Raw genomic sequence first — 56,126 nt, 5'->3', positions numbered from 1 at the left:
TGCGGATGAGTTCGGCGAGCCGCTGGGCGCTGACGGTCTTCGGTACGAAGGCGCGCACGCCGGCCGCGAGCGCCCGCTTGAGATGCCCCGGGCGGCCGTGACTGGTGACGATCATGGTCCGGCACTGCGGCAGCTCGGCCCGCAGCGATGTGGCCACACTCACACCGTCCCCGCCGGGCATCTGCAGATCCAGCACCGCGACATCGGGCCGGTGCGCCCGTGCCATGGCGAGTGCCTCGGGCCCGGAGGCCGCCTCTGCGACGACGAGCAGATCGTCCTCGAGCGCGAGCAACGCGGCGAGCGCACCCCGGATGAGGTGTTCGTCGTCGGCGAGCAGTACGCGTACGGTCATGCGTCGGCTCCGGTGACAGGGGCGGGGGCAGAGGCAGGGGCACGGCCGGTGGCCGGGACAGGAGCAGCGACGGGAACAGGGACGGGAACAGGGACGGGAACCGTTGCCGTGAGGCGGAAACCGGAGCCCGGGGACGGAGCCGCGCTCAGGGTGCCGTCGAGCGCGGCCAGCCGCTCGCGCAGCCCGGCGAGCCCCGAGCCGCCCGGCGGCGTCACGGTCGTGTCCTCTGCGCCCGTCTGCCGTACGCCGTCGTTCTCGACGGACAGGACCGCGACCCCGTCCGTCACCGCCAGACGGATCTCGCAGCGTCGGGGATCACCGTGGCGCAGAACGTTGGTCGTCGCCTCCCGCACCACCCATCCCAGCGCCGCCCGCACCTCGCCCGGCAGGTCTTTTGCCGCTCCCGCGGTGTGACCGATGACCCGGCAGTCGATCCCGGCGGCCGTCAGCACCCCCCGTGCGCCTTCGAGTTCGACGGCGAGATCCGCCTCCCGGTACCCGCGCACCACGTCCCGCACCTCCCGCTGCGACTCCTGTGCGATCCGCTGCACCTCGATCATCTGCTCCACGGCCTCCGGGCGTTCACGCCGGGCCAGCTGCACGGCCAGCTCGCTCTTGAGCGCGATCACGGCGAGATTGCGGCCCATCACGTCGTGCAGATCGCGGCCGAAGCGCAGCCGCTCCTCGGCCACCGCGAGCTGGGCCTGCAGCTCCCGCGAACGGTCCAGCTCCCATACGGCCTTCAGCAGCCAGGACGAGAAGCCGCAGGTGAAGCCCAGCAGGCCGCCGCCCACGAGGACCCCGACGGCGATGCCGGCGGCCTCGGCCGGATCGATGCCCATGCCCGCGACCGATGCCCCGGTGGCGACGGCCGCGACCGGTACGGCGAAAAGCATGTGTCGTGCCTTGCGCAGGCACAGCACCACGGCACCGAGGGTGAAGCAGACCACCCCGAGGACTGTCGTGGAGGCCAGATATCCGTCCTTCAGCACCCCGGTGGCCCGAAGAGAGATGAGGGTCAGCGCACCGGCCGCGGTCAGCGCCACGACGCCGGACGCCAACCTGACCGGGCGTTCCCGTCTGTCCAGGGACCAGTCCAGTGCCCGGGACGAGAGCAGCCCGCTCGACGCGGCATGGACGCAGATCAGCAGACACAGGGCCAGGCCGGGCGGACTCCATCCGCCGGTGGACACCGGCACGACGCCGATCGAGGTGATTTCGACCAGGACGAAGCTGTGGAAGGACCACCGTGTGTACAGCTCGACCTTGGCCGCGTTGCTGCGGCCGCTCCACCACCCGGTCAGCCTGGACACGGCCGATCGCCCCCTTCCAGCGGCTTCTAGCGGCGCGGTTCCCAGCGGAACCACCGACGCACAGCAAACACCGAGATCACCGACCAGGCCAGTGCGTTCACCGCGACGCCGGCCAGCTCCGTCGCGTCCGCCCCGCCCTCGAGGCCCGCCTGGACGAGTCGCATCACGCCCGTCATCGGCAGCAGTTGGCACACCGAGGCAATACGGTCCGGGAGGACTTCGAGCGGGAGGAACAGCCCGGAGCCGAAGGCGGAGATCAGGAACAGCGGCATCGTGGTGATCTGCGCGCTCTCGACGGTGCGGGTGACGGCCGAGGTCGCGGCAGCGAGCGCGGTCATCAGTACGGTGCCCATCAGCAGGCCCGCTACCAGCAGTTCGGGCCGCCGTGGCCCGTCCGCGTCCAGCAGTGCCACCCCCGCGACGAGCAGCAGCGCGCACTGCGCCAGCGCCACCGCGGCGGCCGGCAGTGCGGTCCCGGCGAGGATCTCCAGGTCGGAGACCTCACCCGTGCGCAGCCGCTTGAGAACCAGCTCCTCGCGCCGCGCCGTGAAGGCGGACGTGAGGTTGAGGTACACGACCAGGATCAGCACCATCCCCATGCCGCCGGTGAGGAGTGCGTCATTGACGTCCACCTCCGTCCCGTCCAGGCCGCCCAGCGAGGAGCGCAGCACTCCCACCATGCCCACGGGCATGAGCATCGCCACGAACAGCGCGGTCCTGTTCCGTACGAGCAGGGTCAGTTCGGCGCGCCCGAGCGCGGCCAGCCGCCCGGGCGCCGTGGTTCCGGCCTTGGCCGTGGCCACCGCCCCGGACGTGGTCGTCGTGGTTGTCGTGGTCACAGCGCACCTGCCGTTTCCGTGTGAGTACGCGACTGGGCGATATCGAGAAACGCTTCTTCCAGAGAGGCCGAGCGTGCGTCGAGCCCCTCGAGCTGTACGCCGGACTCCTCGGCCCAGCGCAGCAGTTCGCCGAGCGAACGCTGAAGCTCGTGTGTGCGGACCTCGATCCGCCGTCCTTCGGCCGCGGCCCGGAGCGCGAGAGGAAGCCGCCCCGCCGGAACGCCCTGCGGCAGCAGGAAGCGGATGCGGGCCGGACGCGAGGCCGTCACCTCGGCGGGGGAACCGGTGGCGACGATCCGCCCCTGGTGCATGATCGCCAGCCGGTCGGCGAGCGACTCCGCCTCCTCCAGGTAGTGCGTGGTCAGCAGCACGGTCGTACCGTCGGCCCGAAGCTCCCGCACCAATTCCCAGGTGTCCCGCCGCCCTTCCGCGTCGAGACCGGTCGTGGGTTCGTCCAGGAACAGGACCTCCGGCCGGCCGAGCAGGGCCAGCGCCAGGTCGAGCCGTCTGCGCTCCCCGCCGGAGAGCTGCTTGACCCGTACGCGGGACCGTGCGCCGAGCCCGACAAGCTCCAGCGCCTCGCCCACCGGGCGCGCCCCGCTGGTGCAGCCCGCCCACATCCGCACGGTCTCGGTGACCGTCAGATCCGAGGGGAAGCCGCCCTCCTGGAGCATCACCCCGATCCGGGGCCGAACGGCGGCGCGCTCGCGGTACGGATCGCGGCCGAGTACGCGGACGGTGCCGCCGCTCGGCGCGGCCAGACCCTCGAGCAGCTCGACGGTGGAGGTCTTGCCCGCGCCGTTCGTGCCGAGCAGGGCGAACAGCTCGCCGCGCGCCACGGAAAGGGTGATTCCGCTCACGGCCTCGAAGCCACCGGCGTAACTGCGTCGCAGCTCACCGGCCTCGATCACGTACTCGTCGGTTTCCATGCCTCAAGGCTTCCGCGGTACAGAGGCCGCGGGCAGTGCGCGCTGTCATCACCGCGTATGACAAATGTCAGTGCCGACGGCGGACATGACGAAGGCCCCGGTCGTGAGACCGGGGCCTTCATTCCGAGCGGACGACGAGATTCGAACTCGCGACCCTCACCTTGGCAAGGTGATGCTCTACCAACTGAGCCACGTCCGCATTGCTCCCGCGCAGCTCTCACTGGGCGGTGCGTTCACCACTGTACCTGATCCACCGGAGTGGTCGGTGATGGTGCGGAGCGGGTGACAGGAATTGCACACTGCGCCTTCCCTCTGGAAGAGGGCTGTTCTACTACTGAACTACACCCGCACGCTCCGTGGGACCCGGCCTTCCGGCCTTGCCCCTCGGCGTGCTCCAGACTCTAGCCCACCTGCGGGGGTGCCGTGCAACTCGGTTGGCGGCGGGTGCCGTTCCGCGGGTTCTTCCGCCGGTGTCCCGGCGGCTGTTCAGCTCGCCTGGCGGAACGCCTCGTAGACCCGCTTGGGGATCCGGCCGCGGGCCGGCACGTCCATCTTGTTCGACTGCGCCCAGGCGCGGACGGCCGCGGGGTCGGGTTCGAGGGCGGTGTGCCGGTACTCGCTGCGTGCCTTTGCCGAGTGCTTCGACGCCTTGCGCCCCGCCGCCATGTAAGGGGCGAGAGCCTTGCGCAGTTTCTTTGCATTGGCGGGATTGAGGTCGATCTCGTACGACTTCCCGTCAAGGCCGAAGGTGACCGTTTCCGCCGCTTCTCCGCCGTCGATGTCGTCGGAGAGCGTGACCACTACGCGCTGAGCCACGGATATCGGTCCTTTCCTGCGGTTTCGCCGTGCCATGACGGTCGGGTCGGAACTGGATCGTGACCCGTCCGATGCCGGCATGCGGCGATACCGGTATTCCGGCTGATGCGGGGCAATGCAGCTTTCCGCTGCATTCCTTTGTACAGCGGTCGGCATCGCATTGTGAAGCCCAGCCAATTGCATCAGCGTGTCATCCGCAATGGGGCGGGAGAGTTTTTCCCCGGATTTTCACATGCGGTTCTCCGGATATCTATGCGCGTAGATTTTTCGGGCGGGTACGCTGAGGGAACCGCCTTCAGCACCACACCACCGGGAGTGCCAGTGGCACGCGTCGTAGTCGACGTCATGCTCAAGCCGGAGATCCTCGACCCGCAGGGCCAGGCGGTGCAGCGCGCACTGCCCCGCCTGGGCTTCGAGGGGATCGCGGACGTACGTCAGGGAAAGCGCTTCGAACTCGAGGTGGAAGGGCCGGTCGACGAGGCCGCCCTCGCCCGCATCCATGAGATGGCCGAAACGTTCCTCGCGAACACGGTCATCGAGGACTTCGTCGTAAAGGTGGAGTCGTGACGGCTCGTATCGGCGTCGTCACATTCCCTGGAACGCTCGACGACCAGGACGCACTGCGCGCGGTGCGCCTCGCGGGCGCGGAGCCCGTTTCGCTGTGGCACCGCGACAAGGACCTCAAGCAGGTCGACGCGGTCGTCCTCGCCGGCGGCTTCTCCTACGGCGACTATCTGCGGGCAGGCGCCATCTCCCGCTTCTCTCCGGTGATGGAAACGATCATCGATCAGGCGAAGGCCGGTCTTCCGGTCCTCGGTATCTGCAACGGCTTCCAGATCCTCACCGAGGCCCATCTGCTGCCGGGCGCGATGCTGCGCAACAACCATCTGCACTTCATCTGCCGTGACCAGAAGCTGCGGGTGGAGAACGCGGAGACCGCCTGGACCGCGGACTACGACCAGGGCCAGGAAATCTCCGTCCCCCTGAAGAACATGGACGGCAGGTACGTCGCCGACGAGCACGTCCTCGACGAGCTCGAGGCCGAAGGGCGGGTCGCCTTCCGCTACCTCGGCATGAACCCGAACGGCTCGCAGCGCGACATCGCCGGCATCACCAACGCGGCAGGCAATGTCGTCGGCCTGATGCCGCACCCCGAGCATGCCGTGGAGCCGCTGATCGGCACCGGCGGCACCGACGGCCTCGGATTCTTCACCTCGATCATCAAGAAGCTGGTCGCCGCATGATTCTCGACACCGTCAAGCACGCGTCCGGGACGCCCGAGGTCGAGCAGCCCTGGAAGGAGCTCGGCCTCAAGGAGGACGAGTACGCCCGGATCCGCGAGATCCTCGGCCGCCGTCCGACCGGCGCCGAGCTCGCCATGTACTCCGTGATGTGGTCCGAGCACTGCTCCTACAAGAGCAGCAAGGTCCATCTGAAGCAGTTCGGCGAGAAGGCCCCCGAGAACGACGCGCTCCTCGTCGGCATCGGCGAGAACGCGGGCGTCGTGGACGTCGGCCAGGGGTACGCGGTCACCTTCAAGGTCGAGTCGCACAACCACCCCAGCTACATCGAGCCCTACCAGGGCGCGGCCACCGGCGTCGGCGGCATCGTCCGCGACATCCTCGCCATGGGTGCCCGCCCGGTCGCCGTGATGGACCCGCTGCGCTTCGGCGCGGCCGACCACCCCGACACCAAGCGCGTCCTGCCCGGCGTCGTCGCGGGCATCGGCGGATACGGCAACTGCCTGGGCCTGCCGAACATCGGCGGCGAGGTCGTCTTCGACTCCTGCTACCAGGGCAACCCGCTGGTCAACGCCCTGTGCGTGGGTGTCATGAAGCACGAGGACATCCACCTCGCGAAGGCGTCCGGCGCCGGCAACAAGGTGATCCTCTACGGTGCCCGCACCGGCGGCGACGGGATCGGCGGCGTCTCCGTGCTGGCCTCGGAGACCTTCGAGTCGACCGGCCCGGCCAAGCGCCCGGCCGTCCAGGTCGGCGACCCCTTCCAGGAGAAGCTCCTCATCGAGTGCACCCTGGAGATCTTCAAGGAAGACCTGGTCGACGGCATCCAGGACCTCGGCGGCGCGGGCCTGTCGTGCGCGACGAGCGAGCTGGCCTCCGCCGGCTCCGGCGGTATGCGGGTCGAGCTCGACACCGTTCCGCTGCGCGACGCGACCCTCTCGCCCGAGGAGATCCTCATGAGCGAGTCGCAGGAGCGCATGTGCGCCATCGTCGAGCCGGACAAGGTCGACCGCTTCCTGGAGATCTGCGAGAAGTGGGACGTCATCGCCACCGTCATCGGTGAGGTGACAGAGGGCGACCGTCTGGAGATCTTCTGGCACGGCGAGCAGATCGTGGACGTGCCGCCGCGGACCGTCGCCCACGAGGGCCCGGTGTACGAGCGTCCGTACGCCCGTCCCGACTGGCAGGACGCGCTGCAGGCCGACGACGCGGGCTCGCTGCCGCGCCCGGCGACCCCGGAGGAACTGCGCGAGCAGGTCCTCGAGCTGGTCGCCTCCCCGAACCAGGCCTCCAAGGCGTGGATCACGGACCAGTACGACCGGTTCGTGCAGGGCAACACCGTCCTCGCCCAGCCCGAGGACTCCGGCATGGTCCGTATCGACCCCGACACCAACCTCGGTGTCGCGGTCGCGACGGACGGCAACGGCCGGTACGCGAAGCTCGACCCGTACACGGGCGCGCAGCTCGCGCTGGCCGAGTCGTACCGCAATGTCGCCGCGTCCGGCGCCAAGCCGCTCGCGATCTCCAACTGCCTGAACTTCGGTTCGCCCGAGGACCCGGCCGTCATGTGGCAGTTCGCCGAGGCGACCCGTGGTCTCGCGGACGGCTGCCTGCAGCTCGGCACGCCGGTGACCGGCGGAAATGTCTCGCTCTACAACCAGACGGGCGAGACCGCGATCCACCCGACGCCGGTCGTGGCCGTCCTCGGTGTGATCGACGACGTCACCCGCCGTACGCCGATCGCCTTCGCCGAAGAGGGCCAGCTCCTCTATCTGCTGGGTGAGACGCGTGAGGAGTTCGGCGGATCGGCCTGGTCGCAGGTCGTCCACGACCATCTCGGCGGTCTGCCGCCGAAGGTCGACCTGGACCGCGAGAAGCTGCTCGCCGAGATCCTGATCTCGGCCTCCCGCGACGGCATGATCGACGCGGCGCACGACCTGTCGGACGGCGGTCTGATCCAGGCCGTCACCGAGTCCTGCCTGCGCGGCGGCAAGGGTGCGCGGCTGATCGTCCCGGACGGCCTGGACGCGTTCACCTTCCTGTTCAGCGAGTCGGCGGGCCGCGCGGTCGTCGCCGTCCCGCGCAGCGAGGAGCTCCGCTTCACCGACATGTGCGGGGCGCGGGCCCTGCCCGCCACGCGGATCGGTGTGGTCGACGGGGACACCGTGGAGGTGCAGGGCGAGTTCGGCATCCCGCTGAGCGAGCTGCGCACCGCGCACGAGGAGACCGTTCCGGGTCTGCTCGCCTAGAGACCGACAGAGCACCGACGACAGCAGCCCCCGTTCGGACCGGGTCCGGGCGGGGGCTTTGTCGTCACCCGGTTGATTGGAGTTACGTAATTACGTAATCTGTGGACATGGAGCTGGAGGAGCGCGTCGCCGAGCTCGAACGGCGGACGGCGGCGCTGGAGCGCGCCGGGGCAGCCGGGTCGGCCTCGCCGACCGTGGGCGAGGCCGACTTCTGGGCCCTCGAAGGCCTGAAGCAGCAGCTGGCCGGGGCCGGGGCCGATGACGGCGGCGTGCTGTTCACCGGCGCCGTCCGGCTGCCCACCGGGGAGCGGTACGAATGGCAGATCGGCGCCGGGACCGAGGATCTGCTGGAGGACGACTGGTCCGGGGCCGCCGACACCTTCGCGGCGCTCGGCCATCCCGTACGGCTTCGGCTGTTGCGGGAGATCATCGGCGGCCGGCGCACCGCGGCCGCGCTGTCGGAGCTGGAAGATCTCGGCACGACCGGCCAGATCTACCACCATCTGCGCCAGCTGACCGCCGCGGGCTGGCTGCACACCACGGGGCGCGGGCGCTACGAGGTCCCGGGGATCCGGGTGGTCCCGTTGCTGGTGGTACTGACCGCGGCACGTCCGTAGGGGGAATCGTTCATGTCCGTGCACAGGTCCGCGGTGCTGCTCCACCGCGCACTCTGGCTGGTGTTCATCACGCAGGCGATCCTGTCGCCCTTCGTGGACCTGCCGTACGACTACTGGCTGGGCTGGCTGCCGGGACTGGCCGCCATCGCCCTGGGCTTCCGCCTGCGGGCGATCGAGGAGCGCCGCGTTCGCGCCGGGGCACCGGCGCCCGTCGAGACCGAGCCTCCGGTTACGGGCCGGTGGTCCGCGCAGAACAGCCCCGCCGACCGGGTGCCGAGTCACGGCACGCACAGCCGCGGCCAGACGTACGCCATCGACATCGTCGCCGAGTCCGACGAGCGGCCCCGGCCCCCGTTCTCCCCGCTGTGGCCGATCGCCCGCCGCAACGGGGCCTTCCCCGCCTTCGGCGCGGAACTGCGCGCCGTCGCCGACGCGACCGTCGTCCACGCCTGCGACCACCGCAGGGACCATCTCAGCCGTACCTCCTGGCCGGGTCTGATCTACATGCTGATTGTCGAGGGCGTGGTCCGCGGCGTCGCGGGGCGAGGACAGATCTTCGGCAATCACCTCGTCCTCGACCTCGGCGACGGGACGTACGCGGCCTACGCACACGTCCAGCGCGGTTCGCTCCAGGTACGGGAGGGAGACCGGGTGTACGCGGGCCAGGCCGTCGCGCGCTGCGGGAACTCGGGGAACTCGAGCGAGCCGCACGTCCACTTCCAGCTGATGGACGGACCGGACCTCGACAGGGCGCGGGGGATCCCCTTCACCTGGCGGGGCATCGGCGTACCGAAGAACGGCGAGACCTTCACGGCGGATCCGGCCGTCCCGGAGACGTCGGCATGAGGCGGTTCTGCCCCGCTCCCAAGGGGGAGCGGGGCAGAACCCCGCCTGTCGGCCGCCCGGCCTAAGAGGGCAGGCTCCAGAAGGCGTCCCACACGTCGATGTCCTCGACGCACTCGTCTATGTCGGAGATCTTGCCGCCCACGATCGTGAAGAACAGCCCGTCGTTCATCTCGATCCCACGGTCGGCCCGCTCGGCGAAGCTCCGGTGGAAGGCCATGACGTGGCCTCGGCCGTCGGCGGCGACCATCTGCGGATCGGCCCGGTAGGTGCCGTGGGTCAGCTCGGAGATCTTCCCGTACATCTCCAGCACCGCGTCGCGGCCCTTGTGGTGTCCGGAGACCGGGTTGTCCCCGGGAACATGGTGGACGACGTCCGTCGTCATCATGGATGCGAGGGTGTCCATGTCACCCTTGCGGAACGCTTCGTAGCCCCGGCGGACCAGGGCGCAGTCCGGGTGCTCGGACATGGTCGGGTCACACCTTTCATGCAGGTAGGTCTATCCTTCCGCTCCCCCAATCCTCCGCCGGGCCCGCGCCCGCCGCCAGGCGGAAGCGATTAGCCTCGCCCCATGCCACCAGCCAGGAAGCGCGCCCGCACCCGCAGCTATGACTCAGCCAGGATCCGGGCCGCGGTGCTCGCCCAGTTCGGGCATGTGCGTGCGACGGTGCGGACGCTGACGCCCGAGCAGCTCGCGCTGCCCACCCGGCTCGAGGGCTGGACCGTCCGGGAGCTGGCCGCACACTTCGCCCTGGTCGTCGGTGCCGTCACCCGGCAGGTGCGGCAGCCGGAGCCCCCGAAGGCGGAAGTCGCCCTGCTGGACTGGCCTTTCACGACGGCCGGGTGGGCAAGGGCGATCGACGAGGACACCCGGACGATCGTCGAGGCCGCCGACGACCTCGACGCCCTCTACGAGGTGACCGCCACGGAGATCGCCGACACCCTGGCGAGCACCCCCGACGACCGGCTGATCCGGACCCGCATGGGAGCGATGAGCCTCGGGGACTACCTGGTCACTCGCACGGTAGAACTCGTCGTCCACACCGACGACTTGAACGCCGCAACCGGTCTCGGCACCGCGTACGACCGGCAGGCGCTCGCCTCCTGTGTGCGGCTGCTCGCGGACGCGCTCGCCGTGAAGGCGCCGGGCGGCGCAGTGGAGGTGCGGATCCCGCCGTACGCCGTGGTGCAGTGCGTCGAAGGCCCCCGGCACACGCGAGGCACCCCGCCGAACGTCGTCGAGACCGACCCGCTGACCTGGATCAGGCTGGCCACGGGCCGCACGGAGTGGTCCGAGGCGGTCGGCCGGGCGAAGGTGGGCGCGAGCGGCGAGCGCGCCGACATTTCGGGGCTGCTGCCGCTCATGAGCTGAGGGAACCGGAGTCACAGCCGTATCGTCAGAGCGACATGCGAACCAAGCTGATCGTTCCCGCTGCGGCGGTCGTGACCGCCGCCCTCACGCTCACCGCCTGCGGCGCCGAGTCGGGCGCGGGCAGCGCGGGCGGTTCCGTACGGCCCGAGCTGCCCGTCACAGGTGTGCACTGGTCCGTCGACAGCGTCACCGTCGGCGGGAAGAAGAAGGCCGCCCCCGAGGACGCCCATGTCGAGATCGACTCCAAGGGGCGGGCCCAGGGCAACTACGGCTGCAACCACTTCGGCGCCGATGTCACCGTGGACGGCGACACGATCACCGTCGGCCGGAGCGAGCAGACCGAGATGAGCTGCCCCGACCTCGACTTCGAGAGCGCCATGAGCAAGGTCTTCTCCGGCAAGCTCAAGGCCGAGCTCGAGGGCGGCAACCTCACCCTGACCACGGCCGACGGGGACTCCATCGCCCTGACGAAGGAGAGCTCCGCCCCGCTCGCGGGCACAGAGTGGACCGTCACCTCCCTGCAGGACGGCGAAACCGCGACATCGCTGCCCGCCGGCACCGGGAAGAAGGCGCACTTCGTCCTCGGCAAGGACGGTTCCGTGCGCGGCAACCTCGGCTGCAACACCTTCAGCGCCACGGCGAAGATCTCCGAGTCCGGATCGACCATCACCTTCGGCCGGCTGGCGACGACCCGCAGGATCTGCCCGGAGCCGCAGATGACGCTGGAACGGGCGGTGAGCAAGGTGCTGCAGGGCAAGGCGACGTACGAGCTGCGCCACCGAGGGCTGACCCTGACCGCCGACGACGGCAAGGGGCTGGCGGCGACGGCCCCCTGACCGCCGTCGTCCGGGCCCCCTGACCGCCGTCGTCCGGGCCTCCTGACCGCCGTCGTCCGGGCCTCCTGACCGCCGTCCGGTCCGCTGACCGTCGTCCGGGCCCCTGACCGCCGTCCGGGCCCCCTGACCGCCGTCCGGGGTCCGCCGAGCGACCCCGGCGAACCCGCCGGAGGGGGCCGGATCGACGGGCACAGGGCCTCCGCGGGCGCACCTCCGGGCAGCGCGGAGAGTGACATGCGGCACGCCCCGACCCGCCTCATGGGCCCCCGTAGGACCCCCCAAAGGCTTCATTACGCGGCTTTTGTACGAACCTCCGAGCCGCCCGGAGCTCCTTTCGGCCCGTCCCCAATTCGGACCAGTGGTCGATCTCGCCTACACTCGGTGCCGTGCCACGTGGTGACGGACGACTCAACCACGACCTGCTCCCCGGCGAGAAGGGCCCCCAGGACGCTTGCGGCGTCTTCGGTGTCTGGGCTCCGGGCGAAGAGGTCGCCAAGCTCACGTACTTCGGGCTCTACGCCCTCCAACACCGGGGCCAGGAATCCGCGGGTATCGCGGTCAGCAACGGCTCCCAGATCCTCGTCTTCAAGGACATGGGCCTCGTGTCCCAGGTCTTCGACGAGACCTCTCTCGGCTCCCTCCAGGGTCATATCGCGGTCGGTCACGCCCGCTACTCGACCACCGGTGCCTCCGTGTGGGAGAACGCGCAGCCGACCTTCCGGGCGACCGCCCACGGCTCCATCGCGCTCGGCCACAACGGCAATCTGGTCAACACGGTCCAGCTCGCCGAGATGGTCGCCGACCTGCCCCGCAAGGACGGCCGCGCGACCCAGGTGGCCGCCACCAACGACACCGACCTCGTCACCGCGCTGCTCGCCGGGCAGACCGACGAGGACGGCAAGCCGCTGACCATCGAGGATGCGGCCACCAAGGTCCTCCCCGAGGTCAGGGGAGCCTTCTCCCTCGTCTTCATGGACGAGCACACCCTCTACGCGGCCCGTGACCCGCAGGGCATCCGCCCGCTGGTCCTCGGCCGGCTCGAGCGCGGCTGGGTGGTCGCATCCGAGACCGCGGCCCTCGACATCTGCGGCGCGAGCTTCGTCCGCGAGATCGAGCCGGGCGAGCTCATCGCCATCGACGAGAACGGTCTCCGCACCTCTCGATTCGCAGAAGCGAAGCCCAAGGGCTGTGTTTTCGAGTACGTCTACCTCGCCCGGCCCGACACCGACATCGCCGGTCGCAACGTCTATCTCTCCCGTGTCGAGATGGGCCGCCGCCTCGCGAAGGAAGCGCCCGCCGAGGCCGACCTGGTCATAGCGACGCCGGAGTCCGGCACCCCCGCGGCCATCGGCTACGCGGAGGCTTCCGGCATCCCCTACGGCGCGGGACTGGTCAAGAACGCCTACGTCGGCCGGACCTTCATCCAGCCGTCGCAGACCATCCGCCAGCTCGGCATCCGCCTCAAGCTCAATCCCCTGAAGGAAGTCATCAAGGGGAAGCGCCTGGTGGTCGTCGACGACTCGATCGTCCGCGGCAACACCCAGCGCGCGCTGGTGCGGATGCTCCGCGAGGCCGGGGCCGCCGAGGTCCACATCCGGATCTCGTCCCCGCCCGTCAAGTGGCCGTGCTTCTTCGGCATAGATTTCGCGACCCGTGCCGAGCTCATCGCCAACGGCATGACCATCGACGAGATCGGCACGTCGCTCGGCGCCGACTCCCTCTCGTACATCTCCATCGACGGCATGATCGAGGCCACGACCATCGACAAGCCGAACCTGTGCCGCGCCTGCTTCGACGGCGAGTACCCGATGGACCTGCCCGATCCCGAGCTGCTCGGCAAGCAGCTGCTCGAGACCGAGCTGGCGGGCGGCACGGACGCGGCCGACGCGCTGCGTCGTCCGTAACCCTCTCCAGGCCTCGTTCCACCAATCCGAAAGATCCCAGGCAATGTCTGCTGTGTTCGATCAGGGGACCCCGTCCCCGGGACCTACCGGTGCCTCCTACGCGGCCGCGGGTGTCGACATCGAGGCGGGCGACCGCGCCGTCGAGCTCATGAAGGAGTGGGTGAAGAAGACCAGGCGCCCCGAGGTTCTCGGCGGCATCGGCGGCTTCGCCGGCCTCTTCGACGTCTCGGCCCTCAAGCGCTACGAGCGCCCGCTGCTCGCCTCCGCGACCGACGGTGTCGGCACGAAGGTCGATCTGGCCCGCCAGATGGGCGTGTACGACACGATCGGCCATGACCTCGTCGCGATGGTCATGGACGACATCGTCGTCTGCGGAGCCGAGCCGCTCTTCATGACCGACTACATCTGCGTCGGGAAGGTGCACCCGGAGCGGGTCGCCGCCATCGTCAAGGGCATCGCCGAGGGCTGTGTCCTGGCCGGCACCGCACTCGTCGGCGGCGAGACCGCGGAGCACCCGGGGCTGCTCGGCCCGGACGACTTCGATGTCGCGGGCGCGGGCACGGGAGTGGTGGAGGCCGACCGGCTCCTGGGCGCGGATCGTATCCGTACGGGGGACGCGGTGATCGCCATGGCGTCCTCCGGCCTTCACTCGAACGGGTACTCACTGGTGCGCCATGTGGTCTTCGACCGGGCCGGCTGGGCACTGGACCGGGAGATCCCGGAGTTCGGCCGCACCCTCGGCGAGGAGCTGCTGGAGCCCACCAAGATCTACTCGCTCGACTGCCTGGCCCTGACCCGGACCACCGAGGTGCACGCCTTCAGTCACATCACCGGCGGCGGGCTCGCGGCCAATCTGGCCCGGGTCGTCCCGGACGATCTGCACGCCGTGGTCGACCGCGCGACCTGGGCACCGGGCGCGGTCTTCGACCTCGTCGGCACGGCAGGTCAGGTCGAGCGGCCGGAGCTGGAGAAGACCCTCAACATGGGCGTCGGCATGATCGCCGTCGTACCCGAGGCGTCGGTCGACGTGGCGCTCACGACCCTCGCCGACCGCGGGGTCGACGCCTGGGTCGCGGGCGAGATCGTCGGGCGCGGCGAGCACAGCACGGGCGCGGCCCTGGTGAACGACTACGCGAGCTGAGCGGCGTTCCTGAGCCGAACAGCACAGAACCCGGTCCGAGGCCAGGCCCCGGACCGGGTTTCACGTGCGATGGCGTCAAGCGCCGCGGCGCTGGGACGACGGACCGGACTCGTCGTCGTCCTCGTCGTCCTCGTCATCGTTGTACAGCTCCGCGTAGCGGGCGTACGGGTCGTCGTCCTCGTCGTCGTCCTCGAACGGCTCGCCGTTCGGCGGCTGGCTCGAAATCGGACTCGCCGTCGATGCGCCCAGCTCGTTGGCCAGACGCGACAGGTCAGTCCCGCCGCTGTTGTACTTCAGCTGGCGGGCGACCTTCGTCTGCTTGGCCTTGGCCCGGCCGCGCCCCATGGCTCGACCCCCTCGGTGACGGGGCTCGACGGCCCCAGAGTCTTGACACGCGTTCATGAGTCGGAACGGGCTCTCCTCGAAGAGACCGGTCCGTAGAGCTTCAACGGTACCTGCTTCCGCGGCCATACGGTACGCCGCCCGCATGACGTGCCACCTCGCAGAACCGGCGAGGTGCCCCGTCCTCGCTGGTCAACCGCGATTTTAACCTCTTCTCGGCGGTCGACCCGCCGACCGGCGTGAGTCTTCTCTCCCCGGTCGGCGGTGACCCTCTCCAGGACGCTAGGCGCGGCGCGCCTCCGACATCCGCTGCTCGGCGATCCGGTCGGCCGCGGCGGCCGGCGGAATGCCGTCTTCCTTCGCGCGTGCGAATATCGCCAGCGTGGTGTCGAAGATCTTCGCCGCCTTCGTCTTGCACCGGTCGAAGTCGAAGCCGTGCAGCTCGTCGGCGACCTGGATCACGCCGCCCGCGTTCACGACGTAGTCCGGCGCGTAGAGGATGTGGCGGTCCGCGAGGTCCTTCTCGACGCCCGGGTGCGCGAGCTGGTTGTTGGCGGCGCCGCACACCACCTTCGCCGTCAGGACGGGCACGCTCGCGTCGTTCAGTGCACCGCCGAGCGCACAGGGCGCGTAGATGTCCAGGTCCTCGGTGCGGATCAGTGCGTCGGTGTCCTTGGCCACCACGACCTGCGGGAACCTGTCGGTGATACGGCGCACCGACTCCTCCCGTACGTCCGTGACGACGACCTCGGCACCGTCCTCGAGCAGATGCTCGACCAGGTAGTGACCGACCTTGCCGACACCCGCGACACCGACCTTGCGGCCGCGCAGGGTCGGGTCGCCCCACTGGTGCTGGGCGGAGGCACGCATGCCCTGGAAGACGCCGTAGGCGGTGAGGACCGAAGAGTCGCCCGCCCCGCCGTTCTCGGGGGAGCGTCCGGTGGTCCACTTGTTCTCGCGCGCCACGATGTCCATGTCGGCCACGTAGGTGCCGACGTCGCAGGCCGTGACGTAACGGCCACCGAGCGATGCCACGAACCGGCCGTAGGCCAGGAGCAGCTCCTCGGTCTTGATCCGCTCCGGGTCCCCGATGATCACGGCCTTGCCGCCGCCGTGGTCGAGGCCCGCCATGGCGTTCTTGTACGACATCCCGCGCGAGAGGTTCAGCGCGTCGGCCACGGCCGCCTCCTCCGAGGCGTACGGGTAGAAGCGCGTGCCACCGAGGGCCGGGCCCAGGGCGGTCGAGTGGATGGCGATGACGGCCTTCAGGCCACTGGCACGGTCCTGGCACAGCACGACTTGCTCGTGGCCCCCCTGGTCCGAGTGGAACAGGGTGTGCAGTACGTCGACAGAGGCGCCGGTCACATCGGTCACGGTGGTGACTCCCAAGTACGAAGCGGCGATTGAGGACCTCCGTGTGACCTCCCCCGTGCTTTTGGCCGGGGAAAGGGTGGGGAGGGTCCGGTTGGGCAAGAGAGTAAGTCCTACGGGTGCGTAGATCCGACCCGGTGCCGAGGATCACCCTCTCCTGGAGTACGCGCGTGGAAGGATTCGCACATGCCGGCCGTCACTTCTGTGCTCGTCCCGTACGCCTCCTACCTGCGGGTCTACGAGCCGTTGGCGGCCTTTCCCGAACCGGAGCGGGGCCACTGGGCACGCTACGCCCGCAAGGCCGTCACGCCCACCGCCCAGGACGAGCTGCGGCGCTCGCTGGCGGATCTGCTGCCCACCCCGCCGGTGCCGGTGCCCGTCCACGAGAGCGCCGACGCCTTTGTCGCCGAGGTCGACGGCGTGGTCTGTGTGTGCCCCTGGCGCACCAGGCTGCGCGGCTGGCTGGCCCTGGAGGAGCTGACGGAGACGCTGCCGTCGCCGGTGCTGGACGCGGTGCTGCCCCCGGTGGTGCGAGGACAGGCCGCCGCGGACTACGAGGCCTGGCGCGCCAGGAATCCCGATGCCCGTCCGTGGATCAGGACGGCGGTGTGGCAGGTGCCGGTGCGCTGGTTCACGCTCTTCGCCGACGAGGAGCGCGAGTACGAGCCGGGGGAGGTGCCCGGGGAGCCACCGGTGCTGCGCTACCGAACGCCGATGGTGCAGGCCAGGCGCAGGCTGGCGCGCGCGCTGAGGACGCTGCGCGAGTCGGTCGACGGGGGACCTCTCACGGAGGGCCTGGTAGATGTGGGGCGATGGCTGGAAGAGTTCCATCCGCGCTCCCTGGTCGAGCTCGACTACGGCGGACTCGTCCATGCCCTCCCACCGGATCACCTCGCCGGGGACCGCTCGGCGGCGGATCTCGCCGAGGGGATCGCGGCACTGAGGGCCGGCGACGGCGAGGGCGCGGGCGAGGCGTACGGGCGGCTGTCGGAACGCTGGCGGGTGGTCCGGGACCGGCAGTTCGCGAACTGAACCATCGGTGACGAGATGGTTGACAGGGCATGACCCGGACGTAGGTCTTGATCCGGGCCTTTGGCTCAAGCGTGACGGACAGCACTAAGTCGTCTCTTGCGCCGCTCGCCCACCCTCGTGCCAAAATAGGACAAGGAGTCCGGGGAGGGTTCCTTCCGTCTAAATAAAGGCGGATTACTCGGCATTGCGCTCTATGGGGGGTCTGATGACTCCTGATCGCTCTGTGACTGATCGTCACTGTGAGGTGACTGTCCGTTATGGCATGGTCCATCGGCTTCCGCCGCTGATGAACACCTGAGAGGGCAATTCCATCGGTTTGGCCGACGTGGCTGGACAGATGGTGTAGTTGTAGTGCCGAGGACAAGCCGTTCGTCCTATAACCGACTCGGCCCGCGTCCGCCATTTCGGGCAACGCGGGTCAAGGTGCAGAATTTAGAGGAAAGAACCGAGAAGGTTCGGTTCTCCCGAGGAGGCCGCTCATGACCGCTCGCACCCCTGATGCCGAGCCGCTGCTGACCCCGGCTGAGGTTGCCACGATGTTCCGCGTGGATCCGAAGACGGTCACGCGCTGGGCCAAGGCAGGCAAGCTCACGTCCATCCGCACGCTTGGTGGGCATCGCCGGTACCGCGAGGCAGAGGTCCGCGCACTGCTTGCGGGTATTCCGCAGCAGCGCAGCGAGGCCTGACACCCCGATATCAGGGCATAGCCGGGACCCCCAATCCCGCAGCCCGACACAGAGCTCGACACGGCGGGCGCCTGCCCCAACAGGTTTCGTCGTCGATCGCGCTGGACTCCGCCGGGTCCAGCGCGATCTTTTTTATGTCCCGGGGCCGGGCCCCCGAGGGGCCCGCGGAACCGCTCCGTACCGTCCGGTAAGCGGTGCAATTGCACACATTAAATTGGGTCGTTGTAGGGAGTGTGTAAGTTCCCCCACTCCCAAAACTCGTACAGTGACTCGCGTCACACGGCGGGCGGGCCGTCGTGGCCGCCGCCCGGGACCGGATCCTCCGGCTCGGCCCGGTCTGCCGGCTCCCCGGGCCCGCCCGGCTCCCGGCCGCGCATGGACCCCGGGAGTGCCGCCGGCTGCACGGGTTCTGCGGGTTGTGCCGGCTCTCCGCGCTCCACGGCCCCCAGGGGCTCCCTCGGCCGCGCCGGCTCCAGGAGCGCGGGCTCCGTGGGCTCCATGGCGAGGCGCAGCAGCCGATGGCACACCGGACACTGCCGGGTGAGATGCCGGTAGCCGGAGACGGCCGCCAGATGGGCGCGCAGGAGCGCCCGGGTCTCATGCCTCGCTGTGGATGCCGCCATGCGCCACCTCCGCGTTCCGGGGGCCCCGTACCCCTGTCATGTCTGGGTACCGGTGGCAAGTGGCCGCGTCAATACGACAGAAGGCCCGCACCGTTCGGTGCGGGCCTTCCATCTGCTGCGGTCCTGACGGGATTTGAACCCGCGGCCTCCACCTTGACAGGGTGGCGAGCACTCCAAACTGCTCCACAGGACCATGTTTCGCAGCCCGTACTTCGTTGGCTGCGAGAGAGACTGTACAGCAGGTCAGACGGTCCGGTCGAACTCACTCAAGGCGACGGCCGCGTCACGGCGCCGCCGCGTCGATGGCCTTCACGATGCGCTTGTCGGAGACAGGGTGCGCCGTGCCGAGGGCGGGGGCGAAATAGCTCACGCGCAGCTCCTCGATCATCCAGCGGATGTCCAGGACCTCCCGCGGTACGGGACGCCCCTTCGGCATCTGCTCCAGCAGCCACGCGTACTCGTCCTGCATCTCGTGGACCTTGTCCATACGCGTCGTGTCGCGCTGGACGGCCGTCGGCATCTGCTGCAGCCTGCGGTCCACCGCGACGAGGTAGCGCATCAGGTCCGGGAGCCGGCGCAGACCCGTACGTGTGACGAAGCCGGCAGGCATGAGGGCCGCCAGCTGCCGCTGTACGTCCTGGACGTTGCTCACGAGGACCGGGCTGGTCGTGGACTTCAGGCGGCGCTCACAGGCCTGCCAGGCGGCCAGGATCTGCCCGACCTGGTCCACGGTCCGCACCGTGAGGTCCACGAGGTCCGTGCGGACCTTGTCGTACAGCTTCCGGAACGATTCCTCGTCCCAGGCGGGGCCGCCGTGGTCGGCGATCAGCTTGTCCGCCGCCGCGGTCGCGCAGTCGTCGAAGAGCGCCTGGACGGAACCGTGCGGATTGCTGGAGAGGGCGAGTTTCTGCTGGTTCGTCAGCCGGTCGGACGCGAACTTCGCCGGGTTCACCGGGATGTTCAGCATGATCAGCCGCCGCGTGCCCTGCGACATCGCCTGCGCCTGCTCGGCCTCCGTGTCGAAGAGCCGGACGGCGACGGACGCGCCCTCGTCGACGAGGGCCGGGTAGGCCTTGACCGGCTGGCCGGCGCGGCGTGTCTCGAAGACCTTCGTCAGCGCCCCGATCGTCCAGTCGGTGAGTCCCGTGCGCTCGACGGCGGCACCGCCCGAGCGCTCCGCCGTTGCGGCCGCGGCCTGGGAGAGCGCCTGGCGGGCCTTCGGCCTGAGCCTGAGCCGCAGCGTCTCCAGATCCTTGTCCTCCGCGAGTGTGCGGCGGCGCTCGTCGATGATCCGGAACGTGATCTTCAGATGGTCGGGGACCCTGCCGAGATCGAAGTCGTCCCCGGTGACCGGCACACCGACCATGCGCTGCAGCTCCCGCGCCAGCGTGACCGGGAGCGGCTCCTGCAGGGGCGCGGCGTTCTCCAGGAACGCCTTCGCGTAGTTCGGCGCGGGCACGTAGTGGCGGCGGACCGGCTTCGGGAGGGAGCGGATCAGCTCGGTGACGACCTCTTCGCGCAGGCCGGGGATCTGCCAGTCGAAGCCCTCGTCCGTGACCTGGTTGAGGACCTGGAGCGGGATGTGGACGGTCACGCCGTCCGCGTCGGTGCCCGGCTCGAACTGGTACGTGACCCGGAACTTCAGCCGGCCCTGCCGCCATGAGTCCGGGTAGTCGTCCTTCGTGACCGCGCCGGCCTTCTTGTTGATGAGCATCTCGCGCTCGAAGTCGAGGAGTTCGGGCTCCTCGCGGCGCTTGTGCTTCCACCAGGAGTCGAAGTGCGCCCCGGACACGACATGCTCGGGCACCCGCTGGTCGTAGAAGTCGAACAGGGTCTCGTCGTCCACGAGGATGTCGCGGCGGCGGGCCCGGTGCTCCAGCTCCTCGACCTCGGTGAGGAGCTTGCGGTTGTCGGCGAAGAACTTGTGGTGCGTGCGCCAGTCGCCCTCGACGAGCGCGTTGCGGAGGAAGAGCTCGCGGCTCGTCTCCGGGTCGATCCGCCCGTAGTTCACCTTGCGCTGGGCGATGATCGGGACGCCGTACAGCGTGACCTTCTCGTACGCCATGACCGCCGCCTGGTCCTTCTCCCAGTGCGGCTCGCTGTACGTGCGCTTGAGCAGATGCTGGGCGACCGGCTCGATCCACTCGGGCTCGATCCTCGCGTTGACCCGGGCCCAGAGCCGGGACGTCTCGACCAGCTCGGCCGACATGACGAAGCGCGGGGGCTTCTTGAAGAGGGCAGAGCCCGGGAAGACGGCGAACTTCGCGCTGCGGGCGCCGACGTACTCGTTCTTCGCGCCGTCCTTGACGTCCTTCATGCCGATGTGCGAGAGCAGGCCGGCGAGGAGCGAGACGTGGACGGACTGTTCGGGGGCGTCTTCCTCGTTGAGGTGGATGCCCATCTGCTTGGCGACCGTGCGCAGCTGCGCGTAGATGTCCTGCCATTCGCGGATGCGCAGGAAGTTGAGGTACTCCTGCTTGCACATCCGGCGGAAGCTGGAGGAGCCGCGCTCCTTCTGCTGCTCGCGGATGTACCGCCACAGATTGAGGAAGGCGAGGAAGTCGCTCGTCTCGTCCTTGAAGCGGGCGTGCTGCTGATCGGCCTGTGCCTGCCTTTCGGCGGGGCGCTCGCGCGGATCCTGGATGGAGAGCGCGGCGGCGATGACCATGACCTCGCGGACACAGCCGTTCTTGTCGGCCTCGAGGACCATCCGGGCCAGGCGCGGGTCGACCGGCAGCTGTGCGAGCCGGCGGCCCGTCTGCGTCAGCCGCTTCTTCGGATCCTTCTCCGTCGGATCCAGCGCGCCGAGCTCCTCGAGAAGCTGCACGCCGTCGCGGATGTTGCGGTGGTCCGGCGGGTCGATGAAGGGGAACTTCCCGATGTCGCCGAGGCCCGCCGCGGTCATCTGGAGGATGACGGACGCGAGGTTCGTACGGAGGATCTCGGCGTCCGTGAACTCGGGGCGGGCCTCGAAGTCGTCCTCGGAGTAGAGGCGGATGCAGATGCCGTCGGACGTACGTCCGCAACGGCCCTTGCGCTGGTTGGCGCTGGCCTGGCTGACGGCCTCGATGGGGAGCCGCTGGACCTTGGTGCGATGGCTGTAGCGGGAGATGCGGGCGGTGCCCGGGTCGATGACGTACTTGATGCCGGGGACGGTCAGCGACGTCTCCGCCACATTCGTCGCGAGGACGATGCGGCGGCCGGTGTGCGCCTGGAACACGCGGTGCTGCTCGGCGTGCGACAGGCGGGCGTAGAGGGGGAGGACCTCGGTGTTGCGGAGGTTCTTCCGGTTGAGCGCGTCCGCGGTGTCGCGGATCTCGCGCTCCCCGGAGAGGAAGACCAGGATGTCGCCCGGGCCTTCGGACTGGAGCTCGTCGACAGCGTCACAGATCGCGGTGATCTGGTCGCGGTCGGAGTCGTCCCCGTCTTCCTCGAGGAGCGGGCGGTAGCGCACCTCGACGGGGTACGTACGGCCGGAGACCTCCACGATCGGCGCGTCGAAGAAGTGGCGGGAGAAGCGCTCCGGGTCGATGGTCGCGGAGGTGATGACGACCTTGAGGTCGGGCCGCTTCGGCAGCAGCTGGGCCAGATACCCGAGCAGGAAGTCGATGTTGAGGCTGCGCTCGTGGGCCTCGTCGATGATGATCGTGTCGTAGGCGCGCAGCTCGCGGTCGGTCTGGATCTCGGCGAGCAGGATGCCGTCCGTCATCAGCTTGACGAAGGTGTCCTGACCCACCTGGTCGGTGAACCTGACCTTCCAGCCGACGGCCTCGCCGAGCGGCGTCCGCAGCTCCTCCGCCACCCGCTCTGCGACCGTGCGGGCCGCGATCCGCCGCGGCTGCGTATGGCCGATCATGCCGCGCACGCCCCGGCCGAGTTCCAGGCAGATCTTCGGGATCTGGGTCGTCTTTCCCGAGCCCGTCTCACCCGCGACGATCACGACCTGGTGGTCCCGTATCGCCGCCAGGATCTCGTCCCTCTTCTGACTGACCGGAAGCTGCTCGGGATAGGTGATCCCGGGCACGCGTGCCGCGCGCTCGGCGGTACGGGCGGCGGCCTGCGTGGCCTCCGCCGCGATCTCGTCCAGCACGGCCTGCCGGGCCTCGGGCTTACGGATGCGGCGGGTGCCTTCGAGCCGCCGACCGAGCCGGTGCGCGTCGCGCAGCGAGATCTCGGCCAGCTGGTTCTGGAGATCGGCGAAGGAAGTAGACATACGGGATCCAGGATCGCACCCGGGCGAGGGGACTGGCGAACCCATTTCCGGGGGCGGGTCGCCGCACCCGGCCCGACGGGTCCGGGACCGCGCCCCGTTGGCCCGTACGATTGCGGGGCACGACGACGAAACAGGGGATTCCTCGCCCATGCCCAGCGCCAGCAGCCGGTGGTGCCGCGCCTTCGCGGCCGTGGCCACGCTGATCGGGGTGCTGTGCGCGCTGCTTCTGTGCGCGGATGCGGGCCGGGCGGGAACGGGCGCCACGGGCGCCACCGGCGGCGGGACGGCTGCTGACGCGCGGACCGCGGGCGACGGGACGGCCGGCGTGAGCGCGGCCCCCGCGATGACCGGCGTCCCTGTGCCTGCGGCGATGATCGGCGTGAGCGCCGCCTCCGCGATGATCGGCGTGAGCGCGGCCCCGGTGGTGACCGGCGTCCGTATGCCTGCGGCGATGAGTGCCCCGGGCGCCGGCCACCAGGCACCCGGCTGCGACGACGGCTCCAGGGACGACGGCGGGCTCGGCCCCGCCACTCCGCCGCGCGGTTCGTCCCCGTACCAGCTGCTGCCCGCCCTGCAGAGCGCCCACAGCGCGTCCGGCTGCTCGGCCGTCGACGACACCGTGCTCGATGTGGCGCCGGAGCGGGGGCCGCCGCCCGTGGCCGCGCCGAGTCCGATGGATCTCTCCGTCCTGCGCGTATAGGCGCGGCACAGTCGTGCCCGTTCCGTCCCTTTACGTCCAGGAGAGTCAGACCAGTCATGCCCTCTTTCCCGCCCCGCAGGTCCACCCGGCCAGGCAAGTCCGCCAACCCCGGCCGGCCGGGCAGCTCCGGCAGCTCCGGCAATTCCGGCAAGCCGTTCGTGCTCGGCGCCGCCGTCGCCGCCGTGGCCGTGCTCCTCGGCGTCGTCTCGTACACCGCGACGAAGCCCGCCGAGCCCACGGCGTCCGGCCGCGGCACGGTCGCCGAAGCTTCCGGGGACCCCCGCGCCGGTGTCTACCCCGAGTTGGAGAAGCTCGCCCGGCGCGACGCCAAGGACCCCCTCGCCGTGGGCCGCGCGGACGCGCCCGTCGTGATGGTCGAGTACGCCGACTTCAAGTGCGGCTATTGCGGAAAGTTCGCGCGCGACACCGAACCCGCCCTCGTGAAGAGGTACGTCGACACAGGCCTTCTGCGCATCGAATGGCGCAACTTCCCGATCTTCGGCGAGGAGTCGGAGACCGCGGCACGTGCGGCATGGGCCGCAGGGCAGCAGGGCCGCTTCCGGCAGTTCCACGAGGCCGCCTATGCCGAGGACGCGAAGGAGAAGGGCTTCGGCGAGCAGCGGCTCAAGGAACTCGCCGAGCAGGCGGGGCTGAAGGACCTGGACCGCTTCACGCGTGACACCGGGAGCGACGCTGCTCGGCAGGCGGTGGCGAAGGACCAGGAGGAGGGGTACGGACTCGGCGCGACCTCCACGCCGTCGTTCCTGGTGAACGGACGCCCCATCGCGGGCGCGCAGTCCCCGGGGACCTTCACGGACGCGATCGAGGCCGCCCTGAAGGACGCGCGGAAGGGCGCCGGCGGGAAGGCGGCGGGAGGCAAGTGACCGGCATCGGATACCTGGCCGCTTTCCTCGGCGGCCTCCTCGCCCTGCTCAGCCCGTGCAGCGCGCTGCTGCTCCCGGCGTTCTTCGCGTACTCGATCGGCACCACGACCAAGCTCGTGGCCCGCACCGGCATCTTCTACGCGGGCCTTGTGACGACCCTGGTGCCGCTGGGCGCCGCGGGCTCCCTCGCCGGGCGGCTGTTCCACGGCCACCGCGACCTGCTGGTGACCGCAGGGGGCTGGCTGATCATCGCGCTCGGCGTGGCCCAGATCCTCAGGAGGGGCTTCGCCTTCCGCCGGCTCACCGAGGTCAGTGGCCGTATCCGGCCCACCACAGCGGTGTCCGTGCACGCCCTCGGCATGGTCTACGGCCTGGCCGGCTTCTGCGCGGGCCCGATCCTCGGCAGTGTGCTCACGGTCGCCGCGCTCAGCGGCAGTCCCGCCTACGGCGGTCTGCTCCTCGCCGTCTACGCCCTCGGCATGGCGGCCCCGCTCTTCGTCATCGCCCTGCTCTGGGAGCGCTACGGCCTGGGCGGGCGGACATGGCTGCGCGGCCGGACGATCCGCGTCAATGGACGCTTCACGCTCCACACGACGTCCGCCCTTTCGGGGCTGTTCTTCATCGTTCTGGGCGCGCTCTTCCTCACCTTCGACGGTGCGACGGCCCTGCCCGGCCTGATGTCGGTCGACGACTCCTTCGCGGCGGAACAGTGGGCGTCGTCCGTGGGCCGGGCTGTTCCGGACTGGATGCTGCTCACCCTGGTGATCGCGATCGCCGCCATCGTTCTCGCGGTACGGGGGTGGCGGGGCCGCGAAGGGGCCTGATGACGTCCGTCCACACAGGAGGGTCCCGTCCCCGCGGGACGGGACCCCGGCCGGCGGTATCGGGCGGACCGAACTCCCCCGGTGCCCGCCAACCATGGTCTGACCTGGCGTTCTCCGCTGCTCTCCGGGAAGATCACGCAGCTCGGGGTGGGGCACCATGCACAGGAAGAACAAGCTGGTTCCGGCCGTGGCGGCGGCACTGCTGGCCGCCGTACCGGCCACGTCGGCGATCCAGGACAGACTCGAAGCGGCGGAACGGGAGTCGCTCGAGCGGGCGGCTCAGAAGGTCCTCCAGGCCGACGCCGACCTCGCCACGGCTGAGTGGCGGACGTACGCGGCGCCGCCGGGCAAGGTGTGGGACAAGGCCGTCGCCGATGCTGCGGTCTTCGAGGTCGAGATGCAGGGCGACCGGGCCAAGATCCGGGTGAACGAGTCCACCACGCCGTACGCGACTGATCCCTCCGGCAAGAACCCGGAAGCGACCGTCCCGAAGGTGGGAACCCATGTCTTTCTCTTCGAGCCGGCGGCGGGAGACGGCTGGCGGCTCGTCCAGGATCTGACGATGACCGAGCTCTGACGGCCGGCCGGGCGGCGGGCTCGCCTTCGGCAGTTCCCGGGGTGCCGCAGAGGGGGTGCGGCAGAAGGGGCGCGGCGGAGGGGCTCGAGCGAGCCCACGCCGCCGTACTGCCGTCGGTACGACAACGCGAAACCCCCGCCGATATCGACGGGGGTTTCTGCCCTGGCGGGCGGTTGTGGCTGGGGCCGGGGTCGAACCGGCGACCTTCCGCTTTTCAGGCGGACGCTCGTACCAACTGAGCTACCCAGCCACGCAGCTCTCGCGAGCTGCAGCGGTCCTGACGGGATTTGAACCCGCGGCCTCCACCTTGACAGGGTGGCGAGCACTCCAAACTGCTCCACAGGACCAGGGATGGTGCATTGCGCGAGACTTAGTCTCGCACACGGTTGTGCGTGCCCCCAACGGGATTCGAACCCGTGCTACCGCCTTGAAAGGGCGGCGTCCTGGGCCACTAGACGATGAGGGCTAAGAGGCCCGCCTGGGCGCTTCGCAGCGCGTCGGGGACGTGAGAAGCATATGGGATGCGGGGAGCTATCGCCAAAACGGTTTCCCGGGGCCCGGGGGCGGCCGTCGGAGGGGCTCGGCCGACGGGTCCGTGCGGGCCCGGCCCGGAGCAGCGCGGCGTGGCGTGGCCAAGGGTGGGCCCCAGGAACAGCGCGGCCGGGTCGGGGGTGCGACCGGCGAACCCGCGAACCCGCGACCGCGGCCGGTGTCCGGGCCCACCCCGGATCAGTGTGGCGCTCACCCGGACGGTCGCGTGGACGGCGACCGGGACGGCGGTGTCCCGGCAGTGGGGTCCGTGGCCAGGTGGCGGCCGACCTCCGCCGTCGTCAGGCCCAGACCGCCCAGCGTGATCTCGTCCCAGGCCTGCAGGCGGCGGGTGTCCCGGTCCAGGTAGAGGACGGAGGCGCGGACCTTCTCGGGTTTGTCGTTCTGGACCGCGCGCAGACCGCCGCCGCCCGTGGACCCCTCGATCTTGAGGCGGGTGCCGAGAGGGAGCAGTTCGGTCGCGCGGTGGTGCACATGGCCTGCCAGCACGAGCGGGACCTCGCCGTCGGTCTCACGGGCGGCGACGGGGTTGTGGGCGATCGCGATGTCGACGGGCGTGCCCGCGCGCTGCTGGTCGCGGAGCGCGGAGGCGAGACGGATGCCGGCCATCCGTTCGGCCGGGTCGCCCGGCGCCCTGACCGAGCGGTCGGGCGTGAACTGGGGATCGCCCGTCCCCGCCACCCGCAGGCCGCCGACCGTGACCGCACGGCCCTCGTCGAGGACGTGAACGTTCTTGAGGCGCTTGAGGTAGTTCTGCGTGGCGAGCGAGTCGTGATTGCCCCGGACCCAGACGTAGGGCGCGCCGAGATCGGGGATCGGGTCGAGGAAGGTGTTCTCGGCGGGGGTTCCGTGGTCCATGGTGTCGCCGGAGTCGACGATGAGATCGATCCGGTACTGCTCCACGAGCGAGCCGATGATGTGCCACGCGGCCGGGTTGAGATGGACGTCGGACACGTGCAGAACGCGGATCGTCCCCGGGTCGGGCTGGTAGACGGGGAGCGTGGAGGTCGCGTCGTACAGCTTGGTGACGTTGGTGACGAGGCGCGCCAACTCCTTCTGGTAAACGTCGAATTCGGTGACGATCGAGCGGGCGTTGCCGACGACGGACGGGGCCGAGGACAGAAGCCCGGAGAACTTCGGTTCCAGGACGGACTTCGGGTTCCAGGTGGCGTACGCGCTGATGCCGGAGGCCGTGAGGAGTGCGAGGGCGAGGCCACCCGCGGCCAGGGCCCGGCGCGGGCGGCGGTAGACCGCGAGGCCGAGGGCCGTGGCACCGGAGACGACGGCGACGCAGGAGCGCCACGCAAGATCGCGGGTGCCCTCCGTGACGTCCCGGGTGACCTCCTCCTGGAGTCCGGAGAGGCGTTCGGGATGCTCGACGAGTGCCTGGGAACGGGCGGGGTCGAGCTGCTCGACATCGACGTCGAGCCGGATGGGCGCCACGTGCGAGTCCAGCTCCAGTGCGCCGAGCGGCGAGACGTTGATCTTCGTACCGCCGGAGAGGGAGGGACGGAGGGTCATGCTGGTGTCCATCGGTCCCACGGGGGTACGGACGCTGCCGACGATCAGCAGTCCCAGCCAGGCGCCCACCAGGACGACGGTGACGAGGCCGAGCGCCCGTTCGAGGGGCCGCCGCGCGTTCCCGGTCAGGGCGATGGCGGACCGGGCGCGGACGCGCGTCCCGGCAGTGGCTGTGCGGTGTGCGGCTGTGCGGTGTGGGCGCCAGTGGTGTCGCAGACGGTTCAGGGTGGCACGGAGCTGTTCATGAGCGCGGGCCATTGGTCCCGTATGCCCAGGCACGGGGGCTGGTATGCCGTACCGCTCCGGTCGGCCCACTGCGTGACAATGGCCAGGTGCTGGAGATGACGCGCGAGGAGTTCGAGGAACTGGTCGCCGAGGCGCTGGACAGGATCCCGCCCGAGCTGACGCGGCTGATGGACAACGTCGCGGTGTTCGTCGAGGACGAACCGCCCGCCGACGACCCGGAGCTGCTCGGGCTCTACGAGGGGACTCCGCTGACCGACCGCGGTGAGTGGTACGCCGGCGTGCTGCCGGACCGGATCACCATCTACCGGGGGCCGACGCTGAGGATGTGCGAGTCGCGGGAGGACGTGGTCGCAGAGACCGAGATCACGGTGGTCCATGAGATCGCCCACCACTTCGGGATCGACGACGAACGGCTGCACGCGCTGGGGTACGGATGAGCCGGCACCGCCCCGGTCCGGGTCCGCGTCCGGGTCCGCGTCCGGGCGAGGCCATCGACCCGGACATCGACCTGCACGTGCCCGGGCAGCGCGCGGAGACCGAGGGCGGCCGGAAGTGGAAGGTCCTCGCGGCGATTTCGGCGGGAGGAGTGATCGGAGCCTGCGCCCGGTACGCGGTGTCGCGGGCCTGGCCGTCCCACTGGGGCACGTTCACCGTGAACATGGTCGGCTGCCTGCTGATCGGGGTCCTGATGGTGCTGGTCAGCGAGCGTCGAACGGTCACCCGTCCGCTCGTACGGCCGTTCCTGGGCGTCGGGGTGCTGGGCGGGTTCACCACCTTCTCCGCGTACGCCCTCGATGTCGCGGAGTTGTTGGAGCGTCACCAGTCCGGTGAGGCCGTCACGTACGCGGCCGCGACCGTGGCCGGGGCGCTCTGCGCGGTGTGGCTGGGTGCGACGGTGACGCGGCAGGCGGTGGGGCCACCGTGAACTGGCTGCTGGTTGTCGTCGGCGCGGCAGCCGGGGCTCCGTTGCGCTATCTGACGGACCGTGCGGTGCAGACGCGGCACGACTCGGTCTTCCCCTGGGGGACGCTCGTCGTGAACGCGGCCGGGAGCCTGCTCCTCGGCGTCCTCGCGGGGGCCTCGGTCGGCTCCGGGACGTATGCGCTCCTCGGCGTCGGGTTGTGCGGGGCGCTCACGACGTATTCGACGTTCTCCTACGAGACACTGCGGCTGGCCGAGCGCGGCCGGGGTTTCCTGGCGGCGGCGAACGTGGCCGCGTCGCTGCTGGTCGGGCTGGGCGCGGTGCTGCTGGGAGCCGATCTGGCCGGCGGGCTGGAGCGGTAGGGGCCGCATGGGAGCGTGTCCAGGCGTGTCCCTCGTGGGGCAAAGGGAGTTGGGCAGGGGGACCGCGTCCCCTGTCCCGTGTCCCGGAGGTGCCGCCCGTGCGCCAGTTGTCCGCTCCCGGCCGTTGTGCCGTATGGATCGCCACCGCCCTGGCGGTCGCGGCTTCCGCCGGGTGCATAAGCGTGGGTGACGACGCCGATGCGCCGGTGTCCTCGAAGTCCCCGCAGCCGCGGGGTGCCGCGGCGGAACCGGACGGCGCGGGTGGCGCGCCAGGCGGTGCCGACGGAACGGGCCGTACGGGCATGGGCGGTGCCGCGCGGTCCGGCGGGGCCGCGGGCAGGGGCGACGGCAAGGCGGCCTCGCCGGGGGCGAGCCCGAGCGCTTCCGCGGCACCGTCCTCGCGCCCGCCGAGCGGTGGCGGGGACGGTGTGAAGCCCGCTCCGCCGCGGCCCACACCCCCGCCGGGCGGGCCGACCGCCCCCGCGGAGCCCACGGCTCCGCCCGGCGAGCCGACCCCGCCCGCGGAGCCGCCTCCGCCGGACCCGGAACCGGAACCGACGGAGGAGCCGACCGAACCGCCGACCGCTTCGCCGGCGGCCGAGACGCAGATGGGTGCGATCCAGGCGGCCGACGACGACGCGATGCCGTGGTCGGAGCCGACGGCGTCCCCTCAGATGAGCCCCGAATAGGCGGCTCGGACGAGGGGACGGTCGTCGCGGTGTGCTCGATCGTCGCGGTGTGCTCGGTCGTCACGGTTTCGGTCGGCGGTGCGGTGCGGTGCGGTAGGTCGGCGGTGCGGTGCTGTAGGTCATCGCGGTGCGGTCGGTCGTCGCGGTGCGGGTGTGATGGGTCCGGTGCCCGTCCCGAGCGACGTGTCCGGCGGCGCCGGGCAGCGGGCCGGGCGTACGGGCGAAGGCCCGGCGCGACGGGCCCGAGCACGCCCGCACAGGAGGCAAGGGGCCGATGTGACGAGCGCCGCAGGTGCGTGGTTTGCGTTCGGCGGGGGAGGGTGCGTATGGTGGTAGATCGTTTGATCCCATTGCCCGGCGCCGACACAGAAGCGCGCCGCGTGGCGCGTACTCTCCCTAGCCGTGGCTGACCGCATTGAGGCGGTCGAATTGCGAATTCACGGAGTTTGGGCGCGTGCCGAGACTCCGGAAGGTTTCGCATTTCGCATGTCCATTTCCAGTTCTGACCGTGCCGTCCTGCCCGAGAACGACGAGATCGTCGACGCTGTCGAGGCCGACACGGCCGACACGACCGCGCCCGAGGCCATCGAGGCCGAGGCCCCCGCGGCCCCCGAGGTGACCTTCGACGACCTCGGTCTCCCCGAGGGCGTCGTCCGCAAGCTCGCCCAGAACGGTGTCACCGTCCCGTTCCCGATCCAGGCCGCGACCATCCCGGACGCCCTGGCCGGCAAGGACATCCTGGGCCGTGGCCGTACCGGCTCCGGCAAGACCCTGTCCTTCGGTCTGCCGACCCTGGCCACGCTGGCCGGCGGCCACACCGAGAAGAAGAAGCCCCGCGCCGTCATCCTCACCCCGACCCGTGAGCTCGCGATGCAGGTCGCGGACGCGCTTCAGCCGTACGGCGACGTCCTCGGCCTGAAGATCAAGGTCGTCTGCGGCGGTACGTCGATGGGCAATCAGATCTACGCCCTGGAGCGCGGCGTCGACATCCTCGTCGCCACCCCGGGCCGACTGCGCGACATCATCAACCGCGGCGCCTGCTCCCTCGAGAACGTCCAGGTCTCGGTCCTCGACGAGGCCGACCAGATGTCCGACCTGGGCTTCCTGCCCGAGGTCACCGAGCTGCTCGACCAGGTGCCGGAGGGCGGCCAGCGCATGCTCTTCTCCGCCACCATGGAGAACGAGATCGGCACCCTGGTCAAGCGCTACCTGAACAACCCGGTCAGCCACGAGGTCGACAGCGCCCAGGGCAACGTCACGACCATGACGCACCACGTCCTCGTCGTGAAGCCGAAGGACAAGGCGCCGGTCACGGCCGCGATCGCCGCGCGCAAGGGCCGCACGATCATCTTCGTGCGTACGCAGCTGGGTGCCGACCGTATCGCCGAGCAGCTCCTCGATGCGGGCGTGAAGGCGGACGCGCTGCACGGCGGCATGACGCAGGGCGCCCGTACCCGCGTCCTCGCCGACTTCAAGGACGGCTACGTCAACGCGCTCGTCGCGACCGACGTCGCCGCCCGCGGTATCCACGTCGACGGCATCGACCTCGTCCTGAACGTGGACCCGGCCGGTGACCACAAGGACTATCTGCACCGTTCCGGCCGTACCGCCCGCGCGGGCCAGTCCGGCACGGTCGTCTCGCTGGCGCTTCCGCACCAGCGCCGCCAGATCTTCCGCCTGATGGAGGACGCGGGCGTCGACGCCTCGCGCCACATCGTCGGCGGTGCCGGCGCCTTCGACCCGGAGGTCGCCGAGATCACCGGCGCCCGTTCGCTGACCGAGGTCCAGGCCGACTCCGCGAACAACGCCGCCAAGCAGGCCGAGCGCGAGGTCGCCCAGCTCACCAAGGAGCTGGAGCGGGTGCAGCGCCGCGCCGTCGAGCTCCGCGAGGAGGCCGACCGCCTGGTCGCGCGTGCCGCGCGCGAGCGGGGCGAGGACCCGGAGGTGGCCGTCGCCGAGGTGACGGAGGCGGCCGAGGCCGAGGTCGTGGCTGCGGTTGCCGTCGCGACGGAGCCGGTACGCGAGACCCGCGAGGAGCGCCCGTCGCACCGTGACGAGCGGGGCAACTACGATCGCCGCGACCGCGGTGGAGACCGTGGTGGTTTCCGTCGTGACGACCGTCGTGACAACGACCGTCCGTCCGGTGGCTTCCGCCGGGACAACGACCGTCCCTCGGGCGGCTTCCGTCGGGACAACGACCGTCCGTCCGGTGGCTTCCGCCGGGACAACGACCGTCCCTCGGGCGGCTTCCGCCGGGACAACGACCGCCGTGACGGCGACCGTGGCGGCTTCCGTCGCGACGACCGCCCCTCGGGTGGTTTCCGCCGCGACAACGACCGTCGTGACGACCGCCGTGACAACGACCGTCCGTCCGGTGGTTTCCGCCGGGACAACGACCGTCGTGACGACCGTGGTGGCCGTTCCTTCGAGCGTCGCGACAACGACCGTCCCTTCAACCGTGACGGCCGCGACGAGCGCCCCTCGGGCGGCTTCCAGCGCCGTGACAACGACCGCGGCTTCGAGCGTCGCGAGCACCGTGGCGGCAGCGACCGTCCGTTCAACCGCGACCGCCGCGACGACCGCCCCTCGGGCGGCGGCTTCCGCTCGGCCGGCCACGACCGCCCGTACGGCCGCCGTGACGACCACCGCGGCTCGGGCTCGGGCTCCGGCTCCGGTTCGTTCGGCGGCGGCCGCCGCGACGACAAGCCGCGCTGGAAGCGCAACGGCTGACGCGTGATCCACTGAGCAGGGCCCGTATCTCCTGGTGAGGTACGGGCCCTGTCCTGTTGCAAAGACGAGTACGGCCGTCTCCCGCAGCTGGGCGACGCCGACGGCGACGGACACGGCGACATCCTGACCCGCGACGGCTCCGGCGTTCTCCGGCTCCACCGCGGCATCGACGGCGAGGGCGGCTTCTCGCCCCGAACCAAGGTCAGTTCGGGCCGGAACGCCTTCAACGCGCTCGTCGCGAGCGGTGACATGGACGCCGACGGCCGCCAGGACTTCGTCGTGCGCACGCCGTCGGGTGCGGCCCACCTCTACGACCCGGACAACAAGGGAGCGTTCCCGGTCCGCAAGCAGCTCGCCACGAGCAGGGGAAGCACTACGTCAGCATCGGCTGACCACCCCGGACACTCCGAGCTGCCCGGCGGCGGCCGACAGACGTGCAGGAGCGTCTTCTGACGCTCACCGGGATGCCCTTCGGCGTCCGCACAGATGTGCCCCCGGCGCCCTCGCCGGGGGCACACCCCCAATACCCGATCGGCGTCCCGGTCCGGTCCGGCTATGCTCAGGGGTGTTGTGCCGAGGGCCGTTAGCTCAATTGGCAGAGCAGCGGACTTTTAATCCGTTGGTTGTGGGTTCGAGTCCCACACGGCCTACCGCTCAGTGCCCGGTCGGAGAGACTTCCGACCGGGCACCGCTCTTGGCCGGGCGGAGGTGCCGGGCACCCGCCCGGCAGATGCCCGGCCGTGGCGGACCGGCCCTGCTCCAGCCGTGCTCCGTGCTCAGCGGTGGCCGCGCTCGTACGAGTTGAGTGCCGGCGGTCACGACTTCTTCAGGGGATCAACGACCCCGACCCACTTCAGCGGTTTGTTGAGCTTCTCCGGCTCGGTCGCGATCGACTGCGTGAGCGGCACACCGGCGTCAACGGCTCGCCTGACGAAGTCCTGAAGATCGCCGAGGGTCACGTCGCCATTGGATTTCTCGGGCACGAACGTTATCCAGTGCGGTGGCATGAACCAATCATGGTGGCAGGCCGGTTGGGTGTCACCAGGGCCTGCGGCCGGTGCCGTAGCGAGGCCCGCGGGCGGCTCCGACGCTCCCGGTCGTCCCGAGGTCGCCGAGACCCGGGGAGGTACCGCGCGTCACCGGCGCACGGGTGACGACCGGTGTCGACCGGTGCCCGCCGGGGTCGGTGCCCGCCGGGGTCGCGGATGAGCTTTGCCTAGGGCAATTAGTCGCTTGCCTAGTAGATATAGGCAGCAGTAGCGTCGCTGACATGAAGGCATGGACCGAACAGGACATCCGGGCATCGTTCGTCAACTGTTCGAAGGGGGAGGCCAAGCGCCTGGCCGTACCGCGCGATCTTGCCGAGAGGCCCTGGGAGCACCTGGATTTCCTCGGGTGGAACGACCCCGGGGCGCCCGACCGGAGCTATCTGGTCGCGGAGCGGGACGGCCGGCTCGTCGGTGTGTCGCTGCGCTTCCCGTCCCGGCAGCGCGGAAATCTGCACCGCAGCATGTGTTCCCTCTGCCTGACCACCCACCCCTCCGACGGCGTCTCGCTCATGACGGCCCGCAGGACCGGCCCGGCGGGCCGCGAGGGCAACTCGGTCGGCATATACATGTGCGCCGACCTGGACTGTTCCCTCTATGTACGAGGCATCAAGGTGCCGGTGCCCGGCGGGCGCTTCCAGGAGTCCCTCACGGTGGAGGAGCAGATCGGGCGTACGAGAGCCAATCTGTTCGCTTTCCTCGACCGGCTCTGACCTGCTCGGCCCGGCCAGGGCCGCTCCGCCCGACCTGGCGCGTCCCGCACAAGGTGCGGGGCCGTTCCCGGGGTGGGGACACTGGAGGTATGACTAGCAAGGCACTCCTGCATGGCGGGCCGGACGATCTTGCGGGGCGGATCGTGCCGATCACTCCTCCCGGACAGGAGCTGAAGATTCCGCACCGCGGCGGATACGAGCACTTCAAGGTCACGTCGCGCCATGAGGACAGCCCGGAGGGGCGGCTGCCCGTGTACGAGTGGTGGGAGCGCACAGAGGTCGCCGAGTAGGCCGCCACGAGCGGGCTCGGGCCGGGCGTCCGGTGGAGGGCGCGCGACCCGTGTCGGCGTGCCCGAAGGCATGAGCGACGAGCGTCACGTCGCCCGAGCCGTGAATTGGAGTGGATCTTGCTTCCGATGGCGTAAGGTTGTGTTCACCGACGCGGGGTGGAGCAGCTCGGTAGCTCGCTGGGCTCATAACCCAGAGGTCGCAGGTTCAAATCCTGTCCCCGCTACTGAACGCCGAGGGCCCGGATCCATCAGGATCCGGGCCCTCGGCGCTTTTCGTGTGCCCCGGCCCCGTTCCGGAGGCGGATGGCACGTCCCCCTTGGACCTTTACGTACCCGCCGGTCCGTAACTGCCGTGCTCGCCGGTCCGTACCTGCCGCGCCTCGCGGGCGCCTTCGCCGTCCCTGGGCGCGCCGGCCGTACCTGCTGGCCCGTACCTGCCGGCCGTACCTGCCGTCCCGTGGCGCGGTCGCCAGGAGGGCCCCTGGTGAACCGCGGCCCCGCGCCGCCGGACGTACGCTCGTGGATAGCCCGGTTGGCCGACGGCGACTCGCCGCGCGGCGCGGCTCCGGCCAGCCTGGGTGGGGACGGGTACCGTCCGCAGCCGTGTGGACCGGGCAGGAGACCACTGGTGGCGCAGAAAGAAGGCGACGACGGGCCACGGCGCAACGGCGGCCGTCGGCTGGCCCTGCTGCTGCCCTGGCTGGTGATGGTCATCGGCGTGGTCTTCGATCTGGTCACCCCGGAGGCCTACCGGGCTTCGCCGTTCTTCGCCGCCGCACCGCTGCTGGCGGCCCCGTTCTTCTCCTGGCGCGGCACTCTGCTCAGCGCGGTCGCCAGTGTCGCCCTCGTGATCGGCCTGCATGTCTACAACGGCACCCTGGGGCAGGTGCCGGCGACGACCGAGGTGCTGACCGTGCTCACGGTCTCCGGCCTCGCCCTCTACATCAACAGCGTTCTGCGCCGCAGCGGCGAGCGCCTCGCCTCCGCGCGTGTCATCGCGGAGGCCGCCCAGCGGGCCGTGCTGCCCACGCCCGACGAGCGCATCGGTGGGCTGCACATCGCCGCCCGGTACGAGGCGGCGCAGGAGGACGCGTTCATCGGAGGGGACCTGTTCGCGGTGGAGGACACCCCGCACGGCGTGAGGCTGGTGGTCGGGGACGTACGGGGGAAGGGGCTGGGCGCGGTCGAGACGGTGGCGGTGCTGCTCGGGGCGTTCCGGGAGGCGGCGGAGCAGGAAACCTCGCTGGAGCGGGTCGCGCGGCGCCTGGAGCGTGCGCTCGCGCGGGACACGCGCCGTTCCGGGCTCGACGCGGTCGAGGGGTTCACCACCGCCGTGCTCGCCGAGATCCCGCACGGGGAGGGACATGTGCGGGTGGTCAACCGCGGCCATCCTTCGCCCCTCGTGCTGTACGCCGACGGGGGCCTCGACACGCTGGATCCGAGCCGGAACGCGCTGCCGCTCGGCATGGGCGATCTGGGTCACTGGCCGGATCACGCGGACGACGTGCCGTTCCCGTCCGGGGCGACACTGCTGCTCTACACGGACGGCGTGACCGAAGCGCGCGACACGCACGGAGCCTTCTACGATCCGCGCGCAAGGCTGGACGGCCGGATCTTTCCCGGCCCGGAGGAGCTGCTGGACGCGCTCGTCGAGGATGTGCGACGGCATACGGGCGGCGCGGCGACGGACGACATGGCGCTGCTCGCGGTCAGCCGGCCCGGGGCGCGGCAGCCGCAGCGGCGCCGCACGATGCCGGTGGTCCCCTGAGGGTCGCCGCACGAGGCCGGGCGTTGCCCCACGAAGGCGTGCGCAGCCGTACGAGGGAGGTGACGATGCCCCGGAGCTCGGCATTGCGACGGAACGTAATTGAAAGGCAGCCCTCCGCATAACATATGACGCACCGTCAGGGCAGGGGTGTCCTGTGAGTAGGCGTCAACTCGCCCGATTCCTTCCATTTCTGACTGTTAAGTCCTGCCATGGAACCGTTAATGATCAGCCAGAACAGCTTGGAATACGGCCCCCGCGTCTATTAACGTTCGATAACGCAGCGCGGTCGTCCCAGCCGTCGCAAGAGACGGCACCGTGCGCATGCGCCGAATCCCGCAAGGGAACCGGGGAACCACCAATTGGGGTGAATCGGGCACTTCGTGGTGCTCGTAGGAGACCTTCCTGCTCCGAACCCGTCAGCTAACCCGGTAGGCGAGAAGGAAGGAAAGGAGAACGCCTCCGTGGCGTCCAACGAGCCTGCCCTCCAAGAACCCCCCACCACCGAGTGGGTCCCTACCGCAGAGTGGGCCCCGGCCACCGGGGCGGAGGAATGGAACCCGACCGAGGAGACCGTCCGCCCGGTCCGTGGCAGGCACCGCGTCGTCAAGCAGCGCAACGGACTCGCCCGGAGCTCCACCGTTCTCGGAGTCGGCGTCATCGCCGCGGTCGGCGCCGGAGGCATAGCCACCGCGCAGGACAAGCCGGCGGTCTCCATCTCCCTGCCCGACACCATCACGGACAACCTCCCGGACGCCCAGTCGCTGCCGGGCGTGGGCTCCCTGATGTCGGACGACTCCGACGAGCAGGACGGCAACCGGAACGACGCCCCGCTCACCGCGATGTCCGTGGCCGACACGGCCTCCGCCGCCGACACCCAGCAGGGCGGTGCGGGCGAGGCGCTGCGCGCACGGATCCTCCAGCAGGCCGAGCAGCAGCAGGCCGAGGCCGACAACGAGGCGAAGGCGGCCGTCGAGAAGGCCGCCGCAGAGAAGGCCGCGGCCGAGGCGAGAGCGCAGCAGACGGCGGCCGAGGCCAAGGCCGCGAAGGAGAAGCAGCAGGCCGAGGAGGAGGCGGAGCGCAAGGCGGAGGCCGAGCGGCTCGCCAAGCTCGCCGCGAGCTACTCCCTGCCGACGTCCTCGTACACGCTCACCTCGACGTTCGGCGAGGCCGGCTCCATGTGGTCCTCCGGCTACCACACCGGCCTCGACTTCGCCGCCCCCACCGGTACGCCCGCGAAGGCCGTGCACGGAGGGACCGTCAAGTCCGCGGGCTGGTCGGGAGCGTACGGATACCGCATCGTGCTGGAGCTCGAGGACGGCAGCGAGGTCTGGTACTGCCACCTGTCGTCGATGACCGTCGGCGCGGGGCAGTCGGTCTCGACGGGCGAGACGATCGGGCGCGTGGGCGCGACCGGTAACGTCACCGGCCCGCATCTGCACCTGGAGGTGCACACGCCCGGCGGTGCCGGGGTGGACCCGGCGGCGTGGCTGCGGGGCAAGGGCCTCACCGTCTGATTCCTCGTGTCCCGGTCGTACGCACGGCACCAGGTCGTGCGTACGGCTCCGGACCCCGCGAGTCCGGGCCGGGAGTCCAGGTCCGGGCCCGCTATCCCCGGTACGGGTTGTACCCCCCGTAGTCCAGATAGGGCGGCGGCGCCCACACCCGGCCCGTCGCCCTCGCCGCGTGTGCCAGCGCGGGCGAAGCGACGTGCTTGCGCTGCCAGAGGTGGTGCAGCAGCTCCTGCTCGCGTGCCACGAAGTCCGGTCCTGCCGTGCCCCGGTGGGCGCGGTGGCGGAGGAAGGCAAGAGAGGTCGCGAAGGCCTCGTACTCGGAGACCGCACGGGCAGCAGCAGGGCCGTGGGTGCGGCCGGCCGTGTCGCGGGCCACGGTGCGCGCCCGCATCGAGGAGAGGGCGAGCGGTTCGGTGGGGGAGAGCCAGCCGGCCGCCGCGTACGCGGGGAGCTGGGTGGCGACCGTACGCAGCTCTCGCTGCCGGTTCCAGATCGCCAGCCAGGTCAGCAGCCCGAAGGCCGGGACCATGACGGCCACGTACACCGCGTAGAAGCCCCAGGGGCCGAACACCCCCGAGCCGTTCCACAGCGCGTGTATGCCCATCGCGAGCGCGAGGCCGAGCAGCGGCAGCACCGTCCTGCGCAGCCTCCGCCGCCGGGCGGTGACCGCAGCGAGGCCGAAGCCGATGCCCGTCATCACGGTGAACAGCGGATGCGCGAACGGGGACATGACGATCCGCACGAAGAAGGTCGCTGCGGTGACGGACGAGAGGCCGGAATGGCCGAACTCCTGGTCCTCCCCGAACGCGCTGCCGAGATAGAGGATGTTCTCGGTGAAGGCGAAGCCGGTGGCCGTGAAGCCGGCCACGACGACGCCGTCGACGATCCCGGTGAAGTCCTGGCGCCGGAAGACGAAGATGAGGAGGACGGCGGCTGCCTTGGCGCTCTCCTCGACGACCGGTGCGATGACCGTGGCGCCGATCGTGTCCGCCGATGCCGGATCGGCCGTCGCGGTCGCTATCCACTGGGTCGCGAACGAGTTCGCGATGATGGCGACGAGCGCGGCGGCGCAGGCACCCCAGGCGAAGGCGAAGACGAGGTTGCGCCAGGGGCCGGGTTCGACGCGGTCCAGCCAGCGGAACGCCGCCAGCAGCAGGGGCACGGGAAGCAGGGCGAGGCCGAGGCCCACGAGCAGGCCCTCTGTGCCGGTCTGCTCACGCACCAGCGCCAGGATGACCAGTCCCGAGAGGGCGAGCAGGGTGATCACCGTCCAGGCGCGCAGGGCCCTGCCGTGCCGGAAGGCGCGGCGCGGCTTGTAGCGCCAGCGCCCACGGTCCGGTACGGCGTCGAACCGCGGCTGTTCGTCGCACACCGGGACGGCGGGGTGGGGCGCCGCCGGAGGCGGCTGCGGGGACCAGTCGGACATCCGAAGACCCTAACGAGGGGCACCGACAACGCGCGACGCTGTCACCGGGCTACCGGAGGTACCAGGCCATCGGGCCACGGGGGCGCGGCCGTCGGGGTGCGCGGTTGCCCGGGTGCGCTGCCACGAGGTTCGCGGCCGGGATGGTGCGGGCTACCGGGCCCTGCGGCGGAACAGCAGGTCGTGGACGACATGACCCTTGTCGAGGCCCTGGCCCTCGAACCGGGTCAGCGGGCGGAAGGCGGGGCGGGGCGTGTAGCCGCCGTCCTCCTGGGTGTTCTCGAAGTCGGGGTGAGCCGAGAGGACTTCGAGCATCTGCTCGGCGTACGGCTCCCAGTCGGTCGCGCAGTGCAGCACCGCGCCCGGCTTCATCCGGCTCGCGGCGAGCGTGAGGAAGTCGGGCTGGATCAGCCGGCGCTTGTGATGACGCTTCTTGGGCCAGGGGTCCGGGAAGTAGACCCGGAGCCCGTCGAGCGCGTCCGGGACGAGCATCTCGCGCAGCAGGATGATCGCGTCACCGTTGGCCACGCGGACGTTGGTCAGGCCCATGCGCTCCGCCAGCCCGAGCAGATTGCCCTGGCCCGGGGTGTGCACGTCGACGGCGAGGACGCCGGCGCCGGCGTCCGCGGCTGCCATCTGCGCGGTCGCCTCGCCCATGCCGAAGCCGATCTCCAGGACGACGGGCAGCCCGTCGAACATCTCGCCGAGATCGAGCGTCCGCAGCCCGTCGATGTCCAGCCCCCATACGGGCCACAGTCGCTGCAGGGCATCGCCCTGCCCGGCGGTCACCCGGCTGCGGCGTGGCTGGAAGCTCCGGATGCGCCGCTCGTGATGCGACCCGGCCGGGTCGGCGGCGGGCCCGCCGGGAAACCGCGGCTCGCCCTTGGCCCGGGCGGCGACGACGCGGGCGCCGGCGGTCCGGGTGTCCTCGGCGGTCCGGGGAGCTTCGGTGGTGACGTTCTCGAACTCAGACACAATGCCCTGATTGTACGGCGGCGGGGTACGGCGATCGGGTGGCCCGCGTCACGGCTCCGCGAGCCGCGGTTCGGCTCTGGCGGCGCTGCTCCCGGTGTCATGCCCTCCCACGCACTCCCACGGTCTTGCGTCGCACATCCGCACATCCGCACATCCGCACATCCGCACGTCCGCACGTCCTTACGGCCCTACGTCCTCGCGAGCTGCGCGAGCTGCGCGAGCGCCCGCCGGGCCACTTCGCGGCCGATCGGAAGGGAGGCCGTCGCCGCCGGGGACGGGGCGTTCAGGATGTGGACCGTGCGGTGCGTCTCCTGGATGAGGAAGTCGTCCGCGAGGGTGCCGTCCCGCAGCACCGCCTGCGCCCGCACGCCCGCAGCGGCCGGCCGCAGGTCGTCCTCCGTCACCATCGGCAGCAGCCGGCGGACCGCTTCCGTGAAGGCCCGCTTCGACAGGGAGCGGTGCAGCTCGCCCGCGCCGTACCGCCAGTGGCGGCGGGCTATCCGCCAGGAGCCCGGCCAGCTCAGCGTCGCCGCCAGCTCACGGGGGCGGACCGTGGACCAGCCGTATCCCTCCCGGGCGAGCGCCGGTACCGCGTTCGGGCCGACATGGACGCCGCCCTCGATGCCCCGGGTGAGATGGACCCCGAGGAAAGGGAACGCCGGATCCGGCACCGGATACACCAGCCCGCGGACCAGCTCGGGGCGCTCCAGTTCGTAGTACTCCCCCCGGAAGGGCACGATCCGCATCCCCGGCTCGTCGCCGGCCAGCCGCGCCACCTCGTCGCAGTGCAGCCCCGCGGTGTTCACCAGCATCCGCGCGCGGACGATCCGCCCCCTGCCTTCGGCGGAGGGACCCCCGGAGGACGTCCGTACCGCGACGCCCCACGGGCGCCGATCGATGGCCTGCACCTTCTCGCCGTAGTGGACCTCGGCACCCGAAGCGCCGGCGACTTCCGCGAGCTGGGCCGCAACCGCGCCGAAGTCGCACACCCCGGTGGTGCCGACATGGATCGCCGCGACCCCGCGGACCAGCGGCTCGTACTCGGCTATCTGCGCGGGGCCAAGCTCCCGCACCGGGATTCCGTTCTCCCTGCCGCGCTGCACCAAGGCGTGCAGCCGCGGCAGCTCCTCGCTTCCGGTGGCGACGATCAGCTTGCCGGTGACCTCGTGCGCGATTCCGTACTCGGCGCAGAACTTGACCATCTCCGCCGCACCGCGCACGGCGAAACGTGCCTTCAGTGACCCCGGCCGGTAGTAGATCCCGCTGTGGATCACTCCGCTGTTACGCCCCGTCTGATGCCGGGCGGGGCCGGACTCCTTCTCCAGCACCACCACGGATGTGCCGGGAGCCGCGCGCGTCAGGGCATACGCCGTCGACAGGCCGATGATCCCGCCACCGATCACCAGCACATCGCAGTCGTATGCCGCGGTCATCACACACCTCCCGCCCCGGTTGTGCATTCCCGGGGGACACGGCACCTGAAAGCGGCAGTGCCGCGCGCCTCACCCCCGATGATGCACTGGCCCACTGACAGCGGAGTTAAACCAGGTCGGAGAGGTCCGACACGTTTCCGTGGCGGCAGGCGCCTCACGCCGGTGCCATCAGCAGCGGTCGTGCCCTCTCCCGCAGCTCCGCCACGCGCGGTTCGTCGCCGTAGGGCTCCAGCCGGTGCAGCAGGTCCCGTACGTACTCCGTCGTACGCGCGGACGAGATCCGGCCCGCGACCTCCACCGCCCGTGTGCCCGCGGCGCACGCCGCGTCGAGGTTCCCCGACTCGAGTTCGGCCACGGCACTCACCACCAGACGCAGCCCGTGCGAGCGCACGAACTCCTCCGTGGGCCGGGACAGCGCCTGCTCCGTGAAGCGCCGCACCTGCCGCGGGGCCTTCAGGTCGCGGTAGCACTCGGCGGCGTCGGCCGCGAACCGGTCGTACGAGTAGAAGCCCAGCCACGACGGGTCGGCGTCGCCCTCGCGCGCCCGCTCCAGCCAGCTCTCCGCGGCCTTCAGCGCCGCACCGGCCGCCGCCGCGTCGCTCGCCTTCGCATGCGCCCGCGCCTCCACCAGCCGGAAGAAGCTCATCGTGCGGGCGGTGGCCAGTCCGCGGTTGCGCTCCAAGGCCGCCTGGGCCAGGTCCACCCCTTCGTCGGCGAAACCCCGGTACGTCGCCTGCAGGGACATCGACGCCAGGACGTACCCGCCGAGCGGGACGTCCGCGGCGGCGCGGGCGAGGCGCAGCGCCTGGATGTAGTACCGCTGGGCCGCCTCCTGCTGGCCGGTGTCGAACGCCATCCAGCCGGCAAGCCTGGTCAGCTCCGCGGTCGCCCCGAACAGCGCCCGGCCGACCTCGTCCGAGTACGACCCGAGGAGCAGCGGCGCCGCGTCGACGCGCAGACACTCGGGGACCATCGACGAACGCCAGTCCCCACCGCCGTACTTGGAGTCCCAGCGGCGGGCGTCCTCCGCGGCTTCGCGCAGTTTGGCCACGTCGGTGTGGCCGACGCGGACGTGTCCCTCATCGGGCGCGCCGTCCGGCGCCGACGCGTCGCAACCGGCGTCCGCGGAGCCTTCCCCCGAGCCTTCCGCCGAACCGTCGGCCGTCGCCTCACCGGCCCGGTCCACATGGCGCGCCACCGAAGGGTCCGCGGGCGTGATCAGCCACCGGGACGCGGGCGTCGCGTAGGCGCTCACCGCGAACGAACCGGCGAGTGACTGCCAGATCCCGCCACCGCCCGCCCGTCGCCCGGCCAGATCCAGCCGGTACAGCTCGGTGGCCGACCTCACCGCCTCGCCCACGTCGCGCGGGAAGGCGAGGCCGACCTCCGGCGCCGGGTCGGCGTCCGCGAGCCCGATCTCGTGCAGCGGTACCGGACGGCCCAGCTTCTGCCCGATGGCCGCGGCGATCAGATGGGGTGCGGCGCCCTGCGGCACCATGCCCTTCGACACCCATCTGGCCACCGACGTCTTGTCGTACCGAAGGGTCAGCCCGCGCTGCGCTCCGAGGTCGTTGACCCGCCGGGCGAGGCCGGCGTTGCTGATTCCCGCGAGGGCGAGAACGGTGCCGAGCTTTTCGTTCGGCCCGCGTAGCTCCCTGGACATGCGCCACCCCTCGACACACAGACGGCCGCCGGGGCGCCCGGTGCAGGCGCGCGGCATTCGTACCGTGTTCTCCCCCGGGGACGCGGCATCCGCCGACGGCTCCGCCGACGAGCCCGGGCCCCGACGCAAGAGCGCGTGGCCGAACCCCTCGGAATATGCACCCCCCGCGGAGAACAGCAGTGACACACAGCGTAGTTCGCCGGATCCCTACCGTTAAGAGGCGGTGTTCCCTATGGCGGGATTGTTGTCTGTTCGGGTTCAGGCCGGGGGGCCGCCGTGCTCCCGCTGTGTGGCTGTGCGCCCGTTCGTGCGCTCTCGTCCGGTCGTGGCGCAAGCGCTTCGATGAGTGCTGCGTGGGTCGGCCCGCTGGCACAGGGATCCAGTGGGCTGGGGGACACCGCCGTCCCAATCCCCGCGGGCGGCGGACCGGTCCGGGAGGCGAACAGCGCCTCCCGGACTGTGCGTGCGACCGAATACCTGGACGGATGTTCGGTTCTGTGGTGTTCGGAGAATGGCCGAATGCCGCCCTTCGTTCGGGTGGCTCCGACGGCCTCCGGGGCGCGGCGAAGGGCCGTCCGGCCGTCGGTAAATGGCCAATGCCAGGGGCGTGTTCACATTTTTGCGCACGCGACCCGGAGCCCCTCCTGTGCGCCGTTGTCGTGGCAGCATGTCCTCATCGGGATGTACCGAGGGTTGTCCACAGGCTGTGGAGGCGCGATGCGGTGGCTGGTCGGGTGGAGCAGTGTCGCCGCGAGCTTCGGCACGGCGGGCTCCGTCGGAACCGTCGCCGGCGCCTCGAGCCCGGGTGAGGAGAGCCGTACCGTCCACCCTGTCGGCGCGCAACTGCTGTGGGGCGACCCCGATCCGCTCTGGGCCGTCGGCGACTGGCGGCCCGACGAAGTACGCGTTGTCACCGTCGACCCCTTCACCCGCCTTGCCGTGCTGGGCTGTTGCGCAGCCAGCGACGAGGAACTCCGGGTTGGCCTCTTCGCGGCGCGCGGGGGCGCTCTGCGTCATCTCACCGCATGGGCCGGCAGCTACACCGCCGTCGTCCAGGTCGGCCGCCGGATCACCGTCGCCGGTGATCTGGCCGGAGCCCGGCCCGTCTTCTACACCCCGTGGGCCAACGGAACGGCGTACGCCACCGCGGCCCTGCCCCTGGCCGACCTCATAGAGGCCCAGCTCGACATCGGCTACCTCGCCGCGCTGCTGGCATGCCCCGAGACCCCCGAGGCGCTGCGGGACTCCACTCCCTACGCGGGCGTCAAGCGCATCCCGCCCGGCCACGCGCTGATCCTGCGCGAGGGCTCACGCGAGATCACCGGTTACGAACCGGTCGCCTCGCTCGCCGTGGCCGCTGCCCAGCTCGACGCCCACCGGGCGATGGACGCGATGCGGGACGCGCTCGTCGACGCCGTACGCGCGAGACTCACCGCGCCCCGGCACGCGCCCGGGACCCTGCCGCCCGATCCCGGCCCCGTGCCCGGGATGGGGCCGGCGGAACGGCGCGCCGCACGGGGCGCACCCGCGCCCGGCATAGGAGCGGACCTCTCCGGTGGCAGCGCCTCCGGGACACTGGCGCTGCTCGCCGCAGGGCTGCCCGGGGTGCCGGGCACGATACTCGGACATGGCACAGGGGCGGGCGAGCGGCTGCTGGCGGTCACGTTCAACGACCTGACGGCGGGCATCGGCCGGGAGGCAGAGCTGGAGCGGGCCCGTGCCATCGCCGAGAACCCGCGTCTGCACCACGTCGTCGTCGCGGCCGGGGAGGAGGCGCTGCCGTACGCGGACCTGGAGTCCGGGCCGCTGACCGACGAGCCGGGCCCGTCCCTGGTCGTGGCGGAACGCCACCGGCGCCGACTCGCCGCGGGCAGCGCCGACCACTTCACGGGGCTGGGCGCGCGACAGGTCCTGGACGCCCATCCGGCCCGGCTCGCCGACCTGCTGATGGACCGCCGGCGCCGGCCGCTGCTGCGGCCCGTCTCGGCACTGGCGCGGGCTCAGGGGACATCGGCGGGGTCGCTGCTCGTTCCGTTGACCGTCTACAGGGCGGCGCGCCGGCTGGCGCGCACGTCCTACCGGGCCGGACTCGAGTCGGCGGCGGCGCGGCTGCCCGAGGCGAATCGCGCGGCCGCCTCGGTCAACGGGCCCCTCGGGGCCTCCCTGGCGGCACTCGCGTGGTCCAGACCCGGCCCGGCCGCGCGGTGGCTCACCGGTGAGGCGCTCGCTGAAGTATCGGTTCGCCTGCAACAGGCCGCGACCCGGCCCACATCCGTGCAGCGGCCGGGGGAGGCACGTGCCCGTGCCGCGCTGGCACGGCACGCGGCGGACCACCGGGTGCTGGAACAGGCGGCGGAGGTACGGAGCCAGCGGCTGCACGCGCCCTTTCTCGACAACCAGGTGGTCCGGGCCGCACGCGATCTGCCAGAGGCACTGCGGGTCCAGCCGGGTGCCCGGGCGACGGTCCTTCGTTCGGTGCTCGCGGGCGCGGGGATCCACGACCTGCCGCCCGGCTGGGGCGCGACGTCCCAGGCCGCGTCGACGGCGGCGACGACCTCGGGCCTGCGGATCGCGCTGCCCGAGCTGCTCGCCCTGTTCGACACGCCTCTCCTCGCGGACGCGGGCATCGTCGAGGCGCGAGTGGTCCGCAAGGCGCTGCGCGCGGCGTCGGAGGGGGAGCCGGTGCCGCTGGACGGCCTCGCCGACCTGGTCTCCACGGAGCTGTGGCTTCGCCGTCTGCTGGCCCGCCGTGGAACGTGCTGGACGGGTACGGCGGCCCCCCGGCGCCGTGCGGTCGCGGCGGGGGTTCCTCCGAGGCGGACCCTGCAGGCGTAGCGCTGAGGGTGCCTCGGTGCGGTCGCCGCGCGTCGGTTCAGGACTCGACTCCTCGAGGACGGCGCTTTGTCGGCGGCTCCGGCCGGACGGGTTCGCGCCGGCCGGTCGGCGGCCGAGCGCGGTTCGGGCGAGCGCCGTTCCGGCGAGCGCGGTTCGGCCGAGCGCCGTTCCGGCGAGCGTCCGCGCTCAGCCGCAGCTGATCCGGGCGCGGGCCCAGTCCGCCAGCGCCACAGAGCCGAGCGGCGTGTGCCGTTCCACGGCGAGCCTGATCGTCCCGCGCCCGGAGATACCGATGCTCACCGGCACCGCCGCGTCACCGCGGCGCATCACGGGCGACTGCCACAGCCGCGCCCCGTCCCCGTACACCGCGAAGCGCACCGGGCCGGGCCCTGGGGTCGTGTCGTCGACGCCGACCAGCGCGCTGTACGTGCCGCACGCGCGGTTCAGGTCGATGGTGATCGACGACCTGGCGTGGACCGAGACGCCGTGCCCGTAGCGGGTCCCGCCGATCGACATGCCCTGGCGCTGCCACAGCCAGCTGCTCTCACTGAGCCGCACTTCGGGCTCGGTGTGGTCGCCGAACGCCCGGTAGTCCAACTGATCGACCTGGTACACCGTCGGGGCGGTCGGCGTCGGCGAGGTCGGCCGCGGCCCGGCCGTGGCCGATCCCGACCCCGGTCGGGGTTCCGCGTCCGCATCCGGGTCCGGTGTCGGATCGGGCGCCGCGGTGGAGTCGGGAGTGTGGTCGGGCGCAGGAGGCCTGGCCGCCACGAGGCCCGTGGTCCGCCCGGACGGCGGCTCGTGCCAGGGCAGGACCGGCCCGGGCGCCGCAGGCGCGGACGGATCCGGGAGCTCCGCCCCCGGCGACTGAGCAGCCTCCTCCGGTACGACGGGCTGGGCAGCCGGGGGCTTCGCCTCGGGCTCCGGCGGGTGCTGCAAGGCCCCTGAGAGCGCGAACACAAGCCCCGCTGCCGCCGCAAGCGCCGCGGCGGCGGCAGCGAGTCCGGCCTTGGCCTGAGCCCCCGGACCCTCCGGGAACGCGGCCTCTCCGGACGCCCCGGACCCGGAGCCCCCTGCGTCTGCCGCGCCGACGGACCCGGTGCCGGAAACGGCAGCGCCCGCTCCTGCCCCGCCCGCAACACCGCCCGCCGCGATCCCGGCGGCCTTGAGCGAGTGTCCGGCGGCGAACCAGCCGATGACCGCGACCGGCAGCAGTGCCGGGATCCCCTCGTTGACCTGTTCCAGCTCGCCCGCGGCCAGTCGGCACCTGGCGCATTCGTCCAGGTGCTTGCGGAGCCCGCGCTCGGCCCGCATCCGAAGACTGCCCCGGGCATACGCCCCGAGCCGGTCGGCATACCGCGCGCAGTCCCCGCTCGAGGTGAGCGCGGCGCTCACATGGGCTTGCAGATAAGCCTGCCTGAGGCCTTCGCGGGCACGGCTGGCGAGCACCGCGGTGGCATTGGCGGTGAGTCCCAGGAGCGGGGCCACCTCGCCCGGCGTCTCCTTCTCGACGGTCGTGTGCCAGAGGACCGTCTGCCACCGCTCGGGCAGCGAGCGGAAGGCCTGCATGGCCAGCGACCGTTCGGCGTCGTGCATGGCCCGGACGTCCGCGCCGGGAGCGAGGCCGCCCGCCGCACCGGCGACGCGGGCGGCCCGGTCGGCGAAGACCGCGAAGTCCTCGACCAGTTGCTCCCGCTTCGAGGACTTCGTCCAGGCCGCGGCGACCCGGCGCACGGTCGTGAGCAGATAGGCCCGCACCGCCTGTTCGGGCCCGGCCCCGCCGCGCACCGCCTGGAGCATGCGGGCGAAGACCTCGGCCGTCAGGTCGTCGGCGGTGTGCACATCGCGGCAGCACGTACGGGCATATCGGCGTACCGCCGCCGCATGCCGGCGGAACAGCTCCTCGTACGCACCGTCGTCGCCGTCCCGCATCCGCTGTATCAAGTCGGCGTCGGACGGCTGCCGATCGGCGGCAGCCGCCTTGTCCCGGCCTCCGCGCTGGGGCGGCACACTCGCGCCGGTGTCCCTCGCCCTCGGGGGCCTCGCAGCGTGCCTGCCCCGCATCGCATGGCCGGGTCCGCCCTGGCTCGGGACCTGCCGATGCGGCGACCCGCCGGTATCCGGCCCTGTCGCACCGCCGAGTGGTTCGTCCCGACCGTCACCGCTCATCGAGGAAGCCCCCGTACGCATGCACTGACCCGAACACCGGCCCAGACTGCCACAGGGAATTCGCCGTCAGGAGCTACCCGTACGGCATCCACTCATCCGGGGAAACTTTCCGAAATCGAGCACGAGCGTTCATCTGTACGGGGAATGCTGGGGGTCGGTGCGGCCGTATACGACCGCACCGTACGCCCGCATGCCCATCGAGGCGCCATGTCCTCGCAACCGTCAACGGCGCAGCCCACCCGGCAGGGTCGAGAACGCATGGGCACCGGCGGAAGAGCCCGGGTCGTCTGGTCGCACGGCTCTGGTCGCACGGCCCTGAGAGGGATGGCTCCGAGAGCCGACCTGCCCGCGCAACCGAGCCGTCCGGTGAGCGAAGCCCTCGCACCAGGACGCTCCGCGAAGGCGAAAACCGCCCCGGCGGTCCCACCAGCCGGCCGTCACACCGGCCGCGACCGCAGACCCTCCAGCAGAATGTCCAGCAGCCGAGCCGAAGCCGCAGCCTGCTGCGCCGCGTCCGGCAGGGACGGCGCAGCCGTGGCTATCACCAGCAGCACATCGGCCACGGTGACATCGGTCCTGAGCTCACCGGCAGCCCGCGCCCGGTCGACCAGCTGCCCCACGACCTCCAGCAGCTCACCCGCGCCCGCGTCGTCCTGCTCGGCCGGCGTCGTCGGCCGAGCCGAGACCACCCGCAGATCGGGCTGACCGCCGAACCCGTGCCGCTGCTGCGGCACCCGCGCCTCGTCACGGCCGTCGCGCCGGACCTCCTGTCCGCCACTGCCGATGACCTCGGGAACGACCGTCGAGTCGTCCACACCCACCCGCAGCACATGCGGCGGCAGCAGCCGGCCCGCACCCGATGCGACCGACGTACGCAGGAAGCGTGAGAGCGCCGACCACGGCTCCTCCTCCTGCCCCAGGGCCGTACGCGCCTGCTCCGTGAGCCGGGCGGTCTCCTCCTCGGCTATCCGCCGGACCAGCACGTCCTTGCTGGGGAAGCGGCGGTACACCGTGCCGACCCCCACCCGCGCCCGGCGTGCCACGTCTTCCATGGGCGCGCCGTAGCCCAGTTCGCCGAACACCTCGCGCGCGGCCCGCAGAACATGCTCCAGATTGCGCTGCGCGTCCACGCGCAGCGGCGTCGAACGCCCTGCCGCCCCGGTCGGTCCGGTCAAGGCCCCGGTCACGGCTCCACCGGTCCCTGCCCCCGCCAGCGCCCCCGTCACGGCACGTCCGTTGCCGTCGGAGGCGACAGCAGCCTGCCAATGCGAATCCTGAATGTGCATACCCGTTCCCCCGGTAATGATCTCGTCTCCCCCCGGAGACTCCCCTCCCCTGACAGCCGAGGTGAATGGGACGAGTCACCGTCCCGACACCCCGACGAAGTACGAACATAGTTGAGTCGAGGTCAATTCAGAAGGGGCTCTTCCGCACGGTGTGCCCCCCGATCGGAGCAAGGGCCGGAACGTTCCCGATTCGGCCCGCTCCCGCTACCCCCCTCGCCCACCCTGACCTGCGCACCTTCACCGGGGCCCCGAGCCGGACCCGCGATGCCCGGCCAAAACCTCCGGTCACACAATCTGCCGAGCCTGTGGACAAACTCCTGGGACCGTTGCGTCATGGGATGGTGAAGGCTGCATACTCCCGGGACACGACCCCCGGCTCCTCGCCGCGCACGCGCATTCTCGTCGTCGGCGGCGGCTACGTGGGGATGTACACCGCGCTCCGCCTCCAGGACAAACTGAAGGCCGAGCTGGGTCGTGGCGAGGTCGAGATCCTCGTCGTGACGCCAGAGCCGTACATGACCTATCAGCCCTTCCTCCCCGAGGCGGCGGCCGGCTCCATCTCGCCCCGCCACGTGGTGGTCCCACTCCGCCGTGTCCTCGACAGATGCAAGATCGTCATCGGCGAGGTCAGGTCGGTCGACCACTCCAAACGCACCGCGACCCTCATCACCCTCGCCACCGAGGAGGAGGGCACCGGCGCGGTCCAGGTCGGTTACGACGAACTGGTCATCGCCCCCGGCTCGGTCTCCCGCACCCTCCCGATCCCCGGCCTCGCCATGTACGGCATCGGCTTCAAGACCGTCGAAGAAGCCATCGGCCTGCGCAACCACGTCATCGAGCAGATGGACATCGCCTCCTCCACCCGCGAGCCCGCCCTGCGCGACGCGGCCCTCACCTTCGTCTTCGTGGGCGGGGGCTACGCAGGCGTCGAAGCGCTCGGCGAGCTGGAGGACATGGCTCGTTACGCGACGCGCTACTACCACAACATCAAGCCCGAGGACCTGAAATGGGTCCTCGTCGAGGCGACCGACCGCATCCTCCCCGAAGTCGGCGAAACGATGGGCAAGTACGCCATCCGCGAGCTGCGCCGCCGCAACATCGACGTCCGCCTCGACACCCGCCTGGAGTCCTGCGAGAACCGCGTCGCCGTCCTCAGCGACGGCACCCGCCTGCCGACCCGCACGGTCGTGTGGACCGCGGGCGTCAAGCCCGCGCCCCTGCTCGCCGCCACCGACCTTCCGCTCAACGAGCGCGGGCGCCTCAAGTGCACCGCCCGCCTCACCGTCGAGGGAGCCGAGCACGCCTGGTCGGCCGGGGACTCCGCCGCCGTGCCGGACATCACGGCGGACGAACCGGGCAAGGAGTGCGCCCCCAACGCCCAGCACGCCGTCCGCCAGACCAAGGTGCTCGCCGAGAACATCGTCGCCTCACTGCGCGGCCGGCCTCTCAAGGAATACGCCCACGCCTACGTCGGATCCGTGGCCTCGCTCGGGCTGCACAAGGGCGTGGCGCATGTGTACGGGCGGAAACTCAAGGGCTGTCCGGCCTGGCTGATGCACCGTGCGTACCACCTGAGCCGGATGCCCACGTTCAACCGGAAGGCACGCATCCTGGCCGAATGGACGCTCTCCGGCCTCTTCAAACGTGAGATCGTCTCCCTCGGGTCCCTGGAGCATCCGCGCGCCGAGTTCGAACTCGCCGCGGGAGCCGTCCCGTCCAAACCCCTCACACGCCGCCACGAGGACCCGCCCAGGAGCGGGAGGGAACGCCAGGGACCGGCACCGGGCGAGAGCCCGGGGACGGGCCCGGGGGCTGACTGACGCCGTTGTCAGTGCGGTCGGTCACACTGGACGTGTGACGATAGGTGGGCTCGACACCTGCACAGAGTGAGCTCTCCCGTGCCGCGACCACGACGACTACCGGCAACCAGCGGACGAGGCCCGGCCGTTCGAGCCGGGACCGACCCCCGCACCCCTCGGCCGACACCCCGGTCGCAGCCATCCGAGACGACCAGCAATCAAACACGAGGCTTGAAAATCCGTGAACTTCACGCGTTGGAGCGCCCGGCTCCCCGGCACGCAGCGTCGAGCCGCAGCGCGGACCGACCGTGGCTCCGTGCCCGCGGCCCGCGGTGAGTACGACCAGCGGCCGGAGCGCCCGTCCGACGCCCCCGACCTGGCGGTTCGGGCGGACGCGCCCGCGCTCGAGCAGTTCTCCGTACGGGAGCTGCTCGGCCGGCTACCCGCCCTCGTCGCCCTCGTCCACGGCCCCGAGCACCGCATCGCGTACGTCAACGACGCGTACGCCGCCGCGTTCGGCCCCCGGCCGGCCGGGGCTCCCGCCGCCGAGGCCTGCCCCGAACTCGCCGAGCTCGGTCTGCTGCCGCTGATGGACCAGGTGCTGCGCAGCGGAAAGCCGCGCACCGTGAAGTCCCGCCGCATCCAGGGCGGAGGTTCCTACACGGTGACCTGCCTGCCCGCCGGAGCCCCCGACCCCGCGGCAGGTCACGACGGCGCCGGCAGCGGTCACGGCAGCGGTGTCCTCGTCTTCGCGGCAGACGTCACCGATCACGCCGAGGCCGCCGAGCGCCTGCGCGCCAGCGAGCGCCGCCACCGCGAAACCGCCGTTACCCTCCAGCGCTCCCTGCTCCCGCAGGAGCTGGAGCAGCCCGACGATCTGCGGATCGCCGCCGAGTACCGCCCGGGAGGCACGGACGCGGCCGTCGGCGGCGACTGGTACGACGTGATCACCCTCGGCGCCGGCCGCACCGCCCTCGTCATCGGCGACGTCATGGGCCGCGGGGTGCGCGCCGCGGCGGTCATGGGCCAGCTCCGCACCGCCGTCCGCGCGTACGCCCGGCTCGACCTTCCCCCGCACGAAGTGCTGCAGCTGCTCGACGGGCTGGCCGCCGAGATCGACCCGAGCCAGATCGCCACGTGTGTGTACGCGGTGCACGACCCCAACGAAGGACGGCTCGTCTACGCCTCGGCGGGCCACCTGCCCATCCTCGTACGCGACGCGGACGGAATGGTCCATCGCGCCGAGGAGCCCACAGGCCCCCCGCTCGGCACCGGCGGCTGGCTCCACACCTCCGGAACGGTCCCGCTCACGCCCGGCTCCGTCGCCGTCCTCTATACGGACGGTCTTGTCGAGCGGCGCGGGGAGGACATCGACGAGGGCCTCGCGGCTCTGGAACGGGCGCTGGCGGGAGCGACGGGCGCACCCCAGGTGGTCTGCGACAGGCTGATCCGGTCCCTGGGCGTGACGGCCGAGCATGACGACGACGTCGCGGTCCTCGTCCTCCAGCACCCCACCCGCACCGGAGCGGACGCGGAGCTGTTCCACAACGCGGCCCTGGAGCTGCTCGGCGGCGTCGAGGCCGCTCCGCGCGCGCGTGCCTTCGCCTCCGGCGTGCTCGCGTCCTGGCGCTTCCCGAACGAACTGCGCGACCTGGGCGTGCTCGCCGCGAGCGAGCTCGTCGCGAACTCCCTCTTGCACGGCACGCCGCCCATGCGGCTGAGGCTCCGCCGTACCGACCGCCGACTGATCATCGAGGTGACGGACGGGGACGACCATCTGCCGCGCCGTCGCCGCGCCGAAACGGAGGACGAGGCGGGCCGCGGGATCTCCATCGTCGCGACGATCGCCTCGTCCTGGGGCAGCCGCCGCACTCCCGGCGGCGGCAAAGCGGTGTGGTGCGAGTTCGCGCTGCCCGACTAGGGGACCCTGGGCCGGGGTCCCGTCAGGGCCCGGCTCCGCGGCCGGGCCGGAGGTCACCGCGCTAGGCAGTGGCCTCGATCTTGTCCTGCCTCGGCCGGTGCCGGGCGACGATCCGGGACCTCGAGGCGAGCGCGGGCCGGTCCTGCACCGGTGTGAGCTGCTTCCCGAGTCGCAGGGCGAGGGCGGTGATACCGAGGGAGAAGAGCACGAACGTGACGATGTACGGTCCGTGCAGCGCCGCCCCCATGGGCCCGCCGACGGCAGGTCCGACCGCCAGAGCGAGCTGCTTGACCAGGGCGAATGCCGAGTTGTACTGCCCGACCATCGACTCCGGCGCCAGATCGGCGACGAGCGGCGCCACGGTCGGTGACAGCATCGCCTCGCCCAGCCCGAACAGCGCGTACGTCGAGATGAACGCGGCCGTCGCCATGACCTGGCTGCCGTGCCCGAGGCCCGCGTACCCCGCGAAGAGCCATGCGACGGCCCAGATCAGCCCGACCGCGGCGATCACGCGCGAACGCCGACGCCGCTCGACGAACCTCAGTACGAGGAACTGCGCGATCACGATCACGGCCGTGTTCGCGGCCAGGGCGTAGCCCAGCGTCGCAGGGTCGATCCCGGCGGCCTCTGTGCCGTACGCCGCCAGCCCGGACTCGAACTGTCCGTAGCAGGCGAAGAAGAGGACGAACCCCAGCACGGACAGCTGCACCATGGCGCGGTGACCGAGCAGGGCCCGCAGTCCGCCCTTGGCCTTGGCCTCGGTGTTCTCCGGCATCGCGTCCGGGATCGCGGGACAGGCCGGCATCCGCACGGTCGCGGCGATCGCGGCCAGCACCACGAACATCGCCGCCTCGATGCCGAAGAGCAGGGTGAAGCTGGCGGGACGGCTCTCGTCGACGAGCTGTCCTCCGATCAGCCCTCCGATACCCAGCCCCAGGTTCTGCAGGAAGAACTGCGTCGCGAAAGCCCTGGTACGGGTGGAGGGGCTGGAGCACCACACGATCATCGTGGCCAGCGCGGGCTGCATCACGGCGGTACCGGCGCCGAGCAGCGCGGCGGACAGCACGGCCGCCGGGACGCTGCCGGCCAGTCCCATGGTCAGCGCACCGGCGGAGGCCAGCAGGGCAGCCACGACGAGCACGGGCAGCGGGCCCCGGCGGTCGATGGCACGCCCGGTGAAGGGGAGGACGACGAGGGCGGCCATGGCGAAGACGGCGAGCACGGCGCCTGCCGTACCGGCGCCCAGCTCACGCACCTCAGCCACATACACGTAGAGATACGGAACGGTGAACCCGAGCCCGAACGCGCTCAGCACGTTCCCTGCCTGGATCCGGCGCATCGCAGCGCCCATCGCCTTGGTCACACTCACCTGCCTCGGTCGGTCAGCCGCTGGAGGACTGAAGCTTGAAGACTTCGAAACTAAAGTTAGGATCTGAACAATACACATCGAAGGACTTAGAAGCCAACCCGATGCATGCGATAGTGAGGCGCATGTCCGACACCCCCCAGCGAGCCGGCCGCACGCAGGCCCCAAAGGCCTCCCAGGCCCCCCAGGCCTCGCAGCCGTCGCAGCCGCCCCAGGTCGACGGCACCTCGCAGGAGTCGAGCCTCGACGAGCAGATCGCCGCCTACCAGCGCGAGTTCCGTGACCTCGACCCCCAGGTCGAGAAGGTCGTCTCCGCCCTCGGCCGGCTCAACCGCCGGATGAACGTCGCCTACGGGCGCCAGGTCGCCGCGCTGGGCATCAGCAATGCGGAGTGGGAGGTGCTGAAGACCATGGTTCTCTCCGGTGCCCCTTACCGCCTGGGTCCGGGAGAACTCGCCAAACGTCTTGGCCTCACCCCGGCCGCCATGACCCACCGCATCGACCGCATGGCGGGCGAGGGCCTGGTCACCAGGGACCGCGACGAGAACAACCGGGTACGGGTGATCGTCGAGCTGACGGACGAGGGCCGTGCGAAGTGGCTGGAGGCGATGCGCATGGCCACGGCCTTCGAGGAGGACCTGCTCCAGGACCTGTCCAGCGAGGAGCGCGGGGTACTGGGCGAGATGCTCATCCGGGTCCTGCGCCGGGTGGAACACGCCCAGCCGGACGCGGGCGGTCGGCTCACCGACCTGGACTGACCTGCCTGCCGGGAGGTGTCGCGAAGATGGACGAACGGGTGGGTTGACACGCCCCTTCTCGATCCGTAAGGTTCTTCGAGTTGTCACGGGGCCGGAACGGTTCTGCGATGACCGATCCGGCCGCCGATGGCGGCAACCAAACTCAGCACGATCCCCAACCGGGACGAATTTCGGCATGCCGAAATTCATTTCGAATGGCTCGATTATGAGTCGCCTGGGAAATCCGCTAGAGTTTGAGCGTCGGAACGGCCGCGAGGCCGGAACGGCAACCCGCTCCGACGGGGAATCGGGCCCGAAAGGATCTGATAGAGTCGGAATCGCCGGAAAGGGAATTCGCGAAAGCGGAGGAACAGCCCGGCAGCCCGCTCCAGCGGGTGGCAGAAACGGAAATCGGATCTGCTAAGCTGGAAACACGAAAGACCGAAGGGAAGCGCCCGGAGGAAAGCC

The 56,126-nt window shown here is 71.0% G+C and carries 48 protein-coding genes, 8 tRNA genes, 1 pseudogene and 1 riboswitch (1 of these 58 running past the window's edge); of the genes and pseudogenes, 32 read left to right on the top strand and 25 right to left on the bottom strand.

Features of this window, described 5'->3' with window-relative positions; all coding sequences use genetic code 11:
* The 7 genes from ACFU5O_RS31175 to ACFU5O_RS31145 form a co-directional block, all read right to left on the bottom strand.
* Positions 1–352 carry the 5' portion of a response regulator gene (locus ACFU5O_RS31175; RefSeq protein ID WP_384245544.1) on the bottom strand. Its footprint begins 257 nt before the window's first position, so 352 of the gene's 609 nt are visible here — the first part of the coding sequence; its start codon is at positions 350–352; its stop codon lies off the left edge, out of view.
* Complete coding sequence (locus ACFU5O_RS31170) at positions 349–1,665, bottom strand: sensor histidine kinase (RefSeq protein ID WP_384245542.1); 1,317 nt, start codon at positions 1,663–1,665, stop codon at positions 349–351. Before ACFU5O_RS31170 ends, ACFU5O_RS31175 begins: the two co-directional genes overlap by 4 nt.
* A 26-nt stretch (positions 1,666–1,691) precedes the next feature.
* Entirely contained in the window at positions 1,692–2,504 is an 813-nt protein-coding gene (locus tag ACFU5O_RS31165) for an ABC transporter permease (RefSeq protein ID WP_384245541.1), read from the bottom strand.
* On the bottom strand, positions 2,501–3,433 hold the full coding sequence (locus tag ACFU5O_RS31160; RefSeq protein WP_384245540.1) for an ABC transporter ATP-binding protein: 933 nt from the start codon (positions 3,431–3,433) through the stop codon (positions 2,501–2,503). The genes ACFU5O_RS31165 and ACFU5O_RS31160 overlap by 4 nt, the downstream gene beginning before the upstream one ends.
* A 126-nt stretch (positions 3,434–3,559) precedes the next feature.
* Positions 3,560–3,632: transfer RNA gene (locus tag ACFU5O_RS31155), tRNA-Gly, on the bottom strand.
* Between the two features lie 78 nt (positions 3,633–3,710).
* Positions 3,711–3,782: transfer RNA gene (locus tag ACFU5O_RS31150), tRNA-Gly, on the bottom strand.
* 137 nt (positions 3,783–3,919) lie between these two features.
* Complete coding sequence (locus tag ACFU5O_RS31145) at positions 3,920–4,249, bottom strand: Lsr2 family protein (RefSeq protein WP_384245539.1); 330 nt, start codon at positions 4,247–4,249, stop codon at positions 3,920–3,922.
* Between the two features lie 321 nt (positions 4,250–4,570).
* Between ACFU5O_RS31145 and purS the strand changes: the two genes are divergently transcribed.
* The 5 genes from purS (at position 4,571) to ACFU5O_RS31120 (ending at position 9,202) form a co-directional block, all read left to right on the top strand.
* Positions 4,571–4,816, top strand: coding sequence for a phosphoribosylformylglycinamidine synthase subunit PurS (purS, locus tag ACFU5O_RS31140; RefSeq protein ID WP_242338389.1), 246 nt, complete (start codon positions 4,571–4,573; stop codon positions 4,814–4,816).
* Positions 4,813–5,493 (top strand): phosphoribosylformylglycinamidine synthase subunit PurQ, encoded by a 681-nt coding sequence (gene purQ, locus ACFU5O_RS31135; RefSeq protein ID WP_384245538.1) that lies wholly within the window; start codon positions 4,813–4,815, stop codon positions 5,491–5,493. The genes purS and purQ overlap by 4 nt, the downstream gene beginning before the upstream one ends.
* Positions 5,490–7,739: a phosphoribosylformylglycinamidine synthase subunit PurL gene (gene purL, locus ACFU5O_RS31130; protein ID WP_384245536.1), complete on the top strand. Its 2,250-nt coding sequence runs from the start codon at positions 5,490–5,492 to the stop codon at positions 7,737–7,739. The genes purQ and purL overlap by 4 nt, the downstream gene beginning before the upstream one ends.
* Before the next feature lie 107 nt (positions 7,740–7,846).
* Positions 7,847–8,356: an ArsR/SmtB family transcription factor gene (locus ACFU5O_RS31125; protein WP_384245535.1), complete on the top strand. Its 510-nt coding sequence runs from the start codon at positions 7,847–7,849 to the stop codon at positions 8,354–8,356.
* A 12-nt stretch (positions 8,357–8,368) separates the two neighbouring features.
* Entirely contained in the window at positions 8,369–9,202 is an 834-nt protein-coding gene (locus ACFU5O_RS31120) for a M23 family metallopeptidase (protein WP_384245534.1), read from the top strand.
* 61 nt (positions 9,203–9,263) lie between these two features.
* On the opposite strand, the gene ACFU5O_RS31115 is transcribed toward ACFU5O_RS31120, so the two are convergent.
* The gene (locus ACFU5O_RS31115; RefSeq protein ID WP_384245532.1) at positions 9,264–9,668 is read right to left on the bottom strand and encodes a nuclear transport factor 2 family protein; all 405 of its coding nucleotides are present in this window, start codon (positions 9,666–9,668) and stop codon (positions 9,264–9,266) included.
* Between the two features lie 102 nt (positions 9,669–9,770).
* On the opposite strand from ACFU5O_RS31115, the gene ACFU5O_RS31110 reads away from it, so the two are divergent.
* From ACFU5O_RS31110 to purM, 4 genes are all read left to right on the top strand, one after another.
* Complete coding sequence (locus tag ACFU5O_RS31110) at positions 9,771–10,571, top strand: sterol carrier family protein (protein ID WP_384245531.1); 801 nt, start codon at positions 9,771–9,773, stop codon at positions 10,569–10,571.
* A 35-nt stretch (positions 10,572–10,606) separates the two neighbouring features.
* On the top strand, positions 10,607–11,407 hold the full coding sequence (locus tag ACFU5O_RS31105) for an META domain-containing protein (RefSeq protein ID WP_384245530.1): 801 nt from the start codon (positions 10,607–10,609) through the stop codon (positions 11,405–11,407).
* 386 nt (positions 11,408–11,793) lie between these two features.
* Positions 11,794–13,311 (top strand): amidophosphoribosyltransferase, encoded by a 1,518-nt coding sequence (purF, locus tag ACFU5O_RS31100; RefSeq protein ID WP_384245528.1) that lies wholly within the window; start codon positions 11,794–11,796, stop codon positions 13,309–13,311.
* Between the two features lie 43 nt (positions 13,312–13,354).
* Positions 13,355–14,452 (top strand): phosphoribosylformylglycinamidine cyclo-ligase, encoded by a 1,098-nt coding sequence (purM, locus tag ACFU5O_RS31095; RefSeq protein ID WP_384245527.1) that lies wholly within the window; start codon positions 13,355–13,357, stop codon positions 14,450–14,452.
* A 75-nt stretch (positions 14,453–14,527) separates the two neighbouring features.
* Here purM and ACFU5O_RS31090 read toward each other — a convergent pair whose 3' ends face one another.
* Together ACFU5O_RS31090 and ACFU5O_RS31085 are read right to left on the bottom strand one after the other, a co-directional pair.
* Positions 14,528–14,797: a DUF3073 domain-containing protein gene (locus ACFU5O_RS31090; RefSeq protein WP_384245526.1), complete on the bottom strand. Its 270-nt coding sequence runs from the start codon at positions 14,795–14,797 to the stop codon at positions 14,528–14,530.
* Positions 14,798–15,076: 279 nt separating this feature from the next.
* Positions 15,077–16,168, bottom strand: coding sequence for a Leu/Phe/Val dehydrogenase (locus tag ACFU5O_RS31085; RefSeq protein WP_384245525.1), 1,092 nt, complete (start codon positions 16,166–16,168; stop codon positions 15,077–15,079).
* 183 nt (positions 16,169–16,351) lie between these two features.
* Here ACFU5O_RS31085 and ACFU5O_RS31080 point away from each other — a divergent pair, with 183 nt between their 5' ends.
* Together ACFU5O_RS31080 and bldC are read left to right on the top strand one after the other, a co-directional pair.
* The gene (locus ACFU5O_RS31080; protein WP_384245523.1) at positions 16,352–17,197 is read left to right on the top strand and encodes a hypothetical protein; all 846 of its coding nucleotides are present in this window, start codon (positions 16,352–16,354) and stop codon (positions 17,195–17,197) included.
* A gap of 479 nt (positions 17,198–17,676) precedes the next feature.
* A complete protein-coding gene (gene bldC, locus ACFU5O_RS31075; protein ID WP_003949541.1) occupies positions 17,677–17,883 on the top strand; it encodes a developmental transcriptional regulator BldC in 207 nt (68 codons plus the stop codon).
* Between the two features lie 275 nt (positions 17,884–18,158).
* Here bldC and ACFU5O_RS31070 read toward each other — a convergent pair whose 3' ends face one another.
* The 3 genes from ACFU5O_RS31070 to hrpA all read right to left on the bottom strand — a co-directional run bounded on the left by ACFU5O_RS31070 (position 18,159) and on the right by hrpA (position 22,719).
* Positions 18,159–18,506 (bottom strand): DUF6274 family protein, encoded by a 348-nt coding sequence (locus tag ACFU5O_RS31070; protein WP_384245522.1) that lies wholly within the window; start codon positions 18,504–18,506, stop codon positions 18,159–18,161.
* Between the two features lie 118 nt (positions 18,507–18,624).
* Positions 18,625–18,699 (bottom strand) — tRNA-Asp (locus ACFU5O_RS31065).
* Positions 18,700–18,789: 90 nt separating this feature from the next.
* Positions 18,790–22,719, bottom strand: a complete 3,930-nt coding sequence (gene hrpA / locus ACFU5O_RS31060; RefSeq protein WP_384245521.1) for an ATP-dependent RNA helicase HrpA — start codon at positions 22,717–22,719, stop codon at positions 18,790–18,792.
* A gap of 148 nt (positions 22,720–22,867) precedes the next feature.
* On the opposite strand from hrpA, the gene ACFU5O_RS31055 reads away from it, so the two are divergent.
* The 4 genes from ACFU5O_RS31055 (at position 22,868) to ACFU5O_RS31040 (ending at position 25,704) form a co-directional block, all read left to right on the top strand.
* On the top strand, positions 22,868–23,419 hold the full coding sequence (locus ACFU5O_RS31055; protein WP_384245519.1) for a hypothetical protein: 552 nt from the start codon (positions 22,868–22,870) through the stop codon (positions 23,417–23,419).
* A 56-nt stretch (positions 23,420–23,475) separates the two neighbouring features.
* On the top strand, positions 23,476–24,303 hold the full coding sequence (locus ACFU5O_RS31050; protein WP_384245518.1) for a DsbA family protein: 828 nt from the start codon (positions 23,476–23,478) through the stop codon (positions 24,301–24,303).
* The gene (locus ACFU5O_RS31045; RefSeq protein ID WP_384245517.1) at positions 24,300–25,127 is read left to right on the top strand and encodes a cytochrome c biogenesis CcdA family protein; all 828 of its coding nucleotides are present in this window, start codon (positions 24,300–24,302) and stop codon (positions 25,125–25,127) included. Before ACFU5O_RS31050 ends, ACFU5O_RS31045 begins: the two co-directional genes overlap by 4 nt.
* Before the next feature lie 157 nt (positions 25,128–25,284).
* The gene (locus tag ACFU5O_RS31040) at positions 25,285–25,704 is read left to right on the top strand and encodes a hypothetical protein (protein ID WP_384245516.1); all 420 of its coding nucleotides are present in this window, start codon (positions 25,285–25,287) and stop codon (positions 25,702–25,704) included.
* A 176-nt stretch (positions 25,705–25,880) separates the two neighbouring features.
* Here ACFU5O_RS31040 and ACFU5O_RS31035 read toward each other — a convergent pair.
* The 4 genes from ACFU5O_RS31035 to ACFU5O_RS31020 form a co-directional block, all read right to left on the bottom strand.
* A tRNA-Phe gene (locus tag ACFU5O_RS31035) sits at positions 25,881–25,954 on the bottom strand.
* Between the two features lie 22 nt (positions 25,955–25,976).
* Positions 25,977–26,051: transfer RNA gene (locus ACFU5O_RS31030), tRNA-Asp, on the bottom strand.
* 46 nt (positions 26,052–26,097) lie between these two features.
* Positions 26,098–26,170: transfer RNA gene (locus ACFU5O_RS31025), tRNA-Glu, on the bottom strand.
* A 275-nt stretch (positions 26,171–26,445) separates the two neighbouring features.
* The gene (locus ACFU5O_RS31020) at positions 26,446–28,032 is read right to left on the bottom strand and encodes a metallophosphoesterase (RefSeq protein WP_384245515.1); all 1,587 of its coding nucleotides are present in this window, start codon (positions 28,030–28,032) and stop codon (positions 26,446–26,448) included.
* Between the two features lie 74 nt (positions 28,033–28,106).
* Here ACFU5O_RS31020 and ACFU5O_RS31015 point away from each other — a divergent pair, with 74 nt between their 5' ends.
* The 8 genes and pseudogenes from ACFU5O_RS31015 (at position 28,107) to ACFU5O_RS30980 (ending at position 33,373) form a co-directional block, all read left to right on the top strand.
* A complete protein-coding gene (locus ACFU5O_RS31015; protein WP_384245513.1) occupies positions 28,107–28,457 on the top strand; it encodes a metallopeptidase family protein in 351 nt (116 codons plus the stop codon).
* Positions 28,454–28,945: a fluoride efflux transporter CrcB gene (crcB, locus tag ACFU5O_RS31010; RefSeq protein ID WP_384245512.1), complete on the top strand. Its 492-nt coding sequence runs from the start codon at positions 28,454–28,456 to the stop codon at positions 28,943–28,945. The genes ACFU5O_RS31015 and crcB overlap by 4 nt, the downstream gene beginning before the upstream one ends.
* Positions 28,942–29,304 carry a fluoride efflux transporter FluC gene (locus ACFU5O_RS31005; protein ID WP_384245511.1) on the top strand — a complete coding sequence of 121 codons (363 nt, stop codon included), beginning with the start codon at positions 28,942–28,944 and terminating at the stop codon, positions 29,302–29,304. Before crcB ends, ACFU5O_RS31005 begins: the two co-directional genes overlap by 4 nt.
* A 98-nt stretch (positions 29,305–29,402) precedes the next feature.
* Complete coding sequence (locus ACFU5O_RS31000; protein WP_384245510.1) at positions 29,403–29,993, top strand: hypothetical protein; 591 nt, start codon at positions 29,403–29,405, stop codon at positions 29,991–29,993.
* Positions 29,994–30,479: 486 nt separating this feature from the next.
* Positions 30,480–32,723 carry a DEAD/DEAH box helicase gene (locus tag ACFU5O_RS30995; protein ID WP_384245509.1) on the top strand — a complete coding sequence of 748 codons (2,244 nt, stop codon included), beginning with the start codon at positions 30,480–30,482 and terminating at the stop codon, positions 32,721–32,723.
* Positions 32,724–32,771: 48 nt separating this feature from the next.
* Positions 32,772–32,993, top strand: a pseudogene (locus tag ACFU5O_RS30990) (FG-GAP-like repeat-containing protein); the annotation flags it as partial.
* A complete protein-coding gene (locus ACFU5O_RS30985) occupies positions 32,973–33,176 on the top strand; it encodes a hypothetical protein (RefSeq protein ID WP_384245634.1) in 204 nt (67 codons plus the stop codon). The pseudogene ACFU5O_RS30990 and the gene ACFU5O_RS30985, both read left to right, overlap by 21 nt.
* Before the next feature lie 124 nt (positions 33,177–33,300).
* Positions 33,301–33,373, top strand: a tRNA-Lys gene (locus ACFU5O_RS30980).
* Positions 33,374–33,538: 165 nt separating this feature from the next.
* On the opposite strand, the gene ACFU5O_RS30975 is transcribed toward ACFU5O_RS30980, so the two are convergent.
* A complete protein-coding gene (locus ACFU5O_RS30975) occupies positions 33,539–33,730 on the bottom strand; it encodes a hypothetical protein (protein ID WP_384245508.1) in 192 nt (63 codons plus the stop codon).
* A gap of 263 nt (positions 33,731–33,993) precedes the next feature.
* Here ACFU5O_RS30975 and ACFU5O_RS30970 point away from each other — a divergent pair, with 263 nt between their 5' ends.
* The 5 genes from ACFU5O_RS30970 (at position 33,994) to ACFU5O_RS30950 (ending at position 38,054) form a co-directional block, all read left to right on the top strand.
* The gene (locus ACFU5O_RS30970; RefSeq protein ID WP_384245506.1) at positions 33,994–34,482 is read left to right on the top strand and encodes an FBP domain-containing protein; all 489 of its coding nucleotides are present in this window, start codon (positions 33,994–33,996) and stop codon (positions 34,480–34,482) included.
* An 89-nt stretch (positions 34,483–34,571) separates the two neighbouring features.
* A complete protein-coding gene (locus ACFU5O_RS30965) occupies positions 34,572–34,772 on the top strand; it encodes a DUF5988 family protein (RefSeq protein ID WP_384245505.1) in 201 nt (66 codons plus the stop codon).
* Positions 34,773–34,922: 150 nt separating this feature from the next.
* A tRNA-Met gene (locus tag ACFU5O_RS30960) sits at positions 34,923–34,996 on the top strand.
* A gap of 404 nt (positions 34,997–35,400) precedes the next feature.
* Complete coding sequence (locus ACFU5O_RS30955) at positions 35,401–36,540, top strand: PP2C family protein-serine/threonine phosphatase (RefSeq protein WP_384245503.1); 1,140 nt, start codon at positions 35,401–35,403, stop codon at positions 36,538–36,540.
* 314 nt (positions 36,541–36,854) lie between these two features.
* Positions 36,855–36,990, top strand: a riboswitch (cyclic di-AMP (ydaO/yuaA leader).
* A gap of 11 nt (positions 36,991–37,001) precedes the next feature.
* Positions 37,002–38,054 carry a peptidoglycan DD-metalloendopeptidase family protein gene (locus ACFU5O_RS30950; RefSeq protein WP_384245502.1) on the top strand — a complete coding sequence of 351 codons (1,053 nt, stop codon included), beginning with the start codon at positions 37,002–37,004 and terminating at the stop codon, positions 38,052–38,054.
* 91 nt (positions 38,055–38,145) lie between these two features.
* Here the strand turns inward: ACFU5O_RS30950 and ACFU5O_RS30945 are convergent, their stop codons facing one another.
* The 4 genes from ACFU5O_RS30945 to ACFU5O_RS30930 form a co-directional block, all read right to left on the bottom strand.
* The gene (locus ACFU5O_RS30945; RefSeq protein ID WP_384245501.1) at positions 38,146–39,477 is read right to left on the bottom strand and encodes a PrsW family intramembrane metalloprotease; all 1,332 of its coding nucleotides are present in this window, start codon (positions 39,475–39,477) and stop codon (positions 38,146–38,148) included.
* Between the two features lie 150 nt (positions 39,478–39,627).
* The gene (trmB, locus tag ACFU5O_RS30940) at positions 39,628–40,449 is read right to left on the bottom strand and encodes a tRNA (guanosine(46)-N7)-methyltransferase TrmB (protein ID WP_384245500.1); all 822 of its coding nucleotides are present in this window, start codon (positions 40,447–40,449) and stop codon (positions 39,628–39,630) included.
* Positions 40,450–40,637: 188 nt separating this feature from the next.
* Positions 40,638–41,882 (bottom strand): L-2-hydroxyglutarate oxidase, encoded by a 1,245-nt coding sequence (gene lhgO / locus ACFU5O_RS30935; protein WP_384245499.1) that lies wholly within the window; start codon positions 41,880–41,882, stop codon positions 40,638–40,640.
* A gap of 154 nt (positions 41,883–42,036) precedes the next feature.
* Entirely contained in the window at positions 42,037–43,545 is a 1,509-nt protein-coding gene (locus ACFU5O_RS30930) for an MFS transporter (protein ID WP_384245498.1), read from the bottom strand.
* 717 nt (positions 43,546–44,262) lie between these two features.
* On the opposite strand from ACFU5O_RS30930, the gene ACFU5O_RS30925 reads away from it, so the two are divergent.
* Positions 44,263–46,380, top strand: a complete 2,118-nt coding sequence (locus ACFU5O_RS30925; RefSeq protein ID WP_384245496.1) for an asparagine synthase-related protein — start codon at positions 44,263–44,265, stop codon at positions 46,378–46,380.
* 186 nt (positions 46,381–46,566) lie between these two features.
* Here ACFU5O_RS30925 and ACFU5O_RS30920 read toward each other — a convergent pair whose 3' ends face one another.
* Together ACFU5O_RS30920 and ACFU5O_RS30915 are read right to left on the bottom strand one after the other, a co-directional pair.
* Complete coding sequence (locus tag ACFU5O_RS30920; RefSeq protein WP_384245495.1) at positions 46,567–48,549, bottom strand: sigma-70 family RNA polymerase sigma factor; 1,983 nt, start codon at positions 48,547–48,549, stop codon at positions 46,567–46,569.
* Between the two features lie 437 nt (positions 48,550–48,986).
* Positions 48,987–49,835, bottom strand: a complete 849-nt coding sequence (locus ACFU5O_RS30915) for a TetR/AcrR family transcriptional regulator (protein ID WP_384245494.1) — start codon at positions 49,833–49,835, stop codon at positions 48,987–48,989.
* A 338-nt stretch (positions 49,836–50,173) separates the two neighbouring features.
* Here ACFU5O_RS30915 and ACFU5O_RS30910 point away from each other — a divergent pair, with 338 nt between their 5' ends.
* Both ACFU5O_RS30910 and ACFU5O_RS30905 read left to right on the top strand, forming a co-directional pair.
* Positions 50,174–51,655 (top strand): NAD(P)/FAD-dependent oxidoreductase, encoded by a 1,482-nt coding sequence (locus tag ACFU5O_RS30910; protein WP_384245493.1) that lies wholly within the window; start codon positions 50,174–50,176, stop codon positions 51,653–51,655.
* A 220-nt stretch (positions 51,656–51,875) separates the two neighbouring features.
* Entirely contained in the window at positions 51,876–53,555 is a 1,680-nt protein-coding gene (locus tag ACFU5O_RS30905; RefSeq protein WP_384245491.1) for a SpoIIE family protein phosphatase, read from the top strand.
* A gap of 61 nt (positions 53,556–53,616) precedes the next feature.
* Here ACFU5O_RS30905 and ACFU5O_RS30900 read toward each other — a convergent pair whose 3' ends face one another.
* The gene (locus tag ACFU5O_RS30900; RefSeq protein ID WP_384245621.1) at positions 53,617–54,906 is read right to left on the bottom strand and encodes an MFS transporter; all 1,290 of its coding nucleotides are present in this window, start codon (positions 54,904–54,906) and stop codon (positions 53,617–53,619) included.
* A 140-nt stretch (positions 54,907–55,046) separates the two neighbouring features.
* Here ACFU5O_RS30900 and ACFU5O_RS30895 point away from each other — a divergent pair, with 140 nt between their 5' ends.
* Entirely contained in the window at positions 55,047–55,679 is a 633-nt protein-coding gene (locus tag ACFU5O_RS30895) for a MarR family winged helix-turn-helix transcriptional regulator (RefSeq protein WP_384245489.1), read from the top strand.
* The last annotated feature ends 447 nt before the right edge of the window (positions 55,680–56,126 follow it).

Source organism: Streptomyces sp. NPDC057445 (assembly GCF_042802855.1).
GTDB lineage: Bacteria > Actinomycetota > Actinomycetes > Streptomycetales > Streptomycetaceae > Streptomyces.
Note: the sequence above shows the minus strand (reverse complement) of the source record. Positions and strands in the feature narration are given on the sequence as shown.

Excerpts from the sequence above, each read along its gene's own strand:
- ACFU5O_RS31115 (WP_384245532.1), bottom strand. The coding sequence starts at position 9,668 with ATGTCCGAGCACCCGGACTGCGCCCTGGTCCGCCGGGGCTACGAAGCG.
- ACFU5O_RS31120 (WP_384245534.1), top strand. The coding sequence starts at position 8,369 with ATGTCCGTGCACAGGTCCGCGGTGCTGCTCCACCGCGCACTCTGGCTG.
- ACFU5O_RS31070 (WP_384245522.1), bottom strand. The coding sequence starts at position 18,506 with ATGGCGGCATCCACAGCGAGGCATGAGACCCGGGCGCTCCTGCGCGCC.
- ACFU5O_RS31080 (WP_384245523.1), top strand. The coding sequence starts at position 16,352 with ATGCCGGCCGTCACTTCTGTGCTCGTCCCGTACGCCTCCTACCTGCGG.
- ACFU5O_RS31050 (WP_384245518.1), top strand. The coding sequence starts at position 23,476 with ATGCCCTCTTTCCCGCCCCGCAGGTCCACCCGGCCAGGCAAGTCCGCC.
- ACFU5O_RS30925 (WP_384245496.1), top strand. The coding sequence starts at position 44,263 with ATGCGGTGGCTGGTCGGGTGGAGCAGTGTCGCCGCGAGCTTCGGCACG.
- ACFU5O_RS30970 (WP_384245506.1), top strand. The coding sequence starts at position 33,994 with ATGAAGGCATGGACCGAACAGGACATCCGGGCATCGTTCGTCAACTGT.
- ACFU5O_RS31105 (WP_384245530.1), top strand. The coding sequence starts at position 10,607 with ATGCGAACCAAGCTGATCGTTCCCGCTGCGGCGGTCGTGACCGCCGCC.
- ACFU5O_RS30930 (WP_384245498.1), bottom strand. The coding sequence starts at position 43,545 with ATGTCCAGGGAGCTACGCGGGCCGAACGAAAAGCTCGGCACCGTTCTC.
- ACFU5O_RS31090 (WP_384245526.1), bottom strand. The coding sequence starts at position 14,797 with ATGGGGCGCGGCCGGGCCAAGGCCAAGCAGACGAAGGTCGCCCGCCAG.
- ACFU5O_RS31160 (WP_384245540.1), bottom strand. The coding sequence starts at position 3,433 with ATGGAAACCGACGAGTACGTGATCGAGGCCGGTGAGCTGCGACGCAGT.
- ACFU5O_RS31125 (WP_384245535.1), top strand. The coding sequence starts at position 7,847 with ATGGAGCTGGAGGAGCGCGTCGCCGAGCTCGAACGGCGGACGGCGGCG.
- ACFU5O_RS31020 (WP_384245515.1), bottom strand. The coding sequence starts at position 28,032 with ATGGCCCGCGCTCATGAACAGCTCCGTGCCACCCTGAACCGTCTGCGA.
- ACFU5O_RS30915 (WP_384245494.1), bottom strand. The coding sequence starts at position 49,835 with ATGCACATTCAGGATTCGCATTGGCAGGCTGCTGTCGCCTCCGACGGC.
- ACFU5O_RS30910 (WP_384245493.1), top strand. The coding sequence starts at position 50,174 with ATGGTGAAGGCTGCATACTCCCGGGACACGACCCCCGGCTCCTCGCCG.
- ACFU5O_RS30985 (WP_384245634.1), top strand. The coding sequence starts at position 32,973 with ATGGACGCCGACGGCCGCCAGGACTTCGTCGTGCGCACGCCGTCGGGT.
- ACFU5O_RS30895 (WP_384245489.1), top strand. The coding sequence starts at position 55,047 with ATGTCCGACACCCCCCAGCGAGCCGGCCGCACGCAGGCCCCAAAGGCC.
- ACFU5O_RS31040 (WP_384245516.1), top strand. The coding sequence starts at position 25,285 with ATGCACAGGAAGAACAAGCTGGTTCCGGCCGTGGCGGCGGCACTGCTG.
- ACFU5O_RS30965 (WP_384245505.1), top strand. The coding sequence starts at position 34,572 with ATGACTAGCAAGGCACTCCTGCATGGCGGGCCGGACGATCTTGCGGGG.
- purL (WP_384245536.1), top strand. The coding sequence starts at position 5,490 with ATGATTCTCGACACCGTCAAGCACGCGTCCGGGACGCCCGAGGTCGAG.
- crcB (WP_384245512.1), top strand. The coding sequence starts at position 28,454 with ATGAGCCGGCACCGCCCCGGTCCGGGTCCGCGTCCGGGTCCGCGTCCG.
- hrpA (WP_384245521.1), bottom strand. The coding sequence starts at position 22,719 with ATGTCTACTTCCTTCGCCGATCTCCAGAACCAGCTGGCCGAGATCTCG.
- ACFU5O_RS30945 (WP_384245501.1), bottom strand. The coding sequence starts at position 39,477 with ATGTCCGACTGGTCCCCGCAGCCGCCTCCGGCGGCGCCCCACCCCGCC.
- bldC (WP_003949541.1), top strand. The coding sequence starts at position 17,677 with ATGACCGCTCGCACCCCTGATGCCGAGCCGCTGCTGACCCCGGCTGAG.
- ACFU5O_RS30995 (WP_384245509.1), top strand. The coding sequence starts at position 30,480 with ATGTCCATTTCCAGTTCTGACCGTGCCGTCCTGCCCGAGAACGACGAG.
- ACFU5O_RS30975 (WP_384245508.1), bottom strand. The coding sequence starts at position 33,730 with ATGCCACCGCACTGGATAACGTTCGTGCCCGAGAAATCCAATGGCGAC.
- purM (WP_384245527.1), top strand. The coding sequence starts at position 13,355 with ATGTCTGCTGTGTTCGATCAGGGGACCCCGTCCCCGGGACCTACCGGT.
- ACFU5O_RS31110 (WP_384245531.1), top strand. The coding sequence starts at position 9,771 with ATGCCACCAGCCAGGAAGCGCGCCCGCACCCGCAGCTATGACTCAGCC.
- ACFU5O_RS30900 (WP_384245621.1), bottom strand. The coding sequence starts at position 54,906 with ATGGGCGCTGCGATGCGCCGGATCCAGGCAGGGAACGTGCTGAGCGCG.
- ACFU5O_RS31055 (WP_384245519.1), top strand. The coding sequence starts at position 22,868 with ATGCCCAGCGCCAGCAGCCGGTGGTGCCGCGCCTTCGCGGCCGTGGCC.
- lhgO (WP_384245499.1), bottom strand. The coding sequence starts at position 41,882 with ATGACCGCGGCATACGACTGCGATGTGCTGGTGATCGGTGGCGGGATC.
- ACFU5O_RS30920 (WP_384245495.1), bottom strand. The coding sequence starts at position 48,549 with ATGAGCGGTGACGGTCGGGACGAACCACTCGGCGGTGCGACAGGGCCG.